Here is a 51291-nt window from a genome sequence, read left to right as displayed (position 1 = left end):
CCCCCGCCACCCCCGCCAGTTCCGCCAGCGTCAGCTCCTCGTCCAGGTGCGCCTCGATGTATTCGACCACCTGCCGCAGCCGCCACGCTGGCAATCCATGGCGACGCCTGGGCGCCGAGTCCTCCGTGGGAGACTGCAACGCGAACAGCCGTGCGGCGAGCGCCGTCGCCAGGCTGTCCACGAAGAGCCTCCCCCCCGGATATCCATCGTGGTCCTCGGCCTGCATCATCCAGCCGATGCGCTCGACCTGCGCGTCCCGGATGTGGATGGCCGGATCCAGTTCCGTCCCTTGCGCCCCCAACCCCCTGGCCTCCGCGGCCTCCCTCATCAGCGCGGGCGTCAGCCGCAGGAGCAACGACCGGGCCGGGCCCGACAACGTCCACCGAGTGCTCGACCCCGCCGGAACCACGCAGAACTGACCGTGGATGCGTGCCGCCTGACGCTCGGCCTTCCCCACGCGATACGTCACCGGCACCGGCTCCCCCACGTGCAGACAGAGGACATGGCGGTCATCCACCGGCGAGTCGAACCGACCCGACGGAACCGGAGACGTGAGCACGTCGAGCAACGGCGTGCGCCCCGGACCGTGGCTCTTCAGCAGCGCGGCCGGAAGGCTTGGGTAGCACGAGGGTCGATCAGACTGGAGTTCTCCCCATGAGACGTCGGTTCTTCCTCAAGTTCGCGGCCATGACCCTCGCGGCCAGCACGCTCGGCGCTTGTGCATCCCACCCGGAGTCCCACTCCACCACGGCTGGCGTCACGGCGGTCCCAGTGACGGACGCGGCGACCTGGCGCGCGGCGCGACGCTTCGCCCCGCTCTCGTTCGGAAAGATTGCCTACGTGGAGCGCGGCTCGGGTGATGTCGCCCTGTTCCTCCACGGCGCCCCCCTCAATGGCTTCCAGTGGCGCGGCGCGTTTGACCGGCTGTGCGATCTCCGGCACTGCATCGCTCCTGACTTCATGGGCCTGGGCTACTCGGAGGTCCCCGAGCACCAGTCACTGGCCGCCGCTGCCCAGGTGGACATGCTCGCGGCCCTGCTCGACTCGCTCGGCGCCTCTCAGGTCGACATCGTCGCCAGTGACAGCGGAGGCGCGGTTGCCCAGCTCTTCCTGGTCAAGTTCCCACAGCGGGTCCGGACACTCCTCCTGACGAACTGCGACACCGAGCCGAACAGCCCTCCACCCAAGGTCATGCCGGCCATCGAGCTGGCTCGCGCTGGGACGCTCGCGGCCGACACCGCCGCGTGGCTCACCGACCCGGCCATGGCCCGCTCGACGTTCGGCGCGGCTGTCTTCCAGAACCCCAACACCCTCACCAACGAGGTCATCGAAACCTACGCCTCGCCCGTCGTGAGCTCGCCGAAGCGGCAGGCCCAGTACCACGCCTTCCACCAGGCGTTTCTCCCCAACCCGCTGGCGGGAATCGAGGCAAAGCTCCTTGGCGTCCACATCCCGGTCCGCATCGTCTGGGGCGCAAGCGACGACATCTTCTCGAACGAGGACGCGCACTACCTCGACCGCACGTTCCCCGGCTCGCAGGGGATTCGCTTCGTGCCGGGCGGGAAGCTGTTCTTCCAGGAGGAGAACCCCGACATCATCGCGGAGGAAGCCCTCCGACTGTGGAAGGTCGACTGACTTGCCTCCGTGTGGACGGGAGACGGCATCCTCGCGAGCTTCAGAGGGTCCGAAAACCGCGGGGCAGGTCATCCACCTCCGTGGCGAGCCCGTTGCGTCCTCTCCTCGATGCTCCCAGGCAGACACACCCGCCGGGGCCCGTGCAGGTGGCCCCGGCGGTGGGATTCGACTCTTCCGCGACGGGAGGCGGACTTACGGAGCGCGCGCCAGGTCCACCGTGAGGCAGGGCTCCATCTTCTCGGGGGTCACGAGGAAAGCCTCCTCGCGGTCCAGGTGCCGGGAGATGCCCGGCGTGGCGAAGCCAATCTGGCCGCCGCCGTCGTAGATCAGGGCCAACCAGTCATTCTGCGCCGCGGGGAATACATCCCCAGCGAAGCCGTTGCGGTTGAAATCCAACGAATAGGCGCCGTTGTCGACTTGGACGTTGTTGTTGAAGTCGAGGAAGTTGCCTGCATGGCCAAAAATGTTGACGCCGTTGACGCGCACTCCGCCGATGCGGTCAAGGTCCGCTTCCGTGGTAGGCGCAATAGGCGCGAACGCAGAAGTCTCAAGGATATTCTGCTCACTGAAGGCAGCCACCCGCACACGCGAGTAGTCGAGCACGCCGCCAATGTTGTCAATGACGAACCCATGAAACTGGTATTCGTAGTTCATGATGCTCAGGTAGTTGGGCTTGTAGTTGGCACCGTCATTGCCACCGTGGTCCAGGCCGATGTTGTGTCCCAACTCGTGCATCAGGGTGCCAGCCACCGCCACGTTCGGTACGCCGCCCCAAAAGCCCAGTGACACCACGAAGTCCTGGGCAGGCAGCCCGCGCGAGATGCCGCTGGAGTTGCCCCCGTTGTATCTGTGCGCGAACAGCATGTAATGGAAGTACGGCGCGCGGCTCGCGGCGAAGTACTTGGCCTTGATCGTGTCGAAGTCGGTCCAGACAGGACTCAAGTCCAGGTCCACGTCCGCGGCGGCGATCTCCTGACTCACCACCAGGTGCAGCGTGATGCCCGTGGACCCATTCGGGTTGCTCACCGGCGCTTTGGCGAAAGCCGTGATGACGCTGTTCAGCGTGTCCTGGGTCGGCAGGAGACCGGGAAGGTAGTCCACTTCCACGAAGATATCCTTCTTGCGCGGGTTGGCGCCGAGGGCACTCAAATCCACGCCGCCAAAGCCGAACAACTCCACGTAGTCGCTGAGGCGGTCCCCATCCGTGTCGGCGTTGTTCGGATTGGTGCCAAACACAACCTCCACGATATCGCAGACGCCGTCCTGGTCTGTATCCAGTGAGGTCAGGAGGCAGCCAAGAGGGAGCGGGAGTGGCACAGCCTCTGCAACCATCTCATCCTGGCGGGTGCTGCTCTGTACCTCGTCCGGTGGAGCCACGTTGCCACAGGCGGTCAAACCAAGGACGGACAGGGAAACTGTCAGCAGATGCCTGTAAAGTCGCGTCATATTTCTCCCCCTACACTGAAGATTGGCATTGCACCAATCGCCGACATCATCCTCGGATGCGTCTTGAATTGAAAGAGGGATGGGGCCGATTTCGGCGGTCGCACCCCTTGGATTTCCCACCATGTCAGCAAGCAGCTCCAAGCAAGAAAGAGATGAACTCCTTGGTGAAACCAGGCCGGGATGGTTGTGTCTGGCCAAAGTTCGGCTGCCGCATCAGGAGCGCGTCAAGGCCCCATACGGCGGTGCGTCAATGCCAGTGAGCCAGGCGCGCGGAGACCGGCGCGTTCCTGTGTCGGCGACGCGGAGTTGGAATCAACTCCCTTGCCGCGTCCGAATGACCGGGGCAGCGCGGCGCGGCCACTTCGGGCATTCTGCCGGGCATGGTGCCGCCTCCTTCATTTCGGACCTACGCGAAGATGCCCGCAGCGGGTCAACCGAAGTCAGCGCCCAGCCCGGGTGGCCCGTGGATTGCCCTGGAGAAGGTTCATGGCGCGCAGCTCGTCATCGCCGTGCGGGCTGGACAGGTCTGGTTCGGCAAGCGCAAGGCCTGGCTGACCGAGGACGAGTCCTTCTTCGGCTGGCAGCTCGTGCGGGCGCAACTGGGCTCCGCGGCCGCACAGATGGCACAGGCGCTGGGGGCCACGGCCGGCACGGTGTATTTCTACGGAGAGCTCTTCGGCGGGCACTACCCACATCCGGAGGTGCCGCCCGTGCCGGGGCTGTCCGCCGTGCAGACCGGCATCTGGTATGCGCCGGAGCTGCGCTGGTCGCCGTTCGACGTCCTGCTCGTGCGGGATGACGAAGACGAGGGCACCTTGCTGGCCCATCCGGAGCTGGAGGCCGCGGCCAAGGCAGCAGGGCTCATGACGCCTCCCGTGCTTCGACGAGGGACTCGCGGCGACATGGACAGCGTCCCCACGCGGTATCCGACGCGGGTTCCCGGCGTGTTGGGGCTGCCACCCATCCCCGACAACGTGGCGGAGGGGCTGGTCATCAAGAGCGAGCTGCGCGCCTCCCCCAGCACCCGTGCCTCCGTCAAACGGAAGATCGACGAGTTCAGTGAGGGCCGCTTCGACGAGAGCGAGGCGTGGAGTCCCCACCAGGCCCTCTCGCTGGAGACGCTCGAGGAGTGGGCCGCGCGACTGGTCAACCCCGCGAGGATCGCCAGCGCCCTCTCCAAGTGCGGACGCGACCAGGTCGATACGCTGCTCGACGAAGTGGTCCTCGACGTGCGGGTGGACCTGGAGCTGGCGTTTCCTCTCGCCTATCGCTCGCTCGATGCGAAGGCGGAGGACGTCCTGTCGGCCCGGATTCGCGAGCGGGCCCTGGTGCTCATCCGGGCCGCGCTCACGCCTCACGGGACGTGAGAACGGATGGCCCTGAGGACAAGGGGCGACGGCCGGGGAGTTGCCGCCGTCAAATCGGACACGGTCAGCGGGTTGAATTCGTGAGTCGGAACTCGCGCTGGGAGCACATCTCAGTGCGTCAGTGCGAGCGACGCGCGCACAAGCGGCCCGGCATCGCTACAGGGCCGAGAAGAGATACGTCGACGTCCCACTCGCGGAGGTGAGCCCCTCCTCCGTGCTACATGCCGCCAGGTCCAGGTTCAGCAAGGTCACCACCTGCGTCACCTGCGCACCCTGGAACAGTCCAGACGTGATGGGCCCTTGCAGGGTGGTGACGCGTTGGCCGCCCACGCTGGTTCCCACCGTGGCCGTGAAATGCCAGGTACTGGTTGCCCCGTTGCTCCACACAAACGTCTGGTCACCCTCGCTGGCGGTGAACAACGCTGTACATGACACCATATCCTCGCCCACGAAGCTGGTCGTGAACGAACTCACCCCCATGGGCAGCCCCAGTCCAGTGCAAATCCCTGACAGCTCATGCCCCACGCCTTGGATGAGCCGCGGCGTATTCGTCATTCCGGGCGAATAGGCCACCTGCGTCGTTCCGGCCGGACAGGTGATGAGCAGGAGTGCGTGCGCGACAGACGGCACCGTCAACAGCCCCAGCACCGTCACCGCCAGCAGCAAGGCACGAGGCGACGCGGTGGAGAACCGTGTTGGGTGAAGTTTCAGACTGGCTTGCATTGAGCCCCCCAGGGCAGAAGAGCAGCGCGCCCATGCTCGCAGCAACGGGCCAGCAAATCCCCGCCTGCGTGGCGGCCTGTCTGCTTCTCGACGGGGCCCTCCAGGTAGACCTCGCTCCGACTGACGCCCATCCACCATCACCCGGATAGCAGCCGCGCCATCCCTGGCGAGGAGGCTACCGACGCGGCGCATACCGCATCGCCACCGAGCCAGACAACCCGGTCCCGTGTGGGGCACCAAGGCCACTTCATGCAGTGCGTCAGTGCCATGAGTGAAGGCCACGCGTGCGCGCTTTTGGGGGTCCGCGACGGGCCGCTGGAGGAGCCATGGCAGCCCTCGCCGCTCTCTCCACTGCCATCAAATGCCAGACCCCGGCGATTGCCGCAAGCCCCCCCGGTCATGCTCCACCATCACCCGTTTCATTCCAGAAGCAGGAGGCCAGGGGATGCACACGAACGTGGTGACACAACACGAGGTGGTGATTGCTGGAGGGGGCCCGACCGGGCTGATGCTGGCGGCGGAGCTGGCATTGGCGCGGGTGGACGTGGCCATCGTCGAGCGGCGCTCCAATCAGGAGATCGCCGGCTCGCGCTCGCGCGGACTGCACGCGCGCAGCCTGGAGGTGCTCGATCAGCGCGGGGTCGTCGAGCGCTTCGTCTCGCAAGGGCAAGCAGTCCAGAACGTCGCGTTCGGGCAGACGCCTCTGGACCTCAGCGACTTCCCGACACGTCACAACCATGGACTCGCGCTCTTGCAGGAGCGCTTCGAGCACATCCTGGCGGAGTGGGTGGGCGAGCTGGCGGTGCCCATCTACCGTGGGTGTGAGGTGACGGGCTTCGCGCAGGACGACACCGGCGTCGACGTCGAGCTGTCGGACGGCCGTGCATTGCGGGCGAAGTACCTCGTCGGGTGCGACGGGGGTCGCAGCCTCGTTCGCAAGGCTGCGGGCATCGAGTTCCCGGGGTGGGATGCGTCGATCAGCTACCTCATAGCCGAGGTCGAGATGACCGGAGCGCCGGCGTTCGGCATCCGCCGGGATGAGAAGGGCACCTACGCCATGGGCAAGATGGAGGACGGACGCGTGGGCGTCGTGCTGAGAGAGGAGCAGGTCGAAACGGGCGACGCGCCCACCCTCGAGGTGCTGCGCGAGGGGCTCGTCGCGCTCTACGGGACGGACTACGGCCTGCGCGGCGCCACGTCCCTCTCGAGGTTCACCGACATGACGCGGCAGGCGGCGTCCTACCGCGACCGGCGGGTGCTCCTGGCCGGCGACGCGGCCCACGTGCACTCACCGATGGGCGGACAGGGACTCAACCTTGGCGTGCAGGATGCAGTGAACCTGGGGTGGAAGCTGGCCCAGGTCGTGCGCGGCGTCTCGCCAGAGAACCTGCTCGATACGTACCAGGCCGAGCGGCACCCCGTCGCGGCCCGTGCACTGCGGAAGACCATGGCGCAGACCGCGCTGAGCCGCGGTGACACGCGAATGGACGCCGTGCGCGAGACGTTGGCTGAGTTGCTGCAGATGGACAGGCCACGCAAGCAGTACGCGGCGATGATGTCGGGGCTGGACGTTCACTACGAACTGGGCAACGGACACCCGCTGCTCGGGCGCCGCGTGCCGGACCTCGACCTGGTCACCCCTGACGGTCCCCGGCGAGTGTTCCACCTGTTGCACGACGCGCGGCCGGTGCTGCTCGACCTGGGCGAGTCCGGCACTCTCGACGTCACGCCCTGGGCGGACCGGGTCCGGAGGGTCGCTGCCCGCTACACGGGGGAGTGGGAGCTCCCGGCGCTCGGCGCGGTCACTGCACCCGTTGCGGTGCTGATTCGACCGGACGGTCACGTCGCGTGGGTCGGTGAGGGCACGAACCAGGGGCTGCGTGAGGCATTGTCCCGATGGTTCGGGCCGCCGCGTACGCCGTAACGCGTTTCGCTTGCCTCAGCGGACCATGCCCGGCGGCCTGACGGCCGCTGCGGCATGGGTGCGTCAAGGCGAGTGAGCGAGGCGCGCGAGCGGAGCATCTCCCCCCTGGGGACATACGGGGTGTATTCGGGCGGGCACCGGAACGTCGGTGGATTCAACGGGTCGTCGCAACGCTCGAATCCGAGGAGTTGCGATGGGAGCAAACAAGCGTCGCCGGGCTGCTCGTGCTGGGCGTCCTCCCATGCCGTCGCCCGGGCGCTCCGCGCTCGACTGCGAGTCACCCACTGGTTACGAGAAGAAGCACCGCGCTGCCGCTTGATGACGAAAGCGCGGAACCGGGGCAACTTCAACCCACGGCCTTCGGAAGCGCCCACTTTCCGATTACATTGCCAGCTTGGTCGAAAATCATGACGAACACCCACCACATCTGGCCCATAATTGCCGCAATCTTCATATCCGGCTGCACAGCCCAGACAACCAGGGCCGCATCTGACAATCGTGCCTCAGACAGGGCGGACAGCAACGAATGCAGCAGAGCACGTGCAACCCTTGAGCTGGAGGCCAGAAGCCACACGGATTGCACAGAAGACGACGACTGCCATGCGGAAGATGTGCGACTAATCGATGACGGATGCTGCCTTTCAGTATCTCGAACATGGCAGCAAAGCCCAGAAAGTCGTGCCCTGCTCAATGCAGCATACATCCAATGCAACGGCGTAGCAGACTACTACTGCCCGAAACAGTGCGTCGGCGCCTGCATCAACAAAAAGTGCGTCGGCAAGACAGCCGCAACACACGCACCGGGGTCGCAGTAAGTCCAACTGCCTGAACTAGAGCTGGCCTCGAAATTGAGCGAGCAAGCCCGGGGGCGGAGGGCGGGCCGCTGATCGACCAAAGGGATGGTCATGCCCGAAGCTGGCCAGTGGACCTGACGGATGAACGGTAGAGCCTGTTCGAGCCGCTGATTCCCTCTCGTCCCGGTTCGCCCTCTACACACGTAGAGAGACGCGCCTCCCCGCCCCTCTCGACGAATTACACAAGATTCGGGACGTGACCGGCACCCACCAGGAGACCGCAGCACCTCGAAGGGCTCAGAAGAGGCTGACTTTCGTATACAGGCTGTAGCCAGCGTCTCGTTTCATCCACATGAACCGGCGGCCTTCCCTGACCTCGTTCGCGGTGAACTGGAGCGTGTGGTCCGTCCCCTTCTCCAGGCATTCGACCAGCCAACCGCCCCCGTAGAGCGTGCAGTCCAGCGCCTCAAGAGAGGGGCTGCGGACCGCCCAGTCACTGGCTTGCGATAGCTCTTCCCACTCCATCATCTCCCTCTGGGTCAGCTTCTTCGCATTGGCGATTCCCGTCAGACGGACGGTTTCCTGGATGGGGCCCGCCAGGAGGGCTGTGAAATCCTCGAACTTCTTCGCCTGGAGCAACTGCTGCAACTCGACGATCTTTGCGTGGACCTGATTCTTCTCCGCGTCGCTCCAGACAATCTTCTGGCCTGTCCGCCAGAGAGGGGGCTTCAGCTTCGTGGGTGCCTTGAACGTGAGCGGGACCTTCACCTGGATGTTCCCCACGTCGGAGTAGGTCTCGGCCAGCGCTCGGTCCTTGCCCACCTTCACCGTGAGCTTTTGCAGTTTGCCTTGGACCGTCTCCGCATGGCCGTCGACTTCCACCCGGAGGGTGTTCTTCCCCGGCACCACGAAGTGCTGGATGGGAAAGCCCCGCCGGAGCTCGGGCTCCATGTCCTCTTCGGGGCTGCTCACGGAATGCCGGTAGACGAGGACGTCGTTCACGAACAACCTGGGCCGCGCTTGCGGCTTGTAGGTGAACTCCACGACGAACTGGTCGGGAATCGTGCCCGCGGGCTCCGACTTGAGCCTCACCTGGACCTGCGCATGCGCCGCTTCCACGAAAGCGAGACAAAACATCAGAAGCATGCGGCTCGCATTCCCTACCAACCACTGACCCGTACGCACGAACAACCTCCAGGGCTCACTCCAGCGATTGCGTCGAAGGAACCGACACAACCGGCCTGGAGCCAAGTCTGAGACCTTCTACCACGGTGCCTGGCCCAAACGAGGCCGACAGCCATTCAGCGGTCGAGCCTGGGCCCGTCGACCCGGAAGTCGAACAAGAAGTATGGAGGCACGCACGCGCCTGTTCCAGGGGCGCTGCCTGGGTAGCGGCTGCAGCCGTAGTCGTCGCGGCAGGGTTCGTCGACAGAACAGGTGCGCGTGGTCATGACCGCCACGAGCCCTTGTTTCTGGACGCAGTCTTCAATCGGGTCCTCCTGCGGAAAACAGACCTGTTCATAGCCGGAGACGAGCATCGGCGCGCACACCGAGGAGCCCGAGCGCGCACCGGGCTGGGCGCACGGCACGGTGCAAAACCCGAGCGGGAACCCGTAGCGATTGGCGATGCACGGAATGGCGTCCTGGGACTGCCCCTGACACACCTCAGGTGGATCGGCGACGATCTGGTCGCCGCTCGCGCCCGGGCGGGCGACCACTCGGGCATTCTCACACGCGTCGCCGGAGGTCGGAATCGCGGGCGCGCAGTACCCGACTTCGTCGTGATGACTGTCGCGGCACTTGAGCCCGGTCTGGCACGTCCAGTCCGCGAAGGTTGGATCTCCGAGCCCACAATGTGAGCCGTAGAAGCCGGCGGAGGTGGGGTGTTCGGGAAACGGTCGTGGCTCAGCGAAGGTCGTCCCATCCGCCACGCTCGCGAGCATCCGTGCCCGCCAGCCGAGCTCCTCATGCAGGTGCGGCGAGACGCCGACCGCGAGGGCGTTGAACGTCTGGTTCGGGTCTCGCTCCTCGCCGGGGAGGTGGAAGCCCGCCACGGACCGGCTTTGATGGCAGCCTGTACACGTGAAGCCATCGAGCCGTCGCAGCAGGCCCCTCGGGGAGCGAACCAGCTTCGCCTTGGCATAGGGGAGCTCGGCGAACACACGCGAGTCGATCTCTGCCTTGAAGAGGGAGCTGAAGACGCGATTGGAGGGCCTGGAGAGCCCTCGGGGGCTCACCGAGATGGCCCGCGTGGCCAGGAAGCGGTCCGGAATGACGGAGCGCCCGGCGTCGATGTCCATGAAGCTCTTCACCATCCAGTCCGTCAGCGCCTTGCGCTCCGCCGGATTGAGGTCCGCCCGAGGCGTGTTGAGGAGCGGCCGTGGGATGAGGCGATTCGCCCTCACGTCGAAGGCCCTGAGGACGTACTCCGCGTGGTCGTCCGCCTCGGGGGTTCCCGGCCCGTGCAGATTCTGGAAGTTCGTCTCGAGGCGGCTCATGGGCGGCAGTTGGGTCACCATCCGCCCCACCGCGACGGTTCGCTCGGAGGCGCTCACCGGCAGCTCGCGCCACTGTCTGGCGATCGCCCCGCAGCTCGCGCCCGGTCCCATGGGCAACGGCCGGATGACGTTGACGGTCATTGGCAGGCGGACGACGGGCCGGCCTTTCGGCTGGAGTGAGAGGCGATAGATCAGCCGGAGCTGGCCACACTCCTTGGGCGTCGAAAAGCGCATGTCGAGCCGGTTGACCACGCCCACCAGCTGGAAGCGCGCGTGGGGCGAGCGCAGCCACTTCGGATCGAAGACGTAGTTCAGGCGCTGGGTGTCGAGCGGAAACTGGCTGAAGGCGACGCCGTCCCGACTGGAAAGCTCGGCAAGGTCGCGCTCGATGACCGCGACGAAGGATGCATACCGTGGCGAAGTGAGGAGGCTCTGCGCGTCCTCGGCCGGAGCGCCCAGCTGCTGACCGAAGGCCAGCCCCTGCCGCTCCAGGAGTATCAGCTCCGCGGGGTCAGCGAGCAGCAGCGAGGGTTCGCGAGCGGGCGAAGGAGGCACTCGCGCGGCGGGCGCGGGCGAAGGAGGCACTTGCGCGACGGGCGCTGGCGAGGGAGGCACTTGCGCGGCGCGCGGTTGGCTTGCCGTGGAACTCGGAGCGCGGGCTGGAGGGCGCTCCTGCGGTTCGCTCGAACAGGCGGCGCATATGAATGCGAGCGTGGTCGCGATAGCGCGCGAGCCGGAAAGGCATGCTCTGGATTGGTTCGGTTGCATCGCCGCACCTTTCGATTGTCCTGGGGAAGTGGGCGTGATCCGGTTCGATGGACAGGTTGACGACGCCGCTGCTCTTTCGAACCCGGCCGGTGCAGCGTAGCCGATTGCCAAGGACATGCGCTGCTCATCGTCCTTCTTCACCCACCCCCATGCGCCGGCCCTCCTGCTGTCAGAACGCAGCAGGCGGGCCGACGTCTTCCCTATCGAACCAGGCGCTAGAAATCGACGGCCAGGAGGGCGGCTCCCATCTCACCTGGGTTCTCTCCGCGTGACCTCGTATCGCCGAGCCCGAGCTGACCGTAGTCGTTGTCACCCCAGCATGTGACGTCGCCATCGTCGAGGGTGGCACAGGTGTGGGAGCCCGTCGTGAGTGACGTCGCGGTACGGCCCGTACCGAGGTTGACCGGAGGCAGCGCGTCGCCCATTTGAGCAGGGACCTGACCGCGGTTCTTCGAATCGCCGAGCCCGAGCCGGCCACTCTCGTTGGAACCCCAGCACTTGACGGAGCCGTCATCGAGGAGCGCACACGTGTAGAATGCACCCAAGGAGAGCGCCTTCGCGGTCCGCCCCGTGCCGAGGTTCACCGGGGGCAGCGCGGCGGCCATCTCCCCGGGACCGTCACCGCGAGGTTCCGCATCGCCGAGCCCGAGCTGGCCATATTCGTTGTAACCCCAGCACTTGACGGAGCCGTCATCGAGAAGCGCACACGTGGAATACCCACCGGCGGCGATGGCCCGCGCGGTCCGCCCCGCGCCGAGATCCACCGGGGGCAGCGCGTCGCCCATCTCATCCGGGCCATCTCCACGATCTTCCTTATCGCCGAGCCCGAGCTGGCCAAACGCGTTGTAACCCCAGCACTTGACGGAGCCGTCATCGAGGAGCGCGCAGGTGTGACCAGAACCCGCTGCGAGCGCCTTCGCGGTCCGCCCCGCGCCGAAGTCCACCGTCGGCAACGCATCGCCCATCTCCCCCGGGCCATCTCCGCGGTTCCTCATATCGCCGAGCCCGAGCTTGCCGTATTGATTGTCACCCCAGCACTTGACCGTGTCATCGTCGAGGATGGCACACGTGTAATCACTGCCGTTGGCGGCGAGCGCCTTCGCGGTCCGCCCGGTGCCGAGGTCCACCGGCGGCAGCGCATCATCCATCTCTCCGGGAGCATCTCCTCGGCGCTCCGTATCCCCGAGCCCGAGCATGCCAGCGACGTTCCACCCCCAGCACTTGACCGCGCCACGCTCGAGGAGCGCACAGGTGTAGTAGGCACCGAGGTGGAGCGACGTCGCCTTCTGACCCGCGCCAAGGCGCACGAACGGGAGCAAGCCGCCCATCTCACCTGGGGCGTCCCCACGGCTGGCCTCATCCTCGAGCCCGAGCTGACCATATTCGTTGAAGCCCCAGCACTTGACGCGTCCGTCCTGGAAGACCGCGCAGGTGTGCAGCGGCCCGGCGACCACCGAGTTCGGAACATCGTCACGGACGCGCACGGCGACCGAGCCGGTCGCGGTCGTGCCGTGAATGTCGGACACCTGGTACTCGAAGCTGGCTGCGCCCGCGAACCCGGGCGTCGGTGTGAACTTCACCTCGTCGCCGAGGAGCTCAACCGTGCCGTGGTGCGCGTTCGCGACCTGGCTCACCGTCAGCCCATCACCCTCCACATCGCTGTCATTGGCGAGGAGCTTCGCCACCGGGAGGGTCAGCCCGCCATTCATTCGGGTGACGGCCGAATCGGCGCTGGCAACGGGAGCGTCATTCACGGATTGGACGGTGACAGTCACCGTCGAAGTGCTGGTGTTCGTCCCATCGCTGACCGTGTAATTGAACGTCGCCATCCCGAAGAAGTTCGACTCCGGGGTGAAGGCGACATTGCCGCCCGCCAGCGTCACGGTGCCCTGGGTCGCATTGCCAACGGCGGTGACAGCGAGTGAGTCGCCGTCCGCGTCGGTGTCGTTGGCGACGAGCGTGGTCGCCGGGATGACCACGGCGGTGTCCTCGTCGGTCCTCACCCTGTCCGCCACCGCGACCGGGGCCTTGTTTGCCGGAGGAGTCGGCGGTGGCTTCTCCCCTCCTCCTCCTCCACACGCGGCGAGGACCCAGGAGCCAAGAAGGATGGCGCACCGGATGTCAGGGAAGAATCCCGGGGGGCAGGCGAACCGCAACAGCCACCGCGCGGAAGAACGACTCAGAGACAGACGACCAAGCTGATGTTTCACCAGTTCCCCTCATGGAAAGACGCACCACCCCTCGCGAAGACCCCCAACGGGATGCTGCCCCCCCATAACGGGGCCTGGAGACGCAGGTCGCAGAGCCAGACGCTCAATTCAACGGGATGGCCTCATCCGAGGAGTCACCAGGTCCCGGAGGGAGGGAACGTCGGACCGTGCGCGCGGGACGCATCAGAACACGCCCGCGAGCCCCAACGCGGCACCGTCCGGGCCCAGCGCGGCCACGGGCAGGGACTGCGTGTCGGGCCACAGGAGCAGCAACGCGCCGCTCAGCACCGCGAGTCCTCCCGCGCCATAGAGCAGGCCGCTGGTGGTGTTGAGGTCGTGGATGCGGCCGTTGCGCCGGGCGACCTCCTGCTGCGGCAGGTCCGAGGTGATGCCGTCGCGCTGGCTCTTCGCCTCCAGCGTGGCCCATGCGCCAGCACCCAGGGAGAGTGTCCCGAGTGTGAGCGCAACCCACCCCAGCGGCTTCCTCCAGCTCCATGGGCCACCCCCGTCCGACTCCACCAGCGTGAGTGGGGGCGGCCGTGGCTCGAAGCCCGCCACGAAGTCGCGTCCGAATGGCAGGGTGAAGATGTGCTGGAAGGCCGCGTGCGCCGCGCCGCGCGAGGCCACGCGGGGCGCCTCGGCGGACAGGGACTCCAGGTGGACGACGTCCTGGGTGGTGGGCAGCAGGTACTCGGCTTCGTCCTCCACGCGCCTCAGGAAGACGGGGCCGCGTGGGGGCGGGCGCAAGAGGCGCAGGGGCTGACCGGCGGCATTGTGGAACTCCGCCAGCCGCACACCATTGGCGTCCACATCACCACCACGTGGGTGCGTCCCGCGATTCGCACCCGTCCCGGGAAGGTCGGAGCCAACACGCGAGCCACGGCCTGCCCGACCTGTCCGTAGCCCCCCACGATGACGATGGAGCCCTTGTGCGCGGCCATGTCACGGCACCTCCGCCACATCGCGGTTCGCCCGCCCGGGGGCGCTCGCCCATCGCTCACGGAAAGCGCGAACGAGCGCCAGGAGCGCGAGCCCCGCTGGGACCGGCTGGAGCACACCGGTCAGCTCGAAGAGAACGTCGTTCGGCAGCTCGTAGGTGGGCGGTGGGAAGAGCTGAGACAGCAGGTCCGTGGGCGCACCACCGAAGTAGAGGACATCCTTCAGGACGTGGTTGTAGAGCCCCTCGAACGCACCAATCATCCCGACCGGCACCGCGAGCGTCGTCAGCGTGAGCACGGCGAAGGCCAGCTCCCCGCGCAATCCCCCTCGACTCGGGCGCAGCACCCTCAGCGAGGCGAGGAGGATTCCGGTGGTGACGGCGGCGACCCCCACCATGTGCAGTCGCCATGGCGTTCCGTAGAGGAGGCCACCGTAGACGTGGTGAGCGCTCGTCAGCAGCAACACCGCGAGCGAGGCCTTCACCGAGCGGCCCATGCACCCCTGGAACATCGACTGCGACCCCGTCATGACGCACTCCTCTCGCGACTCGAGCCCGCTTCCGTGGGCCCACATGAACCACGCGGAGAGATGTGCCGTGTGCGCTGGTAGAGTGCGAGTGAGCCTCGAACACATCATCCATGCGGCCCACGCATCAATCCGTACCCGTATGTCACTGCCCTCGCTCTCCAACATCGACGCCTTCGTCCGTGCCGTGGAGGACGGAAACTTCACGCAAGCGGCGCGCAGGCTGCACATCACCGCCTCCGCCGTCAGCCGCCGCATCGCCCGCTTGGAGGAAGAGCTGGGAGTGCGCCTCTTCCAGCGGACGACGCGAGCGCTCAGGCTCACGGATGACGGGTGTGACTTCTACGCGCGCTGCCAGCACATCCTGGCGGAGTTGGGTGAAGCCAAGGAGTCGCTCGCCCGCTCCCGCAACCGCCCCACGGGGCGCTTGCGCGTGGAGGTGCCGCAGGTCATCGGGCAGCTCGTGCTCACCCCGGCCCTGCCTCGCTTTCTCCAGGCCTACCCAGGCGTCGAGATTCATCTGACGATGCGGGACGAGGTGGTGGACCCCATCACCGAGGGCGCCGACGTGCTCATCCGAATGGGACCGCTGACAGATTCGCGGTTGGTGGCGCGCAGCCTGGCGATGACCCGGATGGTGGCCGTGGCAGCGCCTGACTACCTGAAGCAGCACGGGACACCTGCCATGCCCTCGGACCTGTCGCATCACCAGTGCCTGGGCTTCCTGCGCCAGGGCATCGTTGGTGAGTGGCGCTTCAAGGGCCCAGAGGGCATCACACGCGTCGCGCCGCGCGGTGCATTCCATGTCAGCCAGGGAGCCACGCTGCGCGATGCCGCGGCGACGGGGCTCGGCATCGCGTGGATGATGGACTTCATGGTGACGCCAGAGCTGGCCACGGGCGCGCTCGTCACGGTGCTCGACACCTACGCCCGCGAGGAGCGCCCCATCTACCTGCTGCACCCGCCCGGCCGGCATTTGCCCTCCCGGGTACGGGTGTTCCTCGACTTCGTGAAGACGCTCTTCACCCACTCCCGGGCGGAGCAGCAGTAGGTACTGCATCCGGCGACGGACTCAGGGACCGTCACACAGCCCCCCTCGTCCCACAGGGCGATGTCCGTTCCGCGCACCCGTGCGCAGCCTCCGGGAACCGACGCGCGTTCGACGGTGCCGACCTCAAGAGGTCCGGTGCGCTCGATTGAGTGAGTCCCGATGCCTGACAAGACACCCGAGATCTCAGCAGCAGAAGCCATGTCCTTGGACCAGTTTCTTGCGGCGCCCATCGAGCAGGTGCGGCGGATAGCGCCCGCCACGCTCATCTGGGTGGTGGAAGGCACTCGCCGCAGTGCCGCCCTGGCCGGCATCGACGTGAGTTCCGAGGACTACGCCCACTGGACCATCTCCCAGATGAACGCCTGCGTGGAGCTGTTCTTCCACCACGGTGTGCGCCACGTCATCACCCCCTTGCTCACACCGAGTCAGTTCGCCGAGGTCACCCCCCGCTATCGCGAGCGCCTGTTCGACTGGGTGGCCCTGCTCGTGAAGGAGTTCTCGCGGCTCAGCACCGCCCAGCACCAGGGCTGGCGCCTGCGGTTGCTGGGCGCGGAGAGTCTGCCGGATGAGCTACGGCCTCTTTCCGAAAAGGTCGCCGCGGCCACCCCTCGGGGCGAGCACACGCTTTGGTGTTCGGTGGTGGCGCAGTCGGGGGCCCCCTGGAACGAGTTGCTCCAGGCCGTCGTTCGCACCGGAGCCCGCACCCGCGAGGATGCCATCCGCGCGCTCTACGGCGAGGACATCCCTCTCGCCCGGTTGATGATTGCTTTTGGCAAGCCCATGGTGTCCCCGGAGCAGGTTCCTCCCCTGCTGCAAGGCCCCATGGACTGTTACTTCACCCAGCGGCCCGGCTACCGGCTCACCGAGCGGGAACTGCGAACCGTGCTCTACGACCATGCCTACCTGCGGCGCACCTGGCGCGCCGACAAGACGGGGCGGGCGGAAGAAGCCATCAGCCACCGCTGCGCGTGGGAGGAAGGACCCATGGTGGGGCTGGGTATCCGCCTGGGCCCATTCTGGTACCCCGCCCCCACCATGGCTCCTCTCTTGGAGGACACATTGAGGTGACCTGCTCCTGGACCGCGCCCGCTTCATCAGATGAACGCGATGTTCACTTCGAGGAGGAAACGTCCATGGCGGACCTGTCTCACATTGAGCGGATTGGTGAAGGGGGACCCGCCGCCCTCCACCTGTGGAACCCACGGAGAAAGGACAACCCAGCACGGCGTGTGCTGCGCGGCGCCTGTGCACATCTGGCCCAAGCCCAGTCAGCCGATGGTGCGTGGCGGGTCCATCCCGCGCCAAGGTTCCTTGAGAATGCCCTGGCGTGTCTGGTCGCGGATGTCTTCGTACCCGAATTGCGACCCCACCTGAGCGCGACGCGGCGCTGGGTCCAGGCCGCACCGGTCCAGAACCATCACGAAGTGCCTCGTCGGATAGAGAGCTGGCTCCAAGCATCGGTGGGCGGCGCGGCCCCCACCGCCAGCCTTGACGTGTCCCATCCCCTCTTCTCCGAGCCGGTCTTCCGCGACCGCCGGAACTTCTTCCTCGCGCTCGCGCTCGCGGTGGGCGCACCCGTGCACGGAGGGCCGTCTCGCGAGGAACTCCAGGCCCAGCTGCTGGAGCGGATCCTCGCCCGTCAGACCGTGCGGCTCAAGCGTTGGTCGGGAGCGGAGCTGGCCGCGCTGTTCCTCTTGCTGGCCGATGAAGCGCCGTCAGCGGACACCGTGGAGGCGCTGAAGGCGCTGCGTGAGGCCCAATCGGCTTCGGGCTCCTTCGGTGGGCAGATGGGGGCGACCCTCGTGGCGCTCGCGGCACTGCGGCGGTGGGACCCCACCTCGGAGTCCTTCGCCCGCGCGTTCGACTTCCTTCTGAGCGAGCGCACGACAGCGGGGGTGTGGTGCTTCAGCCCCGCGGAGGTATGGGACACGGCGCTGCTCTGCCGAGCACTGGAGGGTTGTGAAGACCTGGACCCCGCGATGTTCGAGCGTGCCTGGGCCTTCCTCCTGCGCTCTCAGAATGAGGACGGAGGCTGGCCCTACCGGGAAGGGGTCGAATCGGATACCGACACCACCGCGATGGTGATGCTTGCCCTGCCTCGCACGGACGCCGGTACGTCCGCGTCGGGCCTGGGGCGAGCGTACCTGGAGCGGATGCGGACCCCAGCGGGGTTGTGGCTGACGTGGCAGTCCCGGGACGACCCGCCCGCCGAGGACGTGGTCGCACATGCCATCATGGCGTTGCGCAAATGGGGCACGCTTCCTGCGTTCTGGGCCCCCGCGGGGGAGTGGCTCGCACTGCGCGCGCGGCAGGAAGGCGGCTGTCGTGCGCACTGGTACAACATCGACTCCTATGCCGCTCACGAGGTGGGGCTGGCGCTTGGACCGTCCCATGACTCGGCACGGCGGCTCGCACGGGAGTTCGTTGAGCGGCAGAACCCGGATGGGGGTTGGTCCCCCACGCAAGGGGCGGCGAGCTCGGCGGCCTCCACGGGTATGGCGCTAGCGTTGCTGACCTTCTACCTGCCCAGTGAGCACCTGTGCGTGACTCGCGCCATCGACTATCTGGCGGACCTCCAAGAGCCGGGGGGCTCCTGGCCTGGGCCGCTGTGGATGTACGCTCCCAGGCCCTTCGCCATTGATTACCCCATGCAGATCCACGCCCTCGCCGTGCATGGACTGGCCGCTGTGGCGCGGGCCTCCCGGACCCCGCCGCCGCCACTCACTGAAATCTGAGCTTGCCCGACAGAAGCAGGTGAAGCTCACAGCCCCTCCGGCAGCCCGCTCGCGCTCACGACGAAGCTCGGCGAGGCAGTCGGACGGTGAACGTCGTGCCATTCTCCCTGCTTGAACGCACCTGGATGGTGCCTTCGTGAGCACGCACGACCTGCTTGGCGATGAAAAGGCCCAGCCCAATGCCTCCCTGGGGCTTGCCCGTCACGCTGGGCCCTCGCGTCAGCCGTTCGAACAGGTACGGGAGCTCACCCGGAGGAATCGGCTCGCCCCAGTACCGCGGTGCTCCATCTGCACTTCTCTTCCGGGATTGCCCAGGCGAACCTCTTCCACCACCTGCAGGGCGCGCCCCTGGAGGTCGGTGGGCCTTCGATGGATGGCCAGGCCATCGCCGAGGCGCACCTGGGTGAAGTCGAGCAGGTCGTGAATCAACCGCGCCGCTCGCTCCGCCGAGGAGACGACTCTGACGAGGCACCGTGCCTGGAGGGCGTCCATCCATTGACGACGCAGGAGTTGGGTGGAGGAGAGCAGGCTCGCGTTGAGGGGATTGCGCAGGTCGTGGCTCACGATGCCAATGAGTTCCTTCACCCTCGCCCATGTAGACGCCTCGCTCGAGCGCCACGCGCATCTCGCGCGCGGGTGGCCCGCTCTGGATGTCCTCGGGCTTGAAGAGGATGCTGAAGGGCTGGCCGACAATCTCCTGCGGACTCTCCCTGCGTGACTTGCGCGGCCATCTTGCCCTGTGTCATCCCCCACCCCATCCTCCGGACCTGCGTCGCACCTTCCTCACGTCCAGTCGGTGGCGAGGAACGTAGGACGCCAGTGACAGCGATGACTTCTTCGTGCCAGGGGATGGGCCGAATGTGGCGAGCAGTGCACAGCCAATCGCATCCTTCACCCAACGAACCGCGGGGGGAATGTGCACTGGGAGGATTGAACTCTCCAGGTCGGAATGGCGCCAGGCCCCACAACCGCCCCGTTCATTGGCCCTGGGGGGTGGCGAAAGCACCACCATACTCGGGGAGTTCGAACGCATTGGCCGCGTGGGTGACGAGCTTTTCGAACACGCGCTCGAGCGGCTTCGAGGTGAGCATCCGGTAGAACTGGTTGCGCAGGAACAGCCCGGGCCGCGTGCGGGGGGCGAAGAAACCGCCCACGCGCTTCGCGCCGTCCTGTGCCGGTGTCGCATAGGGTCTCAGCCGGGCATCGAAGCACGGCTCGCGAGGCGGTAGGGCTCGGCCAACGTGCGCCAGCGGTGCCATGGCCGCACACAGTCACGTGGCGGTTCATCCTGGCCGAGCAGCTCGACCGTGCGGCCTCAAGCCGCGGGGTGGGGCTTCGCGAGGAACTCCGTGAGCAATGGGGCCACGGCGGCGGGACGTTCATAGTGGGGCAGGTGCCCGGCGTCGTCGATGATGTGGAACTCCGCGTAAGGCAGGGCCGCGTGGACCTCTTCGGCGATGTGGAGGGGCGTGATTCGGTCGTCGCGGCCCCACAGCAGCAGCGTGGGTATGTGGCGCCTGGCCACACGGTGGAAGACAGGCGCCGCGGTGTGGATGGCCATGTGTCGCAGGGTCGAGAGCAGCGCGTGGCCAAATCCCGCGATGCGCGTGGAGGGCAGGAAGCGAGCCTCCAGCTCCGGAATCAGCTCGGGGCGGCGTGAATAGCCCGGCAGCCGTGCTCGCAGCTGCCGCTCGCCCATCACCGCGAAGAGGGCCTCTCCCAACACGGGCACGTGCATGAGCCGGACCCCAAGCGACAGCTTCGTTCCGAAGCCATCCGGTTCGATGAGGCACAGGCTCCGGACGCGCTCGGGATTCCGGTCCACGTACTGCACCGCCAGCAGCCCGCCGAAAGCGAGTCCCACCAGATGCACCGGCGCGTCGAGCCCCAGCGCGGCCAGCAACTCCGTGAGCTGCCGTTCATACAGCTCCGGGCCGTACCTCACCTTCGGCCGGTCCGAATACCCTCGGCCGAACAAGTCGTAGCGCAGCACCCGGTGCCCAGCGCGCACGAGCGGCTCGACAAGGGGCTCCCAGATGAACAGCGGCAGTGTGGCACCGGGAATCAACACGACGGTGGAGCCGCCTTCGGGGCCGTCCAGCAGGTAGTGTGTTTGCCCATCGCTCAGGGCGATGAATCGGCCCGGGGCCTCCGCCCGGAGCCGCGCGTCGAGGGGAACTGACGGAGGGGTTCGCATGGCCAGTGAGTAGCGCCGGGCCCCGTGGCTCGGAAGGGACCGCTGGCGACGAAGAGGGGACCTCTTGCGCCACCTCGCTCGCTTGAGCCTGCTCCGTGTTGTGCGTAGCGTCCGGAAGACGAGGGCATCGCCATGGCCACCCCCAGTGTCTCCACGAGATTGCCCCGGCTCATCCTGGACACGGTCGCGGCGAAGGGCGCGAACGCCGACGCCGTGGCTCGCCGTGCCGGAGTGGACCGGACACGGTTGACGGACGCGCACACGCGAATCGCCCTGCACCGTGGCGACCTGCTCTGGGAGAATGCCGCCGCGGCTGTCGGCGACCCGCACTTCGGGCTCCATCTGGCCACGACCTTCGAGCCCGGCCAGTTCGACCTCTTCGACTATCTGTGCCGGACCGCCGCGACCCTGGGGGCGGGGCTCCACCTCGCGAGCCGTCACTTGCGGTTGCTGCATGATGGCGCCGAACTCAATCTCACGTTGTCGGAGAGCCGCGCGACGCTGCGCTACCGCTGCCCGAACCGCCCCGCCGGGCCTGGACGGCAGGAGGCTGAGTTCACGCTCGCGCGGCTCCTGACCTTCGCGCGCGAGGCCACTGGCCAGCCGTTGATTCCCTTCCAGGTGGGCTTCACCCAGGCGGCCCCGCGCGGGCGGAACGTCCTCGCCGAGGCCTTCGGTACGACGCGACTGGCCTTCCGTCAGGAGTCCTGCACGCTCACGCTGCCCCGGGACATGCTCTCCCTTCCCCTGCGCCAGGCGGATGGCGGATTGCACGCCCTGCTCCTTCGCCACGTGGACCTGCTGGCACGCGAGGCGACGCCCCCCGTGGGCTGGCGTGAGCGGCTCCAGGCCCAGGTGGAAGAGGAGGTGGAGCGAGGAGAACCGTCGCTCGCCAGTGTCTGCGCGCGCCTGGGGATGAGCCCGCGCGGCCTCCAGCGCCGACTCAAGGCCGAGGGGCGGACATTCCGCGAAGTGACCGAGGGCGTCCGCCTGGAGAAGGTCCGCCGGCTGCTTGCCGACGACTCGCTCAACGTCGCGGGTATCGCGGAGCGCGTGGGCTATTCAGATGCACGAGCCCTGCGACGCGCCTTCCAGCGCTGGACGGGGATGAGCCCGGGACGCTACCGCCGGAGTACGTCCGCCGCGTGAGCCATGGGCGCTCCGGGCTCGCGATTTCGGGCGTGCAGTGGCGCGGAGCGGTTCCCGTTCGTTCCATGCTCGGAACGGGTGCGTTGCACACCATGCGTTCGCGCCCGAGGAGAGGGCAATTGTTGGGGGAAGCAGCCTCGGGCTAGAAGTCTCCGACGAAGAAGGAGGAGTGAATGTCGAGTCGAACCGTCTCCCGGAGGACGTTGCTCCAAGGTGCGTTGGTGGCCGTGGCATTCAATCCCCTGAGCCGAAGCTGGGCCTCCACGCTGGAGGCGGGCTCGGCCCCGCTGCCGCCACTCGATGGCGAGTTGCTGATGGACACGGCGTCGCGGACCGCGGCCTCGGAGGACTTCGGCCACATCCTCCACCGCACGCCGTGGGCGGTGCTCGTTCCGGGCTCGGTGAAGGACATCGTGGCCATGGTCCGCTTCGCGCGGCGCCAGGGCCTGAAAATAGCCGCCGCTCGGGGCCTCGGTGAGAGTCACAGCACCTTCGGCCAATCCCAGGTGGCGGCGGGCATCGTCATCGACATGTCCACGCTGTCGACCATCCACGAGATTGACGAGGACAGCGCCTGGGTGGATGCGGGCGTCCGGTGGCACGAACTGCTCCAGGCCTCGCTTCCGTGCGGCAAGAGTCCGCCGGTGCTGACCGACTACATTGAGCTGAGCATCGGTGGGACGCTGTCGGCGGGGGGCATCGGCGGGCAGGCGTTTCGCTGGGGCCTCCAGGTGGACAACGTCCTGGAAATGGACGTCGTCACGGGGCGGGGTGAGCTCGTGCGGTGCTCGCGCTGGCGTGAGCGGCCCCTGTTCGACGCCGTGCGCTCGGGCCTGGGCCAGTTCGGCATCATCGTGCGAGCAAGGGTGCGGCTCGTCGAAGTGCCGCCCCGCGCCCGGACGTACACCGCGCTGTACAGCGACCTCCACCGCTTCATGGAGGACCAGCGGCGGCTCATCGAGGACGGTCGCTTCGACTACGTCGAGGGCTCCGCCGTCGGCTCCAACGGGGGCCGGGCGTATCAGCTCGAGGTGGTGAAGTACTTCACCCCGGGCTCGGAGCCGCACGATGCGAGACTGCTCGCGGGCCTGGGCTTCCAGCCGGGAACGCTCCAGGTGAGCGATGGCAGCTACTTCGACTTCGCCAACCGGCTCGCGCCGCTCGTCGAGCTGCTCAAGCAACTCGGCGTCTGGGGTTTCCCCCATCCGTGGCTGGACATGTTCGTCCCCGCCCGGGCCGCCGAGTCCTTCGTCCAGGAGGTCCTCTCACAGACCACCGAGGCCGACATGGGACAGGGGCCCATCCTGCTCTACCCCTTCCGCGCCTCGGAGCTGACCGCGCCCTTCCTGCGCACGCCCAACGACAGACACGTCTTCCTCTTCTCGCTGCTGCGCACCGCCATTCCACCGACGCCGGAGAACGTCGCCTCCCTCGTGCGGAAGAACCGCGCCATCTTCGACCGGCTCACGGCCATCGGCGGGAAGATCTATCCCGTGGATGCCGTGCCCATGAGTTCCGGCGACTGGCGCCGCCACTTCCACCCCGCCTGGGAGCGGTTCGAGCACGCGAAGGGACGCTACGACCCGGACCGCATCCTCACGCCGGGACAGGGCATCTTCTAATCGACGCCTTCAGGGGCCTCCTCGTGCTCGGGGCCACGCCCCATTGGCGAGGAGGCCCTCTCCGCATCACCGCGCGCGGCACCAGACTTGAGGATTCAGGCAGCCGCGCCCACCCGGCATGCCAATCTTGCCGCCGTCATAAAAGAACCAATACTTATGAACCCACCCTCCGCCCGGGCAATTGTCTCCGGGCGATTGGGTCCCCCGATAATAGGCAAACCCGCCCCAATACTGGTCGACGGTTGGGTTATCGGCATTCACGAAAAATGGCGACACATTGTAGACGCGCGCCCCATGGTTCCAATAACTGCACATGACCCGGATAGGCTCGTCCGTGAGATCAACAATCGCGTACTCATACTGAGCGGGCGGATAACCCGGGAGCGTGCATTTGTCGGTCTCGAACTGACTCAGCGTGCCGCAGACCACCCACCCCGCCGCATATGCTGGAGCCGCGGCAAGAAGCAAGATTGCCCCAATGAATCCAAAAGACACCCATCGTCGCTGCATCATAGCGGCGCGCTCCTCTCAAGAACCCACAAACACGAATACCACGCTAAACATGCGGGGCAAGTTTGTGTTCACTGACACACCACCCAAGCCAAGAGTGGAGGCTCAGGAGCTGCTCAAGGTGCGCTCAATGCCTGAACGACCAGCACATCCAGCTCGATGACCTCGCCAAGGACGCCCTCGGCGCCAGTCACTGCCACGGACATCCGTTCCGTTCCCGCTGGAGCCGTCAGCTCGCGCGCGGTCCGGACCCACTTGGAGGAAAGCACCGGGCTGGAGAGCAGGTCCGACTGCAGCTCCCGGCCGCTTGCATCCCGCCAGCTGACCCGCATCTCGGCGACCGGGGAGCGCTCCGACGTCCCGCGCACCCAGAACGAAGCGCGGTGCGCCCCCGGGGATGCGGCGAACCCGGGCCAGTTGTCGAGGTGCACGCCCCAGCCATACGGCTCGGTCACCTCCACGCGCAGGACTGCTTCACCTTCTCTCGCGTCGGTGGACGCTCTCGAAGCGGTGACGCCGTACCACGCAATCCAGGCGCCAGGCCCCGTCTCCAGGGAAGCCGACTCGGCATCGAGCAGATTGGACGTCGCCGAATGGTCGATGATGGCGGGCTCGCACGCGGTCAGCGCCGCTGCCAGCCACAGCAGGCTCCAGCCTCCCCGTTTCATCGCGCGCTCTCGCGGTCTCGGCCCTCGCAGGCCAGCGTCCCACGGGCACGCTGGACCGCCTCCGCGTAGTGCCCGCGCTGGAACTGCTGTTCGTGCCGAGCCCAGTGGGAGCAGGCACGCCGCGCGTCCTTGAGCTGGTACGTCAGCAACGAGCCCAGCTCGAAGCTCAGGCGCTCCCGCGTCGCCACCGGCTGCTTGCGCATCGCCTCCTCGAGGTACCTCGCCGCTTGCTCGAACTCGCGCCGACCGCGAAGGACCTCCAGCTCTCGCAAGACGTCCTCCGCGCTCGGAGTACGAACCGGTGTGGAGGGAACGCGCGTGGGAGCAAGCTTCGGGCTGGGCGCCGCCAGCGGTGCGGGCCTTCCCGACTCGGGAGGCGCAGGCTCCGGAAGGGCTGGCTCGGAGGGCACGGCCACCGGCCACGCCAACGTCTGCCCCACCCCCACGGGAACCACCGCGCCACTGAGCCCACGAAAGGCAATGGCACCTTCGTGCAGGGTAACGGTGCCTTCCCCTCCCCGCTCCTCCACCGTGAAGCGCGTGCCCATCACCTCGATGGCGCCGCCCGACACGAGCACGACGGCAGGAGGCGCGCCTGGCTGGCGGTGATTCACCGAGAACTCCGCGCGACCGTGGACCAGTCGCACGCCGGAGGGTTCACGGCGAACGACGAGCGGCCCCTGGTTCCGGAGGGTGATGCCTCGGGCCACGTCCATCAGGGCGGCCTCGCCTCCTTGAATCACCACACCCGCGGCATCTTCCCGCGCCACGAGGTCCGCACTGGCCCGCGCGACCTCGAGTCCCCCGAGAGAGCGTGTGGAGGGAGCCCGCATGAAGAACACCACGAAGGCCAGCGCCACCGCCGACGCGGCGAGTCCCCAGAACACGGGACGCCTGTGCCATGCGGACTTCGGCGCGCGTGAGTCCCGCAGCCGCGACCACAGTCGGGCCCGGACGGCGGGTGGCATCCCTTGCTCGCGGCGGAGCGGGTCTTCACGCCGGAGCTCTGCACGGAAGTCACGGGGAGCCATCATCCACCTTCCATCCCCAGGCCGTCAGACGGCCCTGGGCGCGGCTGATCAACTTCGACACGTAGCCCTCTGACAACGAGAGGAGCTGGGCAATCTCGCGCTGGCTCAGGTCGTCCAGAAGCTTCAAGGTCATCACCACCCGCTCCTGCCCCGGCAAGCGGTCCAACGTCGCCGTGGCGCTGCGCAACGCCTCGCGCCGCACGAGGGCCGCCTCCGGCGTGGACTCCGTCTCCGCGGGGTGCACAGGAAACAAGAGCTCGGCGATGCGCTGTCGGAACGTCTTCTCGCGCCGCAGGGAGGAGAACGCCACGTTCTGCGTGACTCGAAAAAGCCAGCCCCTCACATCCTCCTCGCGCAGCCAGGCCTGGTGCTCCCACGCCTTGAGGAAGACGTCATGTGCGACGTCTTCAGCCCAGCCCGACCGACCCGCCGCATACCGCATGGCCCAGACGTAGACGGCCTCGGCGTGCTCCTCGTAGAGCGTGTCGAATGACACAGGCCGAGCAGGCAGGGCGAGCGGGGCCTTTGAGTGCGGAGCACGCGACATCCATCACCTGCGAACCTACGATTGAAGCGGGAGAAACTTTCCTCGGAGGCTACTGCCCCCAAGAAAGCTGGGCGCCGGTTTCGAGCCTCACCCCTCCCCGAGACCACAGTGTCTCGCCCTCGCGCACATGCGTCACGGGCCGCAGCACCCCCAGCGCCACGCGCAACTCCGCCGCGAGACGCTCGGTGAACCGCCACCGAAGCTTCATCCGGGCCCACCCCGCGGGAGACACCTGGGTACCGGTCCGGCCCGACGCCCAGGCGTCCTCGAGTCGGAAGGTGTGGAGGACGAGGCCCGCGCCCACACCCGGTTCGAGCTGCAGGCGCTCCGCCACGGGGAGCCGATAACTGAAGAAGGCGCCACCTTGCGCCTCGAACACGGTCAGCGCCGCATCGCGGGACACCCCGAGCCCCGCCTCCGCCTCCAGGCCGAAGGCCCCCAGGCTCCGCCTGACGGAGAGCAGGAGGTGTGGATCGACTCCAGCTCCGTGCCAGAGCGTCCCCAGCCCCAGGCCCAGGTCCAGCTCGGGGCGCTCTGGGGCGGCAGCCACCTCCACGGGAGGCTGGAGCACGAACTCGGGCACAGGCGGCTCCGGATCGGGCAGAGGCGGCTCCGGCTCGGGCTGCACCGCCCGCGTCATCTCGGAGAGCTTCTGTGCGACTTCCAGATGAAGCTCCGCGATGGACCCCCGGCCCACTCGAACGCCCTGTTCCACTCGTTGCCGCGGCCCGACGGCCTCGAGCAACAGCCCTTCGGGAGTGCGGCTCGCACGCAGTCGAAGCTGGGCCGGACTCTGTGGGGAGACGACCGCGAAGCCCTCCTGAATCAGCCGCAGGGCCACCTTGCGCTCCAACTCCACCGCGTCCCACCGCCGATAGTCCTGCTCGGGAAGCGCGCGCAGGTCGAACGACACCGACACCACCGGGGACTGGGTCAGGGCGACGAGGGAGAACGCGCAGAGCAGAGCAAGCATGCGGTGATGGCGAGAGTACCGTCGCCCGTGGCCCACCGGGCAGGAAAGTATTTTCGGCTCCACGCGTAGCCAGGGACATGACGCTTCCTCGCTCCGTGGGCATCCTGCTTCTTTGCGCTGGCGTGGTCGCCTGTGAGGGCTCCGCCCAGCACACCCATCACCCCGGCGGAAACGAACCGGATCCGCCTCCGCCGGCCACGTCCGATTCCGTCCGTCCGGCGCCAGCGAAGTTCTCCTGTGACGCGAGCGCCGTCCCCTCGGACCTTCCGTTTCCACGGCTGTCCCGGACGCAGGTGATGAACTCGCTTCGCTTCTCTATTGCCCGTGCGCTGCCGAACGAGGCCGACGCTGTCTGGGAGAACCTCACGCCCCTCCTTGCCCGCTACCCCACGGACCAGCGCACTCCCGCGCCTGGTGACTTGAAGGGTGGCTTCAGCCGGCTGGACCAGTCCATCCAGCAGACCCAGATTGACGTCATGTATGACCTGGGCAACGCCGTGGCCCAGGAACTCACCAGCACCGACGCGCGCCGCAACGCGCTCCTGGGAAGCTGCGCGAGCGACAGCCAGACCGCCAACGACCGGGCCTGCCTGGAGACCTTCATCCGGGGATGGGGCTCCCGCGTCCTGCGCTACCCGCTGCCGACGGCGGAGGTCACCGCCTTCGCGGACATCGCCGGGGCCACGCCGGTGAACAGGGCGGCGGTGGCGGACGTCATCACCACCGTCCTGAACTCGCCCTGGTTTCTCTACCGCGTCGAGCACGGCACCGCCGCCGGCCAGCCGGTGATCCCCCTCTCCGCGTTCGAGCTGGCCGCGAAGCTGTCCTACCAGCTCTGGCAGGCGCCTCCGGACGACGCGCTCTGGGCCGCGGCGACCGATGGCTCGCTCCTGACCGAGAGCGGCTTCAGCGCCCAGCTCGACCGGATGATGAAGAGCCCCCAACTGCGAGGCTCCCTGGATGAGTTCGTCAGCGAGTGGCTGCGGCTCGAGGAGCTGCCATCGCTGGAGGCGCTCCGCAACGACCCGGTCTACCGGTCCTTCGTCGGAGCGCAGATGCCCTTGGACGCCACGCGCACCGCGATGTTCGAGGACGTCCAACTCTCCGCCTGGAACACCGTCGTGTCCGGTGGCACGGTGAGCGACTTCCTTCATGACAAGAGGTCCTACACGGCGGACCCCTTCCTGGCCGGCATCTACGGTGTCCCCGTCTGGAGTGGCTCCGGTCCGGCGCCGGTCATGCCGTCCCAGAACCGCGGCGGACTGCTGACCCGCGCGGCGTTGCTGGCCACGGGGACCCCGTCGACGCGGCCCATCCACAGGGGCTACCTGGTGCGAAACGCCCTGCTCTGCCAGCAAGTCGGGGCCCCTCCGCCCAATGCCAGCACCAGGCCGCCCGCGCCGACGGAGCGCATGACGACGCGACAGGTGGTGAGCCAGCTCACCTCCGGAGGCAGTTGTGGGGGATGTCATAACAACACCATCAATCCACCGGGCTTCGTGCTGGAAGGGTTCGACGCGCTCGGACGGGAGCGCGACGTGGAGCGGCTGTTCAACCCTCAGGGCCACGAGACGGCAACACCCTCCGTGGACACCTCGGCGGACGTGTTGCTCTACGACTCCGAGCAACGCGTCATCTCCAGCGCCTCGGAGCTGTCGCGGATGATTGACGACAGCCAGCTCTTCGAGTCCTGCGTCGCGCAACACTACTTCCGCTTCGCGCACGCTCGCGTGGAGTCCACTTCCCGCGATGGGTGCCTTCTTTCAGAGATGGAGACGGTCGCGCGCAGCGGCGCACCGATGGCCGACCTGCTGAAGACCGTCGTCCAGCATCCCACGTTCAAGCAGAGGAGCTTCCAATGAGCAACACACCTGTCTTCCGATGGGACCGCCGCATGTTCCTGCGCGGCGCGGGCGGAGCCGTGCTGGCGTTGCCGCTGCTCCCATCGCTCTTGAGCCCGCGCGAAGCGAAGGCCCAGGCCGCCGGGCGCCCGAAGTCCTTCGTGCATTTCCGCACCCCCCACGGCGCCATCTTTGGCGCGAGCATGTGGCCGGGGGACCCGGCGCTGACGCAGTCCCTGTTCTACGCGGACCACGACGTCCGGCGGGGAGACCTGGCCGCGACGGCCCAGGCGAACGGAGATGCGGTCATCAGCCGGGTGCTGACCGCGAAGTCGTCCGTGCTCACGCCCACGCTCATCTCGAAGATGAACATCCTGCGGGGACTCGATTTCCCCCTGTACATGGGTCACAACTTCGGCGCCCCGCTGGGCTACTACGACTTCGACAAGCAGAGGCCCGGCTCACCTCGAGCGACCATCGACCAGGTGATGGCCTACTCACCGGCCTTCTACCCGAGCGTCGCCTCCGTCCGGAAGCGAAGCGTCGCCATCGCCGGCGCAAGCACCTCGACCGGCAGTTGGGGATACAACACCCCCGGGGTTCGCTCCTCCGGAGTCGCCTCCAGCTCCATCGGCGGCACCGAGAGCTCGCTCGCCCTCTTCGACACCTTGCTGGCCGGTAGCAGCAGTCCCGGCACCGCCCGGACTCCCGTGGTGGACAAGGTCCTCGAAAGCTACCGGCGGCTGCGCAACGGCAACGGTCGGCTCTCGGCCGAGGACAGGGGGCGACTGGACCAGCACATCGACGCGGTCGCGGAGCTGCAGCGCCGGCTGGAGACCACCGGCACCGGCTGCCAGGTGCCGGCCCGTCCCACCACCGACAACCTGTCGCTGCGAAACTCCAGCTCCTTCGCGGGAGACCCGGCGAAGAACGTCGAGTACTTCCGGCTCATCAACGAAGTGCTCGCCGTGGCGATGAACTGCGGCGTCTGTCGCGTCGCCACCATCAGCATCGACGAGCACAACCAGAACCTGACCTTCACCCCTCGCGCGCCCCAAGGCGAGGACTGGCACAACAACGTCGTTCATCCCTCGACCGTGCCCGGGGCGAACCAGGACCTGGTGGTCCAGTTCAACCAGGTCTTCTTCTCGCAAGTGTTCCTCGACCTCGTCTCTCGCTTCGAGCGGTTCTCGAACGGCGCGGGCGGAACCCTGCTGGATGATTCGCTGCTCGCGTGGGGGCAGGAGAACGGCAACACGCCCCATTTCTCCTTCTCCGTCCCTGTGGTGACGGCCGGGAGCGCGGGGGGCGCCCTCAAGACGGGCAACTACTGCGACTACCGGAACATCACTCGCAAGGTGAGCGGCGACTCGAGCACGGGCAGCGAGGGCAGCTTCCTGTGGTCGGGCCTCCTCTACAACCAGTGGCTCGGCACGGCGCTCCAGGCAATGGGCATCCCGCAGGCGGAGTGGAACGAAACCGACCACTCCGGCTACGGCTGGAAGGCGTCGTACCAGTCCACCTACGAGTACCTCTTCACGAACAAGGGCTTCAGCTCGGCACAGGCCTATCCAGCGGTGATGTGGCAGAAGGCAGGAGAGCTGCTGCCGTTCCTCTCGCCCTGACAGACGTGAGTCCCGGCATCCAGACTGTCATTTCGAACCCGGCTCCAGCTTCCGCAATTCTCGCTCCGCGTGCTTGCGTTGAGCCGCGGTGCCCTTGCGCTGCAGGAAGGACCGATAGGCCTTGATGGCCTCAGGTCCCTTCCCCATGTCCCGAAACAAATCGCCCCGATTCAGGTGGAGCACGTTGCGCTCGTGGCCCGTCTCGGTGAGCAGCGCCAGGCATTCGTCGAGGACGGCCTCGGCCTGTGACCACTCCTTCTGGGACCACAGCGCGAAGCCGAGGTTGTTGAGGATCTCCGCCCGGAGGTCGATGGTCGCATTCAACTGCTGGTTCATCTGCTTCCTCAGGCTGGCGTCCTCCACGGTGATCGCGGCCAGGGTGCCCTCAATGGTGAGCCGGCCGCTCTCGAGCCATGTCCGGTACAGCGTGGTCCACGCCGCGAGCGCCGCCTTCTGCTGCCCCGCTCTCCACTGAGTGAGTGCCTCCTCGTTCGCGGCGAGCAGGCCCTGGTGGGTGCGACGGAAATCCTCCAACTCATTCAGGTTCTCGTCCTCCCACTTCTTCGTCAGCCTTCCGTCCTCTGCCATCTCCTCGAACTCCGGGAGGGAGTATTCGCGCCCCATGTACGCCGAGCACTTGACGCCAGCCTCGCCCGTCTGCGCGAACGTGCAATCACAGGTCGGAAGCGCGGTGCCTCCGCCCGTCCAGCTCATGGAGTACACCGTCTGGGGGAGTTCGAACTCCGTTTCTCCGAAGGAGATGGTCTCATCGAGACACCCGCAGAGCTCCCGGGTCATCGCCTCGCTGGCGGTGGCGTTCACCTCGGAGGTGAGGCTGTCGACGACCCACAGGCCGCACTCCTTCTGGGACGCGGCGAGCAGCCAGCGGGAGTTGGGAAGGTAGGACCAATTGAGCTTATGAGCCCCTCCGTCCCGGGGACCCAGCACCTTCTCCAGGGCGGCAGCCGCCGCTGGGAAGGTCTCCACGGGGGAGCGGGCCTCATCCGGGAAGAGGGAGACGACCCAGGCCTCCTTCACGCGCCGTAGCCGGAGCAGACACCGCTGAGCACCATTGCCAAAACGGACCGCGGCGGAGGTCGCGCTCTCGGGCTCGGGGGTAAGCCGAGAGACCTTGCCCATCTCCGGACAGCCATTGAGGGGCTGACTCGTTCGTACCACGGCCGGGGCAACGGGCTGCCCCGTGCGTGGGTCCACCACGAAGAAGGCGTCATGGAACGGAGGAGTATCCGAGGACTCGCGGGTCCGTGGGCTGGGGACGACGAAGTAGCCCACGCGAAGTCCGGCCTCCGGGAGTTCGACCCAGAGTTCCTCCAAGAGGAAGCGTCCGCCGCGCCAGTCCTGGAAGGCGGGGGTCTTCTTGAGGTTCGCCGACGAAATCTCCGGGGAGGTCGCGGGCGCGATGGCGACAAGGAGTGGCAGGAGGAATGAAAGCATGGGCCGTCTGTGACTGTAGTTCTCGCACTGCCTTCGCGCGAAGTCCGGAACGCAGCGGTTCGTGTCGCTGAGGTTGAGCCACGGCGTCTCGGGCGACCAGGTGGTCACCGCGATGGAGAAGCTCAAGCAAGAGGGCAAGTACGGCTACAGCGACCTGCGCGCCGTCCTGGACGACAAGGGCGAGGGATTATTCAAGACGCAGAAGGAAGTGGGCGCAGGAGCCGGAGGACGACCAGAACCGTCCCGTCAACGACCCCAGGCCCGGGTTCATCGACGCGCTTCGACTGGCGCTGCAGCCCTGACCCGGCGCGGGCCCGTGCCGTCACGCGGTCCGCGGGGCGGCGTTGAACACCGCTCGTTGCGCGGCGAACGCACGCTTGTAGGCGGGCCGCGCTTCGGCGCGGGCGATATAGGCGGCGAGGTTCGGATACGCCTCGAGAATGCCCGACGTCTGCAGTCTGCGCAGGACCGTCACCATGAGGATGTCGGCCGCGCTGAAGGCGCCGCCTAGCCAGTCCGCGTCGCCGAGAAACGCGGAGAGATCATCCAGCCGTTTCCGGATGAGGGTGTCCAGCGCGCGCAGGCGATGCTCGTACCAGGGCTGGTCGCGCTCGAGAATCATCACCAGACTGCGGTCGAAGATGGGCGGCTCGACCGTATTGAGCGCCGCGAACATCCACGCAATCACGCCCGCCCGGCCATTCGCGTCTTCCGGCAGCAGGCCGGCATGGCGCTCCGCGATGTGGAAGACAATCGCGCCGGACTCGAACAAGGCGAGATCGCCCTCCTCATAGGTCGGAATCTGACCGAACGGATGCAGCGACTTGTGCGCGGGCTCCTTCATCGCCTCGAACGACAGCAGACGGACGTCGTAGGGCTGGCCCACCTCTTCCAGCGCCCAGCGCACCCGCATGTCCCGCGCCAATCCGTTGCCGCGATCAGGTGAGCGTTCAAAGGCGGTGATGGTGATGGTCATGTCCTGCTCCTTGCCCTCACCAATATCACTCCCGTCAGAGTGACTGGATGAACTTGAGCAGGGCCGCCCTCTGGGAGCCGCCCAGGGTGCGGAAGGCCTCCTTGGAGGACTCAGCCTCTCCACCGTGCCACAGGATGGCCTCGGAGAGGCTGCGAGCACGGCCGTCATGCAGATAGGCCTCCCCGCCGCTGACGCCAGCCGTCAAGCCAATGCCCCAAAGGGGTGGCGTGCGCCACTCCGCTCCCGTGGCCCCCTCCTCGGGGAGGTTGTCCGCCAGCCCCGGTCCCATGTCATGCAACAGCATGTCGGTGTAGGGACGAATCACCTGGCTGCGCAGCTCGGTGTGGGGGTGATACGGGCTGGTCGCCAACGTCGCGACGTGGCACCGGGCACAGCCCACGCTGCCGAAGAGGCCCTCCCCTTGAAGCGCCACAGCGTCATTGAGATTGCGGCGCGCGGGGACCCCGAGCAGGGCGACGTAGCGAACCATCTTATCCAGGTCCGCGTCAGCCAACTCGGTGCTTGCTCCGACACAGGTCTGTCCCGAGCCGCAATCCGGAACCGGGAAGACAGACGTGGTGACGCCAAGATCGACATTGAGCGCGCTCGCGATCTGATGCCTGAGCCTCGCTTTGCCCGCCTTCCAACCGAAGCGCCCCATGCGCGGCTGGCCCGTCTGTGGATCAACCACGGTCTGCATGCGACCCGAGATGCCGTCGGCATTGGCGTCGTTGGGGTCGGCGAGGCTGGCAATCATGGTCTCATCGAGCGCCTCCAAGAGTCCCATCCCGACCAGGGGCGGAGTGATTCGGGCCGAATGGTACGTGGGAACGGGCCCCGTGAAGCTGTAGAGGGGGCGCCGCAACTGATAGCCCGTGCCATCACCGAACGTGCCGCCCGTCACCGCCCAGCCCGAGATGCTCACGTTGCCCTCGGGGCTCCCGTTGGTGCTCTGCGGTTGCAGGACCCACCCCAGTGCAGGATGCGCCGTCACGGTGGTGCCGACCGCTCCCACTCTGACGGTATAGAGGAGAGGAGGCGCGAGGACGACGTGGCCAGGATTCCCTCCACTGGCACCACCGCCGTTCACCGTGAAGCTCACCGGGGACGTCGTGCTCAGCCCCCCCGAGGTGTTGCCGATGGTGAAGTGGTACTGGACGGCCGTGCCCGCCGGGATGTTCTTGAGGAGATGGGTGTTCGCGTTGGAGCTGTCATGCGCCATCCGGAAGCTCTGCTGGGCGCCTCCGTTGAGCTTGTAGTGAAGGTCCGCCCAGGGCGCGTCATTCACATAGAACCGCAAGGTATACACGGACGTCGCCGGGCCGGGAGGAAGCCCGCGGCCATTGTTGGTGTGGCAGGCCACGCAGCTGCGACCGATATAGGAGGGCCCGAGCTTGTTCTGCTGCGCGGTGAGGCTTGGGTTGCCAGCCTCCGAGTGGGAGCCATCGCTGAAGTCGGTGTGATGCAGGCGCCGCCCCTCGACGAATGGCTGGGCGTTCCCTGGCGCCGTGTTCGTCGCCATCTGCTTGAACAGGTGCGCCGGCTCGTTCGAGTAGCTGTAGCCAAGCGTCGTGCGCCCCCCCAGCCAGGCTGTCTCCGGCAGGGGAAACGAGTCCAGGTTCGAGCCCCTTCCTTCCCAGGGCACCATGCCGCCCTGGCCCACGATGTAGAGGAACGCCGTCCCGTAATAGTTGGCGCGTCCCACGACGGGAGGGAGCAGGAACGGGCTGATTTCAATCTCCATGCGGTCGCCCACCTGGATCCGCCGGTTCTCCTTCGCATTGTAATTGATGGTGGCCGTGTAGCGCAGTGGATCCACCTGCGTCATGTCCACGTTGAACCAATACTGAGAGAGCACCGCCTGCCCCTGGTAGAACGCGCGGAAGTCCGGCGTGTCCAAGGGCCAGAGCGTGGTGATGTTGACGGTGATGTCGCCGCCCCCCTTGGCGACCCTGTCGATGATCTCAATGCCGTGGGTGCGGTATTCGAAGTACAGCGGCAGGTAGTGCTCGTAGCTTTGGAACTGAGATTCACGGGCGTGGCGATCACGCGACCGGTCCGCGAGGCGGGTGATGAGCGCCGTCGGCGTATCCACCACGACCGCGGGTTCCAGCGGGGTGCTGGAGTCGAAGAGCGGGACCACCGAGAGCATGGATGCCGGCATCGAGGAAGGCGCGGGCTGAGCTTCATCGCGCTCAGCTTGGGGCGCGTTCCCGCAGGCGCCGATGAACACCCCCATGATGGCCAGACTCCAAGCCGCCGCTCGTGTGCTGGAAGGTTCTCTCATGCCATGAAGTCTATCGCATCAAAAGCGGGAATAGACTGATTTCGAGCTTAACTCGCCATGTATATGGCGTCTGTGTGGAATGAGATAATCGAGCGGCTTGCTCGGGCGCGCCCTGGCGTCATCCGTCTGGATGACGCACATCGCCCATACACCAGCGCTACAGGAACTCGTCCCCTCCCCCAGCCTCCGGCTCCTGCGCGGAGAGCAGAACATTCCCGGGCCGCTGCTCCACGCGGAGGCCCAGGCCCAGGGCCGTCAACTCCTCAAGCGCGGCGAGGGCCTCCATGACGGGCTGGACATCCGCGACCCGGGCAGGCACGGCGATGCGTTCCAGACGCGAGCCCACCCGCTCCAGCAGCACGTGCGGAGGGAGTGCCTCGATGTATCGGCCATACAGATAGGCGGGCGCGCTCAGCTGGGCGACCTCGGAGGGCGAGAGGGTCGCGACACTCGTATCGAAGCGCGCCCCCACCTCCTCCACCGAAGTGTCCTGACGCCACAGTCCGAGAAGGGAGCGCAGGAAGTCCATCAACGGTTGCGCCCGGGACGAGCCCAACTTCGCCGAGGCAACCTCCAGCGCCCGCTCGGCGCGTGCGATGTCCGGCTCGACGAAGAACAGCGGCAGCACTTCTTCGATGCCTGGGGTGTAGAGGGGTTCGGCGAGTTGCTCCGGAGCCCCCGCGAACGCGCGCAGCGTCTCGGGTTCGAGCGGCTCACCCGCGAGCCACCGGCACCACAGCGCCTCCAGCGAGCCCGCGGCGAGCGAAGCGCGGCGCAGCAGATGGGGTCGTGCCTGCTCCACGCCTCCGAACAACAAGACGGTCACCAGGTCCGCGGTGCAAGGCCCCTCCGGGAACTCGAGCGCATCAGCCCCCGTCCAGCGCGCGTACCGTTTGCGCTTCAGGTCGCGCTGGACCTCGCTCGCCACCTCGCTCCACGCGGACCAGGGCACACCCAGCGCCGCGTAGTCCTTCCGGAGTCCCTCATCCGCGGGGGCAGAGACCTCATTGGGGCGCTTCTTGAAGTCGGTCCGCACGCGCTTGAGTTCCTTCGCGAGCGCGGGCAGCTCTTCCGCCGGACAGCCGCCAGTCAGGAGCCGGAGGCGGGAGATGGGGACGCCGGGCAGCTTGAGCAGCCAGGATTTGAACGCCGACCAGGCGGGTGCGGAGAGGTCTCGGGATTCCACGGTCTGTCCTCGTTCAGGCGCCAGGCCCGCGCCCCCGCGATGAGTCGCGGGGCCATGTGGCCTGCCTGGTCCATCATGAAAGTTTGCTCCGCTGGTGGCTACGCCCTGGGCCTGTCCCCTCGGGGCGTCCAGGCCTTGTCGGCACATGTGGTCGGTCGAGCGCCGGCGTGGGCCCGGAGGGCGTGGTGTGCCCCCATTTTCTGTCAGCCCCTCTCAGCCGAACGATATGCTGAACTCATGGAGACGCGGACTAACTGGCTCTTGATTCTTCTACCCTTCGCGGGATTGGTCTCGCTCTGGCTCGTCACGAACGCACGCGAAAAGCAAGTCGCCAAGAAAGTATACCAGGCCGTGGACGAAGGCCGGCTGAGTGACGTCAAGTCCATGCTCTCAAAGCATGCCTTTCCAAACCAGCGCACAGTCGTCGTCGCGACCTCCATCGTCAGAGCCGTTCAATCAAGACAACCTGCGATCCTCGACTTTCTTCTCAGCAAAGAGCTGAAACCCATATCACTCACTCAGAAGCTTGATTCATTTCTTCACGAGCAGTCGCTGAGAGGTGGCTGGAGGGGCGTTGTTCTCTGGCAGTCGCGAACCTCACACATGTTCGAGCCTTGGAGAGACCTGAGCAAAAGCGATAAACTCAAGCTGAGAAGCAGGGCCTCTCGCGGCGACACGGTAGAAACGGCAAAGGCCCATCTTCGTGGCGAACGTGGACGATGGACCGTCCCATGAAGAGGGAGAAGCTCGGCCACCCTGCATGAGTGCGTCAAAACGCGCATCACGACGGTGATCGATGCTCACGGCGAGCCGCCTTCCCCCCACTGAAGGAGCGCGAGTCAGCGCCGGGCGGGAGGGAGGCTCACCTCCGTCTTGCCGGGGGATGCGACGCCCTCACTCCTCGCGAACGCGCTCGGCATCAACCTCCCCGGCTCCAACCCGGATGGCGGCACCGCGGCGCGCTGAACCGCCCCTGCCGCTCCGTCTTCCGCCGTTCGGAGGCTGGGTGTACGCTCGGTGTCGCAGCGGTAGATGTCCTCCCCCTCATCGGATTTCCCTGATGCGCGACGGTGATGCCCTCAGTGAGGTCTGCCGCAGACTGGGACCGGCCATCTACCGCCGGTGTCTGAAGATCCTGCGCAACCCAGATGAGGCCGCGGACGCCTGTCAGAAGGTCTACATGCAGTTGGTGCGTCATCGCTCCCGGCTTCCTCCGGAGCCCGAACAGCTGCGCTGGGTCTACGTCGTCGCGACACGGGTGTGTTTCGCCCAACTGCGCGACGATGCCTGGGAGACGGCGAGCGGGGCGGAGCTGAACCACGACGCGCCCGCGCCCACGGACAGCTTCGCGGAGGTGGCCGACCGGCAGATGGCGCTCAAGGCGCTCTCCTGCGCCACGGAGCACGAGCGCATGGTCGCGTGGCTCGTGCTCGTCGATGGCCACTCCCAGGAGGAGGCCGCCGAGCTCCTCAGCCTCTCGCGCAAGACGGTCGGCAAGCGCATCCAGCTCTTCCTGGCGAACGCCCGCCGAGGGGTCTTCGAATGAACGCGGCACGGACGGCGCAGTGCCCGAGCGACCTCGCGCTCGAGGAGCATCTGCTCCACGCGAATCCCGCCACTGCCCGGCACATCGCCGGGTGCGCCCATTGCCAGACCTGGGAGCGGTCCGCCGAGGAGGCCTCGCGCGCGTTCGCCCTCGAGAACCCTCGCTGGATGGCGAAGACCCAGGCCAGGTCCCGGCCTCTGCCGCGATGGGCGCCACTGCTGCCGGCGGCCGCCCTCGCCGCGGCCGCCCTGTTCTTCCTCCGCTCCCCTCCCCCGGAGTCCCCGCTCTATGCGACCAAGGGCGAGGAGCTCACCGTCTACATCGGAGGGCAGGGAGCGCCGCGAGCCGCGACCCAGGGCGAGCGGGTGCGACCAGGAGAGGCGCTCCGCTTCCAGGTCGCGCCGGGCGCGGCGGCCTTTGTCTGGATTGCCTCCGTCGACTCGACGGGCGCCGTCTCCCGCCTCGTGCCCGCGGAAGGGACGACACCACTCGCGGTGGACGGGACACAGCTGCTTCCGGGCAGCGCGGTGCTCGATGCGGCTGAAGGCCCGGAGCGGATCTGGGCGGTGATGTCGCGGGAGCCCCTGAGCTGGGCCGTCGTGGAGCAGGCCCTCCAGGGGAGCCCGGTGCGAGACCCCACGGCGGTTCACATCCCCGGCGCTCGTACCGCCACGGTGTTGCTCGAGCGCGGCGCGCCATGAGCCGGCTTGCGTTGCTCCTCGCGTACCTCTTCGCGGCCTCCGCGAACGCCCAGTTGCCCGAACGGCGCTTTGCTCTCGCGGTCGGCGGCAACGTGGGCGCACCGGGCCACGCGCGGCTCCGCTTCGCGGAGGCGGATGCCTCGCGCTTCGCGGACACGCTGAAGGAGCTCGGGGGCTTTCACGGCGAGGACGTGCGCGTGCTTCATCAGCCCACTCGCGCGCGGCTGCTCGCGGAGGTGCGAGCGCTTGAACAGCGCATCGCCGAAGCGGCCCGCCACTCCTCGCGGCGAAACCTGCTGCTCCTCTACTGGTCCGGGCATGCCACGGAGCAAGGCCTGGAGCTGGGAAGCGAGAGCCTCTCCTTCGCCGAGCTGAGGAAGCTGCTCGGGGCCTCGCGTGCGCACGTGCGACTGGCTTTCGTGGATGCGTGCAGGTCCGGAGGGCTCATCACCCCGAAGGGGGCGAAGGCCCTTCCCGGTGGCTTCGCGCTCGACGTCACGAGCGACGAGTCCCCGGATGGGACCGCGATTCTCGCGTCCTCGGGTCCAGGGGAGAACGCGCTCGAGAGCGCGGAGCTGCGCGGGAGCTTCTTCACGCACCACCTGACGGCCGGGCTTCGCGGCGCCGCGGACGCCGATGGAGACAGTCGCATCACGCTCCAGGAAGCCTATCGCTATGCCTATGCGAAGACCGTCTCCCACACGGCCGAGGTCTCCGGAGTCGCGCAGCGCCCGACGTATGCCCTGGACCTGAAGGGAAAGGGAGAACTCGTGCTCACCGAGCTGCGCCACGCGGACGCGCGTCTCGTCTTCGCTCCGGGGACGGAGCCCGACAGACGCTGGCTCGTCGTGCGCGACGAGGGGCTCGGCGAGGTGCTGGAGCTCCGAGAGGACCCGGTGAAGCCACGGCAGCTCGCGCTGCGTGCCGGAAGCTACCGGCTGATTCGCACGACCGCGGACGATGTCCGGACCGGCGCCTTCGCACTCGTGCGCGGGGAGGAGCGGACGGCCACGACCGTCACGCTGACGCAGCGGCCTTTCGCCGAGCGCGGAGAGAAGGGAGGCGAGGCCGTCGGACGGGAGCTGGAGTTGTTCGCCGCGGTCGGTCTCAACACGCCGCCACTTCGGGGCATGGGACTTGCGCCCGCGCTGGTGCTGGGAGGGGACGTCGCGATGGGGACATCCCAGACGCTGCGGCTCCGCGCGAGATACCAGGACGGCCGGGGCCAGGATGCCGGGCTGCCCTATGCGCTCCGGAGCCTGGGCGGGGATGTCGCGTGGCTCTGGAGGCTTCCTGTCCGGGGGCTCGAAGCCGGTGGCCGGCTGGGTGCGGATGCGGTCCGGCAGTCGGTGGCGAGCACGTCGGAAGGGACGGCGTTCCGCGGACGCGTGGGGGCGGTGCTCTCCCATGCGCTGCCCCTCGGGGGCCGGGTCTCCTGGTTCTCGGAGGTGGAGGCACAGCTCGCCTCGTTCAGGCTGAATGACCGCGTGGTCCTTCGGCCCGCGGTCGAAGCCGTCACCGGCCTGGGCTTCCGACTCTGATGCGTGACGTCCTCCTCGTCGTGGCCCTGGGCCTCTTCGCGTGCGCGTGTGGTGAAGGCCTCTTCGATGCACGCGGGCGGCCCGACGTGCGTGTCATCGGGCGCGAAGGCGGCACCGTCACCTCCCGCGATGGTCGCCTCCGGGTGACCCTTCCGCCGGGAGCACTCGAGAGCGAGGAGACCGTCTCACTCCGGGAGCTGGGGGTGCGGAGCTGGTCGGTGGGGGTGGCTTATGCCCTGGAGCCTTCCATGCGGACGCTCGCCGTCCCCGCGCGGGTGGAGATGCGCGCCGAGTCGGCCCCGGGCCACCGTGGCCCCGCCGCGCTTGTCCGGATGACCCGGGATGGCCTCCCGGCCCCGATGGCCGGTTCCTGGAGCGAAGGGACGCGGAGCTTCGGCCAGCTCTCCGCGCTCGAGGACCTCGGGCTCGCGCAGCCCCTGTGCTCCGAACCCATCGAATGCGCGGATGGCTTCCGGTGCGAGGACGGCGCGTGCAAGTCCTGTCCCGCCAACGTCTCCTGCCGGGCCAACCCGGGCCTTCCCGGCCCGCGGAATACCGGCGTCCCCCCGGGCGCGACCCTGGTCCGGCATGAGGGAGACGTCGTGCTGGACACGCCGGGGGCCGTGCTCGAGGACCGGGACATCCACGGTCGACTCATCATCCGCGCGAACGACGGCACCGTACGCCGGTGTGTCGTGCACGCGCCGGTACCCCGCGAGATTGACGGCATCATCAACGTCTCAGGGGCGACGGGCGTCCTGCTGGAGGACATCGAGGTCTTCGCCGAGGAGTCCTCGACGCTCCAGTGGGGCGTGGTGGGAGGAGGCTTCACCGCGCGCCGGCTCGACGTGCATGGGGTGGTGGTGGGGATGGGCCTGCGGTCCGGCGCTCGGGTGGAGTCCTCGTGGATCCACGCACTGGACCCGGTGGGCGCCCAGTACGGCATCAGCATCTTCGAGGGGCGAGACATCGGCATCTACGACAGCAACGTGCATGGCCCGGGGGAAGACATCGGCGCGGCGGTCTTCGTGAACCAGCAAGTGGGGCCCACGCGCGACGTGAGGGTAGAACGCAACCGGCTCGACCGCGGCAGTTGCATCGTGAACCTGGGACATGCGGGCGGCACAAGCCTTCAAGGCATGGTGGTGCGCAACAACGTCTTCGGCGCCCGGACGGTCTACGACTGCGCCGTGCTCGTGAGCACCCAGACGCAGCTGTCCGCCGAGGGCAACGTCTGGGAGGCCACGGGCGTGGAGGTCCCCATCGAGCGACACGATTGAGACCTCCGGGATGCCGCCCTGACGCTGCTCGCTAGTTCGACGGAGGAAGGACCGTTCCGTCCTCCCAGGTGTTGTTGGACCAGACGTTCCCCGGCTCCGAGGTGTCGAAGCTGGTGATGGCCCCGTACCAGCCGCAGCGCCCGCTCTGACCGCGACCGAAGACATTGCCGATGAAGCGGATGTTGTTCGTCGCGCCCGAGTACGGCTTGCCCTGGGACGACCCGCCATAGGCGCAGAAGCCGCCCGTCGTGCCGGGGAAGAAGTTGTTCTCCACCAGGTTGTTCTCCACCGGAGCGAAGTCGCCATAGCCGGTGAGCGCCGCCGAACAGCCCGCGTCGGGCGGCACGTCCGGCGCGTCGCAGATGATGGTGTTGTGCCGGAGCGTGACATTCCGGCCCATCCGGATGCCGGACTCGTGCGCGGTGCCCGTCTCGTCCGTCATCTGGCCATGGACGTAGGAGTCGCGAATCTCGCAGTCGTGCCAGCAGTGGATGGAGCGATTGCCACCCTGCACGTGCACGCGAACGGCGGTGAAGTTCACGGCGCCTACTCCCGTGACGATGCGGTCACCCGCGTCGACGTGGGAGTCGGTGAGCGTGAAGGAGAAGCCGGTGGAGTTCTCGTCGGTGGAGACACTCCCGTTGATCTTCGAGTTGCGGATGATGACGCCCGCCGCGCGGATGGTGAGGTCGCAGTTCACCGTCTTGGAGTCGATGAGCGTGTTGGCCACGGTGATGGAGCACGCTCCGGTGTAGGGCGTGAGCTGCGTTCCCGCCGGCACGCCCGTATTGCTCGCGTTCGGAAAGCCGCCGGCCGGTGGGCTGGAGCCGGTCGTCGCCGTGACGGCGTTCGAGTCGGCGCTGAGATTGCCCGCGGCATCACGCGCCTTCACCAGGTAGCTGTAGGCCGTGGCCGCCGTGAGGCCCGTGTCCGAGTAGGTGCGGCTCGACGTGGAGGCGATTTTAACGCCATCGCGGAAGACGTCGTAGGCCGCGACGCCGACATTGTCCGTGGAGGCATTCCAGCCCAGGTTGATGGCGCTCGCGGACGCCGCGGACGCGACGAGTCCCGAGGGGGCGGTCGGCGCCTGGGTATCCGGCGAGGGCTCGGTGCTGTCCGGAAGGAAGACCACATCCACGGCGTAGTCGGTGTTCTGGTAGCCCTGCGTCGGAAAGCCGCCGCCATAGCGATAGACGCCGTTGACCCCGTCCACGCCCGATGCGAGTCCCCGGATGGGGCCGCGTGACTTCTCCGTGTTGAAGCCACCCACGGTGGCGCCATACCGTCCGGCCGCCGCGTAGTACGACACGACATAGGTGGTCCCCGCGATGACGGTGATGGGGGAAGCAAAGCGCACCGTCTGCCAACCCGTCGTCGTCTCGCTCGAGGAGGTCGCCTCCGCGAGCTTCGCGCCCGCCCGGTTCCACAGACTCACGCGGTGCGGACCGGCATTCTGGGCCCCTCCCTTGAAGAAGCGCACGCCACGGACCGTGCCCGGAACGGACACGCGGAACTTCATCCCCAGCTCCACCGCACCGGTATCGCTGTCCATCGCGATGGTGGGGCGCGCCGAGTCGAGGAAGAGCGAAACCTCGCCCGCCTCGAGGGCCTGGTGCTCACCGGCGAGCGACTCCTGGCGCGGGGAATCGTCCACGGTGCCGGCGGAACAGGCGGACAACACGATGAAAAGGACCGCTGCAAGACTCCGAACTCTCATGGGCACTGCCTCCGAAGGATTTCTTTTCGGGCGGCTAATGCGCGAGCCGCGATTCATGGGAACCCGAAGCGCACGAAAAAGCCCTGGCACCTTTCTGTCGGTGAAAGTCCCTGAAAGCTGCCCCGCGAAAAACCAGGCAGCTCCAGGCACCTGATAGAACGCGACGCTATTTCTTGCAGGTCGTCGCCGCATCGACCTTGGCCACGTCGGCGCCCCACAGGCAGACGATGCGGTCCAAAGCCACGCCGCTGCGGGAGTTGCTGAAGAAGACGATGCCGTCGCCGGATTGCGGACGCATCAAGAAGTAGGCGCGGAAGCCGGCCTGGTTGCGTCCATCATGACCGACGGCGGTGCTGCCATCACCGAGGCGTTCGATGAAGTGGCCCAGGCCGTAGGCCGGCGCATCGGGCGCGCGCGGCGTGCTCAGTTCCGCGGGGGTATACAGCTGGGCCAGTTGCGCCTGGCTCAGTGGATGCGCGCCGGCGGTGTTCGTCATGCCGGCAATCATCCAGCGGGCGAAGTCGCGGACGTTGGTGGTCAAGGTCGACGGCGCCTGCTCGACGTAGTAGCGCATCGGCACCGGCGCACCATCGTCGCCGTGTCCCTGCGCCGCGACGGCCAGCACCTCCGGCGTCATCGCGACGCTGCTGTGTTTCATGCCCAGCGGCCGGAACACCAGCTCACGCGCCAGGTCTGAATACTTGCGCTTCGTGGTCCGCTCGATGGCCAGTTGCATCAGGGTGTAGCCGCCGCCGGAGTACTGGAGTTTCGCACCGACCGGTGCGAACAGCTCCACCGCGCCGCGTCCATTCGTCTTGCCGGCCAGCGACTCCTCCAGGCTCGGCAGCTCCTTGAAGTCGAGCCACCCCTGATACCCACCCAAGGTCGTGCCCGCGGTGTGCGACAGCAGGCGACGGATTGTGATGAGTCGATGGTCGAACTGGCTCTGCGCCAGCGGCCACGGCGACAGCATATCGGCCACGGGCTTATCCAACTGCACGCGGCCCTGCTCGGCCAGACGCATCGCCACCCAGCTGGCGACCGGCTTCGCCAGGGAGGCGGCGCTGAACACCGTGTCGGGGGTCACCGGCACCTTGCCCGCGTGGTCCGCGAAGCCGAAGCCCTTGGCGTAGACCAGCTTGCCTCCGGCAATCAGCCCCACCGCCGCGCCTGGGATACGGGCTTCTTTCATGAGGGCCGGCACTTCGCGCTCGATGACCTGGGCGAACGGCGGCGCCGCGACGGCCGGCACGGCGAGGGGGCCTGGCCTGGCCTGGAGGCCCTGGGCCTGGGCGAGGGACAGCGGAAGGATGAGGGTCAGCAGGAGCACGGCACGCATGAGCGTTCCTCCGAAGGGGGGTCCGGAGAAGAGGATGCGGTAGCCGGCGCGGAGCGTGGGGTGCCCGTCGCCCAACGTCTCACAGCGTCGCCGGAGTGCACGTGGGGCGGCGCCGCGCGGAGGCAGGCAAATGCATGTCATGGACATTGTGTCCATCGTCCTCGAGCGCTTGTCGGCTGGTGGTCTGAGGACGCCGGCCATCAAGGTGTTGCGCGCAGAGCCGTTGCGGGCAAGGAGAGGTGTCGTTCATTCCATGGGGGGGACGGTCCATTCCGGGCTCCATCCTGCTCCTCGGGGGAAGACACTCGATGCGAAGCCGTCCTGGTATGCCGTGGTCGTGGGGGCTGGGCCTTGCGCTGGCCTTGTCGCTGGGGGCGTGTGGCGTGGAGCCGTTGGAGGAGAAGGTTCGTCTTCCGGAGGATGGGGCGCTGACGAGTGAGCGTCTGGACGCCTTGTTGGCGTGGGACCCGTATGCGGATGCGGTGGCGTCCGGCACCACGGCGACGGTGCTCAACGCGAGCGCGGCGCTGGGCGCTCCGGACGGGCAGGCGGCGACACTGCTGGGCTTGCTCAACTCGGCGCTGGTCCTGGACCTGGGCCAGGGAGAGGAAGGCAACGGCGACCTGCGCGTCTACTACCAGGGTCTGTCATTGGCGCTGGTGGCCCAGGTGGACTTCCTGAAGGCGGATGGGACGTTCATTGGCTCCAGTTCGTTGCACCTGGTGGAGCTGGGCCTGGGGACGCATGTCGCGGTGGCGACGTACCCGGGGAACCAGCCCTATCGCTACGTGCGACTGAGGGGCGCGGTGCTCGCGCTCTACCTGGTGGACGCGGTGGAGACGTCGCTGCGGCCCATCTGTGGTGATGGGGTGATTGGTGGGGTCGAAATCTGTGACGACGGCAATCAGCTCTCTGGAGACGGCTGCAGCAGCGTCTGCAAGGTGGAGCCGGGCTACACCTGCACGGGACAGCCGAGCGTCTGCGACAACAACTCAGCGCCCACGGTCGAGGACGTCCACACGACCACCCCCGAGGACACCTCGGTGAACATCACCATCCCCGCGGCGGACCCGGATGGCGACGCGCTGGTGTTCTCCTACACCTCGCCGAGCAACGGCACGCTCACAGGCACGGGCGCGACGGTGACGTACACCCCGAACGCGAACTTCGCCGGAGAGGACACCCTCCAGGTCACGGTCTCCGACGGCGAGGAGCAGGCAACGGCCACCGTCTCGGTGACGGTGACGCCAGTCAATGACGCGCCCGTGGCTGCCTCCGCCTCGGTGACGGTGAGCTACAACACGTCGACGCCCATCACGTTGGCGGCCACGGACGTGGACGGGGACGCGCTCACGTACACGGTGACCGTTCCTCCCTCTCACGGAACCCTGTCTGGGACGGGCGCCCAGTTGCTCTACACGCCGGCCGTGGACTTCCATGGGGAGGACTCGTTCACCTTCACGGCCAGCGACGGCGCACTGACCTCCAATACCGCCACGGTCAACATCACCGTCAGGCCTCCGCCCTTCTGCGGCGACGGCAACACCGATTCAGGTGAGGTGTGTGACGACGGCAACCGCGTCGCGGGGGATGGCTGCCGGGCGGACTGCCAGGGCGTGGAGGTGTGCGGCGACGGCCTGGTCGACAGCGCCACGGGAGAGCAGTGCGATGATGGCGGCACGACCCCAGGGGATGGCTGCGACGCCACGTGCCAACTGGATGCCTTCTCGAATGTGCCCCCCACGCTCATCAGCGGGACGCTGAACTGCACCACGGCCAACTCGAACATGGGGCGCAAGGCGGCGGTGGATGCACTGGGGCGCTTCTACGTCATCATGCGGTGTGGTGGCGAGGTCCATGTCAGCGTGAGCGTGGACCGTGGCCTCACCTGGGTGGAGCCCACTTCCCTGGGAATCACCAACGCGGCGGAGGTCGCGATTGAAGGCGGCCCCACGGGAGTCGCGTACGTCGCGGCGACGGCGAGCCCGGGCGTGGTGCTGTTCACCCGGACCGTCGACGCGGGAGCAAGCTGGGAGGCGCCGCGAACCATCAGCACCGCGGCCAACCCCAGCATCAGTATGGATTCCAGGGGCGACGCCCTCTACATCTCCGTCTCGCGAGGCAGCGCCGGGGTGCGCGTCCTCCGGAACTTCGCGCGAGGCGCGAACGACTTCAGCGTGACGGACGTGAATCAGCCCAATGCCTACTTCGACGTCCTCGTGGACAAGGTCAGCGGAGATGTCTTCTCGGTGAGTGACTCCCCCGCCTTCCACATCAGCGGCAGCAGCGACCAGGGGACCAGCTTCGGCCCGCTGAGCTCCCCGCCGGGGCAGGCTTTCTTCTCGGACTGGACGGGCTCCAACGGCTTCATCTACGCCACGGGCACCAACGGGGACAACAACGTGGACGTCATCCCCATGTCCGCGCCGGGGACGAGCACCCAGGTGCCGGGCCTCCCCACGGACGTCACGTCCGCTCCTTCTAGGGCGATTGACGCGGACGCGCTCGGCAACGCGTACATCGCCTCCCAGCGGGGGACGGGCGACATCCAGTTGGACCGAATGCTCGTGGGGGCCACCCTGATTCTGGCCACGGATGTCAGAACGGTGGGAGCGGGCGCCGTGCCAGCGGTCGCGGCGCTCCCGTCGAACGGCGGCGCCCTGGTGGCCTATACGAACGGCACCAGTGTCTACGCCTCGGTAGTGGTCTACTGAAGCTGAAGCCACCGAGTCACGGATGCGCGCCTCCCAGGGACTTCGGGAGGCGCGCATCCAGTTCGCCGTGAGTGGGACCACGCCTTCGAGCGGCGTTCCGGAGGGACGAAACCGCGTCCCACGAGGACGCAATCGCTCCTCCACGCAGCGCATCACCGGGCGAACACAGCCTTGCGCCATGTTGGACTGTGCATTGCACTGCACTCCTGCCCACTTCGGAGGAACAGCCGCGTGCATGAACTCAACAAGAGGTTCAAGGCAGACCCGCTCGGTTTCATGAATCGGCTCATCATGGTCACGCTGCCGGCCCAGCCCTGCCCGACCTGCCATTGCGTGATGGACCTGGGTCAGGGGGGCTGGGCGGTCGACAACGTCTATGCCCGCCCGGAACCGATGGTGCTCACGTTTGACTTCGTCGCGGGAGCCTTTGGCGGCAACATTCCCGCGGGACAGACCTTTGGCCAGGCACTGGGAGCAGCGGCACCGGCCGGCCTGGCCTTCACCAACGCGGCTGCCAATTACGCGGCGCTGCAGGTGATGAAGGTCGGGCTCGCCCGCGTCGCGAATCCCGTGGGGCGGTGGACCCGCCAATACACCGCATACTGGCTACCCTGGGCGACGCAGGGCGCGAACGAACTGCATCTGAATGACCCGCACGTCAGGTTCTTCTTCACCGCCATGTTCAGCGGCTGCACGTTCTGCGTCGCCACGCCCGCGGGCGGCGCGGGGCCGGCCAACGTCTGGGTGACACACATTGCCTGGGATCCTGGGGTCAACGCACCCGCAGCCTGGGGCGGGGCAGCGCTCGCTGGCGGCGTCAACATTGATGCCCGGAGGCTCAGCGCGGAGCGCGCCTTCTACACGGCCCGGATGGGCGCGGGCACGAATGTGCGGTCGGTGGCCCTGCGCCCCGATGCGCTGCCCGGCTTCGCCGGCGTGCCGCCGGTGGCCGCCGTCCCCATCACGGCGCTCGGCGGCCCACTCCCCGCGATGCATGGCCGGTACTGCTACGGCGACAACCCCGCGCTCGTCCCCAATCCAGGCATCGCCTTCATCGCGGGATGGCGGGACGACAATGACCACTGGCACTTCGCGGTTCAAAAGCACCCCGGGGGCTTCACCGCGCTAGGAGCACCGATGCAGCGCGCCGTACACACCATCGTGCCGCAGGGCGTGCAACAGTTCTTATGAAGCGCGTCAAGGCGGGTGAGCACGGCATCCGGACAACGGGGCTCGGAGGGACCAGCGCGGTCACCGTCAGGAGACATCATTCAGGAGCAGGGACCAGGGCGGCCCGGGCGAACACAGCGCCCACCCGGGCTCCTATGCGGCCTTCGTATTGGTCCCGGATGGAAACAACATCGAGGTCGTGAACCACGGACCGACACGGCGCACGGCCGCGTCGGTCATCCTCACCCTGGCGGGGTGACGCCTCGACCGCTCAAACGACCGAGAAGTTCGAGAACATGACGCGGACGTCCGCCTGGGAGGGGTCCCCCTTCCGGAGGAGGTCCGCGAGTTCCTTGCCTCCCTTTACTTTTGTCCCGTCCAGCTTCTTGAGCAGGTCGTCGCGGAACTTCTGCCCCAGGTCCTTCCAGTCCTGCTGGTTGTACCAGTCCTTGCCGTCGCTCATCCGCGGGAACTCAAGGGAGGTATCGTTCATCGTGTTCGTCACGATCATCGTGAGCGGGTCCTGGGGGTTGCCCTGGGCCTGCTTGATGAGCTGCGTGAGCGCCTGAGGGTCCTTGAGTCCGAACGCCTGGGCGGCCTTCGCGTATGCGGCCGTGGCGGTGGAATTGAGGTCCACCTTGGGGTCGGTCGACCCCGCCAGGTTCTGGATGTCCTTCGGCGTCAGTCCCGCGTTGATCAACCGCTCGTGGTCCTCGCTGCCCGCCTCGACGATGTTCTTCGCGGCGCTCTCATCGATCTGGGCGGCCTTCTGGACCAGCGCGGTCCGCTCCTCCTTCAGTTCCTTCTTCGAGTCATCCCCGGAGAAGAGCCCGCTGACCATGCCACCGAGGAGGTGGATTCCCGCGCCAACGCCACTGATGACGGCTCCCGCCGCGGTGCCCAGCACGGGGACGAACTGGAGGGCATTGCCCGCCAGCGAGATTCCCGTTCCCATCACCTGCATCCACGCGCCAGGGTCGCCCTTGTTGTCCTTGAGCTTCTCCACGTCCTTGCTCATCTGGAGACCATTGAGCGCGAGCCCCACACCCGGCGCCATGCGCGCCGCGAACTTGGCCGCGTTGTGGGCAAAGGGCCTGGCGCTGCTCATGGTGTTCAGGACGCCCGCCGTCACCTCCAGGCCGCTATTGGCGAACGCGGCGGACTTGATGATGGCGTCCGGATACTTCCCATCCTGGAAGGCGCTCACTGCGCCGAAGCCCGACTGCACCACGCCCGCGATTCCCAGAGCCTTCATGAAGCCGTTCTGGTCCTTCCAGTTGGTGAGGAAGTTGTTGGCCAGCGTGTCGTAGTTGCGGTGGTTGACGGCCGTGCCCAACGCGGTCTGGAAATCCTTGACGGCGCCGGGAATCGCGGCGAGCGCCTTCGCGTCCCGCAGAGGGACGAGGAGCGAGGTCAGCTCCTCCGACGCGGCCTTGCTATCCGCCTCGATGGCGGCGGGGTCGTCGTCCTTCGTCCCCGGCGCGGCGGGGCGATCCTTGCCCAGGATTTCGGCCTGGGCGTTGGGGAGGGCGGGAGTGAGGATGTCATCTTGGAGCTTGGTCTCGAAGTCCTTGCCCTTCGCGGACTGGAGCGTCCTCATGACGGGGTTCTGATCCAGGGGGAGCTGGCTGATGTTGCCCACCCAGCGGATGGCGTCATCCGCGTGCTGGCCGCTCTTCGCCAGTGACTGGTAGCCGTCGTACAGCTCCTTGATGGCCTTCTCGTCTCCGGCGACGGCGAGCGTCTCCAACGAGCCCCGGGACGACTCCAACGTCGAGGCGAGCTTGTCGGCAGCCTGCGTCTCCGCGTCGTAGACGTCCTTGTGCTTCGCGCGGTACTCGTTCTTGTAGGCCTCCAGTTGCTCGGGCGCCAGCGCCGCGCCGAACCGGGCGAGGTCCTCGTTCAGCCTCGCCTCCGCCTGGGTCTTCTTCTCGAGTGCCTTGTCGTAGTCCCCTCGGGCCTGGGAGACCCCGTCCTTGGCCTGCTGGGTCAGCTCGCTCAACCCCTCGACCGCCTTGGGCTTGATGGGCGCGAGCGCCTGGACCAGACCATCGGTGAGCACCCTGCACTGGCAATCATTCGTGAGTGACTTCAGGGTGTCGTCGAACTGGCCCAGGTCCTTCTCGTTCGGCAGCCCCTCAGCGAGGCGCTGGGAGATGACCTTCACTCCATCCGGCCCCGCGGCATCCGCCACACGGCCCAGCGCGGACAGGCTGTCGCGCACGGTGGCCTTGGACTTGTCGTCCTTCTTCTCCTTGTCGGCGATGTACCCCAGGTCCCCTCCGATTTTCTGGAGCGTCGCGTCCGACGCCTTGAGGAGCGCGTCCGCGTAGGCCTTGTCCCCCGGGCGGCTCGCCACCAGGGACTCCAGCTTCTTCGCAGCCTCGCCAGCGTTACTGGACCGGTAGACGTCCGCGACTGAAGCGGCATCCTGCTGCGCCTGCGCTTCGACGGGAGGCGGTGGAGGAGGAGGCGGTGCCACGTGCGTCGTGTCTTGCGCCGGCGGCGTGAACTCGTCCTTGAAGGGGGTCCCCACGGTCGCGCCGGCCGGAGGGGTGGCCTGATTGACAGGCGCCGCTTCCGGAGGGGGCGCAGCCGGGG

40 protein-coding genes and 1 pseudogene are annotated in these 51291 nt (G+C 67.4%); 17 read left to right on the top strand and 24 right to left on the bottom strand.

The window, feature by feature from the left end:
• Nucleotides 1-559: pseudogene (locus tag HR086_RS08110) on the bottom strand (AraC family transcriptional regulator); the annotation flags it as partial.
• Between the two features lie 95 nt (nucleotides 560-654).
• On the opposite strand from HR086_RS08110, the gene HR086_RS08105 reads away from it, so the two are divergent.
• Nucleotides 655-1635, top strand: coding sequence for an alpha/beta fold hydrolase (locus tag HR086_RS08105; RefSeq protein ID WP_174465300.1), 981 nt, complete (start codon nucleotides 655-657; stop codon nucleotides 1633-1635).
• Nucleotides 1636-1827: 192 nt separating this feature from the next.
• Here the strand turns inward: HR086_RS08105 and HR086_RS08100 are convergent, their stop codons facing one another.
• The gene (locus HR086_RS08100) at nucleotides 1828-3081 is read right to left on the bottom strand and encodes a hypothetical protein (protein ID WP_174465299.1); all 1254 of its coding nucleotides are present in this window, start codon (nucleotides 3079-3081) and stop codon (nucleotides 1828-1830) included.
• Between the two features lie 416 nt (nucleotides 3082-3497).
• Between HR086_RS08100 and HR086_RS08095 the strand changes: the two genes are divergently transcribed.
• Nucleotides 3498-4448 carry an RNA ligase family protein gene (locus tag HR086_RS08095; protein WP_254626241.1) on the top strand — a complete coding sequence of 317 codons (951 nt, stop codon included), beginning with the start codon at nucleotides 3498-3500 and terminating at the stop codon, nucleotides 4446-4448.
• A 156-nt stretch (nucleotides 4449-4604) separates the two neighbouring features.
• Here HR086_RS08095 and HR086_RS08090 read toward each other — a convergent pair whose 3' ends face one another.
• Complete coding sequence (locus tag HR086_RS08090; RefSeq protein WP_174459422.1) at nucleotides 4605-5171, bottom strand: hypothetical protein; 567 nt, start codon at nucleotides 5169-5171, stop codon at nucleotides 4605-4607.
• Nucleotides 5172-5616: 445 nt separating this feature from the next.
• On the opposite strand from HR086_RS08090, the gene HR086_RS08085 reads away from it, so the two are divergent.
• Nucleotides 5617-7095, top strand: coding sequence for an FAD-dependent monooxygenase (locus HR086_RS08085; protein ID WP_174465297.1), 1479 nt, complete (start codon nucleotides 5617-5619; stop codon nucleotides 7093-7095).
• Nucleotides 7096-8186: 1091 nt separating this feature from the next.
• Here the strand turns inward: HR086_RS08085 and HR086_RS08080 are convergent.
• The 5 genes from HR086_RS08080 to HR086_RS08060 all read right to left on the bottom strand — a co-directional run bounded on the left by HR086_RS08080 (nucleotide 8187) and on the right by HR086_RS08060 (nucleotide 14832).
• Nucleotides 8187-9035, bottom strand: coding sequence for a hypothetical protein (locus HR086_RS08080; protein ID WP_174465296.1), 849 nt, complete (start codon nucleotides 9033-9035; stop codon nucleotides 8187-8189).
• 155 nt (nucleotides 9036-9190) lie between these two features.
• On the bottom strand, nucleotides 9191-10972 hold the full coding sequence (locus HR086_RS08075; protein ID WP_174465295.1) for a hypothetical protein: 1782 nt from the start codon (nucleotides 10970-10972) through the stop codon (nucleotides 9191-9193).
• Between the two features lie 398 nt (nucleotides 10973-11370).
• Entirely contained in the window at nucleotides 11371-13365 is a 1995-nt protein-coding gene (locus HR086_RS08070; RefSeq protein ID WP_373564274.1) for an Ig-like domain-containing protein, read from the bottom strand.
• A gap of 183 nt (nucleotides 13366-13548) precedes the next feature.
• Nucleotides 13549-14175, bottom strand: coding sequence for a hypothetical protein (locus HR086_RS08065; protein ID WP_254626240.1), 627 nt, complete (start codon nucleotides 14173-14175; stop codon nucleotides 13549-13551).
• Nucleotides 14176-14307: 132 nt separating this feature from the next.
• The gene (locus tag HR086_RS08060) at nucleotides 14308-14832 is read right to left on the bottom strand and encodes a hypothetical protein (protein ID WP_174459427.1); all 525 of its coding nucleotides are present in this window, start codon (nucleotides 14830-14832) and stop codon (nucleotides 14308-14310) included.
• Between the two features lie 139 nt (nucleotides 14833-14971).
• Between HR086_RS08060 and HR086_RS08055 the strand changes: the two genes are divergently transcribed.
• From HR086_RS08055 to HR086_RS49540, 3 genes are all read left to right on the top strand, one after another.
• Entirely contained in the window at nucleotides 14972-15880 is a 909-nt protein-coding gene (locus HR086_RS08055; protein WP_174465293.1) for a LysR family transcriptional regulator, read from the top strand.
• A 198-nt stretch (nucleotides 15881-16078) separates the two neighbouring features.
• On the top strand, nucleotides 16079-16948 hold the full coding sequence (locus HR086_RS08050) for a hypothetical protein (protein ID WP_174465292.1): 870 nt from the start codon (nucleotides 16079-16081) through the stop codon (nucleotides 16946-16948).
• Nucleotides 16949-17373: 425 nt separating this feature from the next.
• Nucleotides 17374-18615, top strand: coding sequence for a prenyltransferase/squalene oxidase repeat-containing protein (locus tag HR086_RS49540; protein WP_174465291.1), 1242 nt, complete (start codon nucleotides 17374-17376; stop codon nucleotides 18613-18615).
• Nucleotides 18616-18670: 55 nt separating this feature from the next.
• Here the strand turns inward: HR086_RS49540 and HR086_RS49720 are convergent, their stop codons facing one another.
• The 4 genes from HR086_RS49720 to HR086_RS08030 all read right to left on the bottom strand — a co-directional run bounded on the left by HR086_RS49720 (nucleotide 18671) and on the right by HR086_RS08030 (nucleotide 20812).
• Complete coding sequence (locus tag HR086_RS49720) at nucleotides 18671-18838, bottom strand: ATP-binding protein (protein WP_373564275.1); 168 nt, start codon at nucleotides 18836-18838, stop codon at nucleotides 18671-18673.
• Complete coding sequence (locus tag HR086_RS48380; RefSeq protein WP_373564273.1) at nucleotides 18835-19200, bottom strand: histidine kinase dimerization/phospho-acceptor domain-containing protein; 366 nt, start codon at nucleotides 19198-19200, stop codon at nucleotides 18835-18837. Before HR086_RS48380 ends, HR086_RS49720 begins: the two co-directional genes overlap by 4 nt.
• 392 nt (nucleotides 19201-19592) lie before the next feature.
• Nucleotides 19593-19874: a hypothetical protein gene (locus tag HR086_RS08035; RefSeq protein WP_174465289.1), complete on the bottom strand. Its 282-nt coding sequence runs from the start codon at nucleotides 19872-19874 to the stop codon at nucleotides 19593-19595.
• 56 nt (nucleotides 19875-19930) lie between these two features.
• Entirely contained in the window at nucleotides 19931-20812 is an 882-nt protein-coding gene (locus HR086_RS08030) for an alpha/beta fold hydrolase (protein ID WP_174465288.1), read from the bottom strand.
• Between the two features lie 132 nt (nucleotides 20813-20944).
• Between HR086_RS08030 and HR086_RS08025 the strand changes: the two genes are divergently transcribed.
• Nucleotides 20945-21961 (top strand): AraC family transcriptional regulator, encoded by a 1017-nt coding sequence (locus HR086_RS08025; RefSeq protein ID WP_174459430.1) that lies wholly within the window; start codon nucleotides 20945-20947, stop codon nucleotides 21959-21961.
• A gap of 173 nt (nucleotides 21962-22134) precedes the next feature.
• A complete protein-coding gene (locus tag HR086_RS08020) occupies nucleotides 22135-23583 on the top strand; it encodes an FAD-binding protein (RefSeq protein ID WP_174458688.1) in 1449 nt (482 codons plus the stop codon).
• A gap of 66 nt (nucleotides 23584-23649) precedes the next feature.
• Here the strand turns inward: HR086_RS08020 and HR086_RS08015 are convergent, their stop codons facing one another.
• The 5 genes from HR086_RS08015 to HR086_RS07995 all read right to left on the bottom strand — a co-directional run bounded on the left by HR086_RS08015 (nucleotide 23650) and on the right by HR086_RS07995 (nucleotide 27312).
• A complete protein-coding gene (locus tag HR086_RS08015) occupies nucleotides 23650-24096 on the bottom strand; it encodes a hypothetical protein (RefSeq protein WP_174464076.1) in 447 nt (148 codons plus the stop codon).
• A gap of 113 nt (nucleotides 24097-24209) precedes the next feature.
• A complete protein-coding gene (locus tag HR086_RS08010) occupies nucleotides 24210-24761 on the bottom strand; it encodes a hypothetical protein (protein WP_174458689.1) in 552 nt (183 codons plus the stop codon).
• On the bottom strand, nucleotides 24758-25729 hold the full coding sequence (locus tag HR086_RS08005) for a FecR domain-containing protein (protein WP_254625459.1): 972 nt from the start codon (nucleotides 25727-25729) through the stop codon (nucleotides 24758-24760). Before HR086_RS08005 ends, HR086_RS08010 begins: the two co-directional genes overlap by 4 nt.
• Before the next feature lie 49 nt (nucleotides 25730-25778).
• Nucleotides 25779-26339, bottom strand: coding sequence for an RNA polymerase sigma factor (locus HR086_RS08000; protein WP_174458690.1), 561 nt, complete (start codon nucleotides 26337-26339; stop codon nucleotides 25779-25781).
• Between the two features lie 49 nt (nucleotides 26340-26388).
• Complete coding sequence (locus tag HR086_RS07995) at nucleotides 26389-27312, bottom strand: hypothetical protein (RefSeq protein ID WP_174458691.1); 924 nt, start codon at nucleotides 27310-27312, stop codon at nucleotides 26389-26391.
• A gap of 77 nt (nucleotides 27313-27389) precedes the next feature.
• On the opposite strand from HR086_RS07995, the gene HR086_RS07990 reads away from it, so the two are divergent.
• Both HR086_RS07990 and HR086_RS07985 read left to right on the top strand, forming a co-directional pair.
• Nucleotides 27390-29174 carry a DUF1588 domain-containing protein gene (locus tag HR086_RS07990; RefSeq protein WP_174465287.1) on the top strand — a complete coding sequence of 595 codons (1785 nt, stop codon included), beginning with the start codon at nucleotides 27390-27392 and terminating at the stop codon, nucleotides 29172-29174.
• Nucleotides 29171-30778, top strand: a complete 1608-nt coding sequence (locus tag HR086_RS07985; RefSeq protein WP_174458693.1) for a DUF1552 domain-containing protein — start codon at nucleotides 29171-29173, stop codon at nucleotides 30776-30778. Before HR086_RS07990 ends, HR086_RS07985 begins: the two co-directional genes overlap by 4 nt.
• Nucleotides 30779-30805: 27 nt before the next feature.
• On the opposite strand, the gene HR086_RS07980 is transcribed toward HR086_RS07985, so the two are convergent.
• The 4 genes from HR086_RS07980 to HR086_RS07965 form a co-directional block, all read right to left on the bottom strand.
• Entirely contained in the window at nucleotides 30806-32233 is a 1428-nt protein-coding gene (locus HR086_RS07980) for a tetratricopeptide repeat protein (protein WP_174458694.1), read from the bottom strand.
• Between the two features lie 322 nt (nucleotides 32234-32555).
• Nucleotides 32556-33209: a glutathione S-transferase family protein gene (locus HR086_RS07975; RefSeq protein WP_174458695.1), complete on the bottom strand. Its 654-nt coding sequence runs from the start codon at nucleotides 33207-33209 to the stop codon at nucleotides 32556-32558.
• 34 nt (nucleotides 33210-33243) lie between these two features.
• Nucleotides 33244-35361: a di-heme oxidoredictase family protein gene (locus HR086_RS07970; RefSeq protein WP_373564272.1), complete on the bottom strand. Its 2118-nt coding sequence runs from the start codon at nucleotides 35359-35361 to the stop codon at nucleotides 33244-33246.
• A 292-nt stretch (nucleotides 35362-35653) separates the two neighbouring features.
• On the bottom strand, nucleotides 35654-36682 hold the full coding sequence (locus HR086_RS07965) for a hypothetical protein (protein ID WP_174458697.1): 1029 nt from the start codon (nucleotides 36680-36682) through the stop codon (nucleotides 35654-35656).
• 237 nt (nucleotides 36683-36919) lie between these two features.
• On the opposite strand from HR086_RS07965, the gene HR086_RS48375 reads away from it, so the two are divergent.
• The 5 genes from HR086_RS48375 (at nucleotide 36920) to HR086_RS07940 (ending at nucleotide 41750) form a co-directional block, all read left to right on the top strand.
• Nucleotides 36920-37417 carry a hypothetical protein gene (locus HR086_RS48375; protein ID WP_254614836.1) on the top strand — a complete coding sequence of 166 codons (498 nt, stop codon included), beginning with the start codon at nucleotides 36920-36922 and terminating at the stop codon, nucleotides 37415-37417.
• 325 nt (nucleotides 37418-37742) lie between these two features.
• Entirely contained in the window at nucleotides 37743-38228 is a 486-nt protein-coding gene (locus HR086_RS07955) for an RNA polymerase sigma factor (RefSeq protein WP_174465285.1), read from the top strand.
• A complete protein-coding gene (locus HR086_RS07950; RefSeq protein ID WP_174465284.1) occupies nucleotides 38225-38929 on the top strand; it encodes a DUF4384 domain-containing protein in 705 nt (234 codons plus the stop codon). Before HR086_RS07955 ends, HR086_RS07950 begins: the two co-directional genes overlap by 4 nt.
• A complete protein-coding gene (locus HR086_RS07945; RefSeq protein WP_174465283.1) occupies nucleotides 38926-40470 on the top strand; it encodes a caspase family protein in 1545 nt (514 codons plus the stop codon). The genes HR086_RS07950 and HR086_RS07945 overlap by 4 nt, the downstream gene beginning before the upstream one ends.
• Entirely contained in the window at nucleotides 40470-41750 is a 1281-nt protein-coding gene (locus HR086_RS07940; RefSeq protein WP_174465282.1) for a hypothetical protein, read from the top strand. The genes HR086_RS07945 and HR086_RS07940 overlap by 1 nt, the downstream gene beginning before the upstream one ends.
• 31 nt (nucleotides 41751-41781) lie before the next feature.
• On the opposite strand, the gene HR086_RS07935 is transcribed toward HR086_RS07940, so the two are convergent.
• Nucleotides 41782-43467 carry a DUF4082 domain-containing protein gene (locus HR086_RS07935; RefSeq protein WP_174465281.1) on the bottom strand — a complete coding sequence of 562 codons (1686 nt, stop codon included), beginning with the start codon at nucleotides 43465-43467 and terminating at the stop codon, nucleotides 41782-41784.
• A gap of 166 nt (nucleotides 43468-43633) precedes the next feature.
• Nucleotides 43634-44806, bottom strand: a complete 1173-nt coding sequence (locus HR086_RS07930; RefSeq protein WP_174465280.1) for a serine hydrolase — start codon at nucleotides 44804-44806, stop codon at nucleotides 43634-43636.
• 326 nt (nucleotides 44807-45132) lie between these two features.
• On the opposite strand from HR086_RS07930, the gene HR086_RS07925 reads away from it, so the two are divergent.
• The gene (locus tag HR086_RS07925; protein ID WP_254626238.1) at nucleotides 45133-47520 is read left to right on the top strand and encodes a tandem-95 repeat protein; all 2388 of its coding nucleotides are present in this window, start codon (nucleotides 45133-45135) and stop codon (nucleotides 47518-47520) included.
• Nucleotides 47521-47751: 231 nt separating this feature from the next.
• Entirely contained in the window at nucleotides 47752-48711 is a 960-nt protein-coding gene (locus HR086_RS07920) for a hypothetical protein (protein ID WP_174465278.1), read from the top strand.
• Between the two features lie 250 nt (nucleotides 48712-48961).
• Here HR086_RS07920 and HR086_RS07915 read toward each other — a convergent pair.
• Nucleotides 48962-51291: hypothetical protein (locus tag HR086_RS07915; protein WP_217441719.1), on the bottom strand; the 2330-nt coding region annotated here is incomplete at its 5' end.

It is taken from the genome of Myxococcus sp. CA039A (assembly GCF_013336645.1).
Taxonomy (GTDB): Bacteria; Myxococcota; Myxococcia; order Myxococcales; family Myxococcaceae; genus Myxococcus; species Myxococcus llanfairpwllgwyngyllgogerychwyrndrobwllllantysiliogogogochensis.
Note: the sequence above shows the minus strand (reverse complement) of the source record. Positions and strands in the feature narration are given on the sequence as shown.

Coding starts and splice junctions, on each gene's coding strand:
- HR086_RS08105 (WP_174465300.1), top strand. CDS start 655: ATGAGACGTCGGTTCTTCCTCAAGTTCGCGGCCATGACCCTCGCGGCC.
- HR086_RS08100 (WP_174465299.1), bottom strand. CDS start 3,081: ATGACGCGACTTTACAGGCATCTGCTGACAGTTTCCCTGTCCGTCCTT.
- HR086_RS08095 (WP_254626241.1), top strand. CDS start 3,498: ATGCCCGCAGCGGGTCAACCGAAGTCAGCGCCCAGCCCGGGTGGCCCG.
- HR086_RS08090 (WP_174459422.1), bottom strand. CDS start 5,171: ATGCAAGCCAGTCTGAAACTTCACCCAACACGGTTCTCCACCGCGTCG.
- HR086_RS08085 (WP_174465297.1), top strand. CDS start 5,617: ATGCACACGAACGTGGTGACACAACACGAGGTGGTGATTGCTGGAGGG.
- HR086_RS08080 (WP_174465296.1), bottom strand. CDS start 9,035: ATGCTTCTGATGTTTTGTCTCGCTTTCGTGGAAGCGGCGCATGCGCAG.
- HR086_RS08060 (WP_174459427.1), bottom strand. CDS start 14,832: ATGACGGGGTCGCAGTCGATGTTCCAGGGGTGCATGGGCCGCTCGGTG.
- HR086_RS08055 (WP_174465293.1), top strand. CDS start 14,972: ATGTCACTGCCCTCGCTCTCCAACATCGACGCCTTCGTCCGTGCCGTG.
- HR086_RS08050 (WP_174465292.1), top strand. CDS start 16,079: ATGTCCTTGGACCAGTTTCTTGCGGCGCCCATCGAGCAGGTGCGGCGG.
- HR086_RS08035 (WP_174465289.1), bottom strand. CDS start 19,874: ATGGCACCGCTGGCGCACGTTGGCCGAGCCCTACCGCCTCGCGAGCCG.
- HR086_RS08030 (WP_174465288.1), bottom strand. CDS start 20,812: ATGCGAACCCCTCCGTCAGTTCCCCTCGACGCGCGGCTCCGGGCGGAG.
- HR086_RS08025 (WP_174459430.1), top strand. CDS start 20,945: ATGGCCACCCCCAGTGTCTCCACGAGATTGCCCCGGCTCATCCTGGAC.
- HR086_RS08020 (WP_174458688.1), top strand. CDS start 22,135: ATGTCGAGTCGAACCGTCTCCCGGAGGACGTTGCTCCAAGGTGCGTTG.
- HR086_RS08015 (WP_174464076.1), bottom strand. CDS start 24,096: ATGATGCAGCGACGATGGGTGTCTTTTGGATTCATTGGGGCAATCTTG.
- HR086_RS08010 (WP_174458689.1), bottom strand. CDS start 24,761: ATGAAACGGGGAGGCTGGAGCCTGCTGTGGCTGGCAGCGGCGCTGACC.
- HR086_RS08005 (WP_254625459.1), bottom strand. CDS start 25,729: ATGCCACCCGCCGTCCGGGCCCGACTGTGGTCGCGGCTGCGGGACTCA.
- HR086_RS08000 (WP_174458690.1), bottom strand. CDS start 26,339: ATGTCGCGTGCTCCGCACTCAAAGGCCCCGCTCGCCCTGCCTGCTCGG.
- HR086_RS07995 (WP_174458691.1), bottom strand. CDS start 27,312: ATGCTTGCTCTGCTCTGCGCGTTCTCCCTCGTCGCCCTGACCCAGTCC.
- HR086_RS07990 (WP_174465287.1), top strand. CDS start 27,390: ATGACGCTTCCTCGCTCCGTGGGCATCCTGCTTCTTTGCGCTGGCGTG.
- HR086_RS07985 (WP_174458693.1), top strand. CDS start 29,171: ATGAGCAACACACCTGTCTTCCGATGGGACCGCCGCATGTTCCTGCGC.
- HR086_RS07980 (WP_174458694.1), bottom strand. CDS start 32,233: ATGCTTTCATTCCTCCTGCCACTCCTTGTCGCCATCGCGCCCGCGACC.
- HR086_RS07975 (WP_174458695.1), bottom strand. CDS start 33,209: ATGACCATCACCATCACCGCCTTTGAACGCTCACCTGATCGCGGCAAC.
- HR086_RS07970 (WP_373564272.1), bottom strand. CDS start 35,361: ATGCTCTCGGTGGTCCCGCTCTTCGACTCCAGCACCCCGCTGGAACCC.
- HR086_RS48375 (WP_254614836.1), top strand. CDS start 36,920: ATGGAGACGCGGACTAACTGGCTCTTGATTCTTCTACCCTTCGCGGGA.
- HR086_RS07955 (WP_174465285.1), top strand. CDS start 37,743: ATGCGCGACGGTGATGCCCTCAGTGAGGTCTGCCGCAGACTGGGACCG.
- HR086_RS07950 (WP_174465284.1), top strand. CDS start 38,225: ATGAACGCGGCACGGACGGCGCAGTGCCCGAGCGACCTCGCGCTCGAG.
- HR086_RS07945 (WP_174465283.1), top strand. CDS start 38,926: ATGAGCCGGCTTGCGTTGCTCCTCGCGTACCTCTTCGCGGCCTCCGCG.
- HR086_RS07940 (WP_174465282.1), top strand. CDS start 40,470: ATGCGTGACGTCCTCCTCGTCGTGGCCCTGGGCCTCTTCGCGTGCGCG.
- HR086_RS07935 (WP_174465281.1), bottom strand. CDS start 43,467: ATGAGAGTTCGGAGTCTTGCAGCGGTCCTTTTCATCGTGTTGTCCGCC.
- HR086_RS07930 (WP_174465280.1), bottom strand. CDS start 44,806: ATGCGTGCCGTGCTCCTGCTGACCCTCATCCTTCCGCTGTCCCTCGCC.
- HR086_RS07925 (WP_254626238.1), top strand. CDS start 45,133: ATGCCGTGGTCGTGGGGGCTGGGCCTTGCGCTGGCCTTGTCGCTGGGG.